At 71.1% G+C, this 57,671-nt stretch carries 37 protein-coding genes and 1 pseudogene (2 of these 38 only partly in view); 16 read left to right on the top strand and 22 right to left on the bottom strand.

Annotated elements, in window-relative coordinates:
- Positions 1-969, top strand: the 3' portion of a protein-coding gene (locus tag D3869_RS19390) for an acyl-CoA dehydrogenase family protein (protein WP_137141497.1). Its footprint begins 195 nt before the window's first position; the window shows 969 of its 1,164 coding nt (coding positions 196-1,164); its start codon lies beyond the left edge, outside the window; the stop codon is at positions 967-969.
- Between the two features lie 157 nt (positions 970-1,126).
- Here D3869_RS19390 and D3869_RS19385 read toward each other — a convergent pair whose 3' ends face one another.
- Positions 1,127-10,471 (bottom strand): Ig-like domain-containing protein, encoded by a 9,345-nt coding sequence (locus tag D3869_RS19385; RefSeq protein ID WP_247895791.1) that lies wholly within the window; start codon positions 10,469-10,471, stop codon positions 1,127-1,129.
- 502 nt (positions 10,472-10,973) lie between these two features.
- Here D3869_RS19385 and D3869_RS19380 point away from each other — a divergent pair.
- Positions 10,974-12,287 (top strand): tetratricopeptide repeat protein, encoded by a 1,314-nt coding sequence (locus D3869_RS19380; protein ID WP_137141496.1) that lies wholly within the window; start codon positions 10,974-10,976, stop codon positions 12,285-12,287.
- Positions 12,288-12,299: 12 nt separating this feature from the next.
- Here D3869_RS19380 and D3869_RS19375 read toward each other — a convergent pair whose 3' ends face one another.
- Genes D3869_RS19375 through D3869_RS19365 form a run of 3 tightly spaced genes read right to left on the bottom strand, consistent with a single transcriptional unit; the run spans position 12,300 to position 17,526 of the window.
- Positions 12,300-14,210, bottom strand: coding sequence for a tetratricopeptide repeat protein (locus tag D3869_RS19375; protein WP_137142012.1), 1,911 nt, complete (start codon positions 14,208-14,210; stop codon positions 12,300-12,302).
- A complete protein-coding gene (locus tag D3869_RS19370) occupies positions 14,210-16,018 on the bottom strand; it encodes a glycosyltransferase (RefSeq protein ID WP_137141495.1) in 1,809 nt (602 codons plus the stop codon). The genes D3869_RS19375 and D3869_RS19370 overlap by 1 nt, the downstream gene beginning before the upstream one ends.
- Positions 16,015-17,526: a tetratricopeptide repeat protein gene (locus D3869_RS19365; protein WP_175426531.1), complete on the bottom strand. Its 1,512-nt coding sequence runs from the start codon at positions 17,524-17,526 to the stop codon at positions 16,015-16,017. Before D3869_RS19365 ends, D3869_RS19370 begins: the two co-directional genes overlap by 4 nt.
- A gap of 138 nt (positions 17,527-17,664) precedes the next feature.
- Here D3869_RS19365 and D3869_RS19360 point away from each other — a divergent pair, with 138 nt between their 5' ends.
- Entirely contained in the window at positions 17,665-19,602 is a 1,938-nt protein-coding gene (locus D3869_RS19360; protein WP_137141493.1) for a tetratricopeptide repeat protein, read from the top strand.
- Positions 19,603-19,609: 7 nt separating this feature from the next.
- Here D3869_RS19360 and D3869_RS19355 read toward each other — a convergent pair whose 3' ends face one another.
- Positions 19,610-23,413 carry a tetratricopeptide repeat protein gene (locus D3869_RS19355; protein WP_175426530.1) on the bottom strand — a complete coding sequence of 1,268 codons (3,804 nt, stop codon included), beginning with the start codon at positions 23,411-23,413 and terminating at the stop codon, positions 19,610-19,612.
- 124 nt (positions 23,414-23,537) lie between these two features.
- Here D3869_RS19355 and D3869_RS19350 point away from each other — a divergent pair, with 124 nt between their 5' ends.
- The 3 genes from D3869_RS19350 to D3869_RS19340 are packed head-to-tail and all read left to right on the top strand — an operon-like array spanning position 23,538 to position 29,449.
- On the top strand, positions 23,538-24,761 hold the full coding sequence (locus tag D3869_RS19350) for a glycosyltransferase family 4 protein (RefSeq protein ID WP_247895790.1): 1,224 nt from the start codon (positions 23,538-23,540) through the stop codon (positions 24,759-24,761).
- A complete protein-coding gene (locus D3869_RS19345; RefSeq protein ID WP_137141491.1) occupies positions 24,758-27,598 on the top strand; it encodes a glycosyltransferase in 2,841 nt (946 codons plus the stop codon). The genes D3869_RS19350 and D3869_RS19345 overlap by 4 nt, the downstream gene beginning before the upstream one ends.
- Before the next feature lie 24 nt (positions 27,599-27,622).
- Positions 27,623-29,449, top strand: coding sequence for a tetratricopeptide repeat protein (locus D3869_RS19340; RefSeq protein ID WP_137141490.1), 1,827 nt, complete (start codon positions 27,623-27,625; stop codon positions 29,447-29,449).
- A gap of 30 nt (positions 29,450-29,479) precedes the next feature.
- Here D3869_RS19340 and D3869_RS19335 read toward each other — a convergent pair whose 3' ends face one another.
- The 7 genes from D3869_RS19335 to D3869_RS19305 all read right to left on the bottom strand — a co-directional run bounded on the left by D3869_RS19335 (position 29,480) and on the right by D3869_RS19305 (position 39,519).
- The gene (locus tag D3869_RS19335) at positions 29,480-31,396 is read right to left on the bottom strand and encodes a tetratricopeptide repeat protein (protein WP_137141489.1); all 1,917 of its coding nucleotides are present in this window, start codon (positions 31,394-31,396) and stop codon (positions 29,480-29,482) included.
- Positions 31,397-31,539: 143 nt separating this feature from the next.
- Entirely contained in the window at positions 31,540-32,616 is a 1,077-nt protein-coding gene (locus D3869_RS19330; protein ID WP_137141488.1) for a PA0069 family radical SAM protein, read from the bottom strand.
- Between the two features lie 75 nt (positions 32,617-32,691).
- A complete protein-coding gene (locus D3869_RS34500; protein WP_282190174.1) occupies positions 32,692-34,386 on the bottom strand; it encodes a tetratricopeptide repeat protein in 1,695 nt (564 codons plus the stop codon).
- A 302-nt stretch (positions 34,387-34,688) separates the two neighbouring features.
- Complete coding sequence (locus D3869_RS19320) at positions 34,689-35,684, bottom strand: phosphotransferase (protein WP_137141486.1); 996 nt, start codon at positions 35,682-35,684, stop codon at positions 34,689-34,691.
- Complete coding sequence (gene moaB / locus D3869_RS19315) at positions 35,681-36,217, bottom strand: molybdenum cofactor biosynthesis protein B (protein WP_014197702.1); 537 nt, start codon at positions 36,215-36,217, stop codon at positions 35,681-35,683. The genes D3869_RS19320 and moaB overlap by 4 nt, the downstream gene beginning before the upstream one ends.
- Positions 36,218-36,230: 13 nt before the next feature.
- Positions 36,231-38,189: a lytic transglycosylase domain-containing protein gene (locus D3869_RS19310; RefSeq protein ID WP_137141485.1), complete on the bottom strand. Its 1,959-nt coding sequence runs from the start codon at positions 38,187-38,189 to the stop codon at positions 36,231-36,233.
- A 469-nt stretch (positions 38,190-38,658) separates the two neighbouring features.
- Entirely contained in the window at positions 38,659-39,519 is an 861-nt protein-coding gene (locus tag D3869_RS19305) for a uracil-DNA glycosylase (protein WP_137141484.1), read from the bottom strand.
- A 145-nt stretch (positions 39,520-39,664) separates the two neighbouring features.
- Between D3869_RS19305 and D3869_RS19300 the strand changes: the two genes are divergently transcribed.
- The gene (locus D3869_RS19300) at positions 39,665-41,314 is read left to right on the top strand and encodes an electron transfer flavoprotein-ubiquinone oxidoreductase (RefSeq protein WP_137141483.1); all 1,650 of its coding nucleotides are present in this window, start codon (positions 39,665-39,667) and stop codon (positions 41,312-41,314) included.
- 21 nt (positions 41,315-41,335) lie between these two features.
- Here the strand turns inward: D3869_RS19300 and D3869_RS33930 are convergent, their stop codons facing one another.
- Both D3869_RS33930 and D3869_RS34770 read right to left on the bottom strand, forming a co-directional pair.
- A complete protein-coding gene (locus D3869_RS33930) occupies positions 41,336-41,554 on the bottom strand; it encodes an SUV3 C-terminal domain-containing protein (protein ID WP_247895930.1) in 219 nt (72 codons plus the stop codon).
- Between the two features lie 509 nt (positions 41,555-42,063).
- A pseudogene (locus tag D3869_RS34770) lies at positions 42,064-43,143 on the bottom strand (helicase-related protein); the annotation flags it as partial.
- A gap of 536 nt (positions 43,144-43,679) precedes the next feature.
- Here D3869_RS34770 and D3869_RS33920 point away from each other — a divergent pair.
- Positions 43,680-44,129, top strand: coding sequence for a hypothetical protein (locus tag D3869_RS33920; protein ID WP_247895789.1), 450 nt, complete (start codon positions 43,680-43,682; stop codon positions 44,127-44,129).
- A gap of 6 nt (positions 44,130-44,135) precedes the next feature.
- Here D3869_RS33920 and D3869_RS34495 read toward each other — a convergent pair whose 3' ends face one another.
- A complete protein-coding gene (locus D3869_RS34495; protein WP_257792917.1) occupies positions 44,136-44,264 on the bottom strand; it encodes a hypothetical protein in 129 nt (42 codons plus the stop codon).
- Positions 44,265-44,417: 153 nt separating this feature from the next.
- Here D3869_RS34495 and D3869_RS19285 point away from each other — a divergent pair, with 153 nt between their 5' ends.
- Positions 44,418-44,918, top strand: coding sequence for a hypothetical protein (locus D3869_RS19285; protein WP_014197695.1), 501 nt, complete (start codon positions 44,418-44,420; stop codon positions 44,916-44,918).
- A 34-nt stretch (positions 44,919-44,952) separates the two neighbouring features.
- Here the strand turns inward: D3869_RS19285 and D3869_RS19280 are convergent, their stop codons facing one another.
- From D3869_RS19280 to D3869_RS19265, 4 genes are all read right to left on the bottom strand, one after another.
- Positions 44,953-45,717 (bottom strand): Crp/Fnr family transcriptional regulator, encoded by a 765-nt coding sequence (locus D3869_RS19280; protein ID WP_137141482.1) that lies wholly within the window; start codon positions 45,715-45,717, stop codon positions 44,953-44,955.
- Between the two features lie 297 nt (positions 45,718-46,014).
- Positions 46,015-46,356 carry a Gas vesicle protein V gene (locus tag D3869_RS19275; RefSeq protein WP_137141481.1) on the bottom strand — a complete coding sequence of 114 codons (342 nt, stop codon included), beginning with the start codon at positions 46,354-46,356 and terminating at the stop codon, positions 46,015-46,017.
- A 120-nt stretch (positions 46,357-46,476) separates the two neighbouring features.
- Entirely contained in the window at positions 46,477-46,962 is a 486-nt protein-coding gene (locus tag D3869_RS33145) for a hypothetical protein (protein WP_175426494.1), read from the bottom strand.
- A gap of 69 nt (positions 46,963-47,031) precedes the next feature.
- Positions 47,032-47,241: a hypothetical protein gene (locus tag D3869_RS19265; RefSeq protein ID WP_137141480.1), complete on the bottom strand. Its 210-nt coding sequence runs from the start codon at positions 47,239-47,241 to the stop codon at positions 47,032-47,034.
- Positions 47,242-47,435: 194 nt separating this feature from the next.
- Between D3869_RS19265 and D3869_RS19260 the strand changes: the two genes are divergently transcribed.
- Positions 47,436-47,948: an OsmC family protein gene (locus D3869_RS19260; protein WP_137141479.1), complete on the top strand. Its 513-nt coding sequence runs from the start codon at positions 47,436-47,438 to the stop codon at positions 47,946-47,948.
- A 48-nt stretch (positions 47,949-47,996) separates the two neighbouring features.
- On the opposite strand, the gene D3869_RS19255 is transcribed toward D3869_RS19260, so the two are convergent.
- Complete coding sequence (locus D3869_RS19255) at positions 47,997-48,629, bottom strand: MBL fold metallo-hydrolase (protein WP_137141478.1); 633 nt, start codon at positions 48,627-48,629, stop codon at positions 47,997-47,999.
- Positions 48,630-48,798: 169 nt separating this feature from the next.
- Between D3869_RS19255 and D3869_RS19250 the strand changes: the two genes are divergently transcribed.
- On the top strand, positions 48,799-49,251 hold the full coding sequence (locus D3869_RS19250; protein ID WP_014198135.1) for an RrF2 family transcriptional regulator: 453 nt from the start codon (positions 48,799-48,801) through the stop codon (positions 49,249-49,251).
- A gap of 29 nt (positions 49,252-49,280) precedes the next feature.
- Here D3869_RS19250 and D3869_RS19245 read toward each other — a convergent pair whose 3' ends face one another.
- Positions 49,281-50,441, bottom strand: a complete 1,161-nt coding sequence (locus tag D3869_RS19245) for a hypothetical protein (protein ID WP_137141477.1) — start codon at positions 50,439-50,441, stop codon at positions 49,281-49,283.
- 307 nt (positions 50,442-50,748) lie between these two features.
- Between D3869_RS19245 and D3869_RS19240 the strand changes: the two genes are divergently transcribed.
- From D3869_RS19240 to D3869_RS19220, 5 genes are all read left to right on the top strand, one after another.
- Positions 50,749-51,801 (top strand): sulfate ABC transporter substrate-binding protein, encoded by a 1,053-nt coding sequence (locus tag D3869_RS19240; RefSeq protein WP_137141476.1) that lies wholly within the window; start codon positions 50,749-50,751, stop codon positions 51,799-51,801.
- A 57-nt stretch (positions 51,802-51,858) separates the two neighbouring features.
- Positions 51,859-52,692, top strand: coding sequence for a sulfate ABC transporter permease subunit CysT (gene cysT / locus D3869_RS19235; protein ID WP_247895788.1), 834 nt, complete (start codon positions 51,859-51,861; stop codon positions 52,690-52,692).
- The gene (cysW, locus tag D3869_RS19230; protein ID WP_137141474.1) at positions 52,682-53,542 is read left to right on the top strand and encodes a sulfate ABC transporter permease subunit CysW; all 861 of its coding nucleotides are present in this window, start codon (positions 52,682-52,684) and stop codon (positions 53,540-53,542) included. Before cysT ends, cysW begins: the two co-directional genes overlap by 11 nt.
- A gap of 13 nt (positions 53,543-53,555) precedes the next feature.
- Positions 53,556-54,596, top strand: coding sequence for a sulfate/molybdate ABC transporter ATP-binding protein (locus tag D3869_RS19225; RefSeq protein WP_137141473.1), 1,041 nt, complete (start codon positions 53,556-53,558; stop codon positions 54,594-54,596).
- Between the two features lie 208 nt (positions 54,597-54,804).
- Positions 54,805-56,535 carry a hypothetical protein gene (locus D3869_RS19220; protein WP_247895787.1) on the top strand — a complete coding sequence of 577 codons (1,731 nt, stop codon included), beginning with the start codon at positions 54,805-54,807 and terminating at the stop codon, positions 56,533-56,535.
- A 22-nt stretch (positions 56,536-56,557) separates the two neighbouring features.
- Here the strand turns inward: D3869_RS19220 and D3869_RS19215 are convergent, their stop codons facing one another.
- Positions 56,558-57,671, bottom strand: the 3' portion of a protein-coding gene (locus D3869_RS19215; RefSeq protein WP_137141471.1) for a monovalent cation:proton antiporter-2 (CPA2) family protein. Its footprint extends 587 nt past the window's final position; only the last 1,114 of its 1,701 coding nucleotides appear in the window; its start codon lies beyond the right edge, outside the window — the gene reads right to left on this strand; the stop codon is at positions 56,558-56,560.

Here is a 57,671-nt window from a genome sequence, read left to right as displayed (position 1 = left end):
CTGACCGAAGCCTCCGTGATCATGGAGGAGATCAACCGCTCGGGCGGCAATTCCGGCGCCTGCCACGGCCAGATGTACAACATGAACACGCTGGTCCGGCACGGCTCGGAGGAGCAGCGCCGCCGCTACCTGCCGAAGATCGCGGCGGGCGAGCTGCGCCTCCAGTCGATGGGCGTCACCGAGCCGACCACCGGCACCGACACCACCCGCATCAAGACCCGGGCGGAGAAGAAGGGGGACCGCTACGTCATCAATGGGCAGAAGGTGTGGATCTCCCGCGTCCAGCATTCCGACCTGATGATCCTCCTGGCCCGCACCACGCCGCTCGACCAGGTGCGCAAGAAGTCGGAGGGCATGTCGATCTTCATCGTCGACATCAAGGAGGCGATGGGCAAGGGGATGACCGTCCAGCCCATCCGCAACATGGTCAACCATGAGACCAACGAGCTGTTCTTCGACAATCTGGAAATCCCCGCGGAGAACCTGATCGGCGAGGAGGGCCAGGGCTTCAAGTACATCCTGACCGGCCTCAACGCCGAGCGGGTGCTGATCGCGGCGGAATGCATCGGCGACGGCTACTGGTTCGTCGACAAGGTCTGCGACTACACGCGCGACCGTCAGGTGTTCGGCCGCCCGATCGCCCAGAACCAGGGCGTGCAGTTCCCCATCGCCGAGAGCTTCATCGAGGTCGAGGCCGCCAACCTGATGCGCTTCGAGGCCTGCCGCCTTTACGACGCCGGGGAGCCCTGCGGCGCCCAGGCCAACATGGCGAAGTACCTTGCCGCCAAGGCGTCGTGGGAGGCGGCGAACGCCTGCCTGCAGTTCCACGGCGGTTTCGGCTTCGCCAGCGAGTATGACGTGGAGCGCAAGTTCCGCGAGACCCGGCTGTATCAGGTGGCACCCGTCTCCACCAACCTGATCCTGGCCTACGTCGCCGAGCACGTCCTGGACCTGCCGAAGTCCTACTGAGCGGGCGGGTTTTCCCGGACCAAAACCTCCCATCAATGCCGGAAATGGCCTGAGGGCCGTCTCCGGATTTGAGTTGATCCGCCGCCTGAAACGGAAACGGCGGGTGCCGGAGCCCGAAGGCCCCGGCACCCGCCGTTCCGTCTGGCGTTATGCCCGCTCAGCCGAACCAGGCGGCGACGTTGCCGGTCTGGCCGAGGATGGTGATGCGGTTGCCCGCCCCGATGTCGAGGGTGGTGCTGCCGCCCTCCACCCGGGCCGAGCGGATCACCGCGCCGAGGTCCATGGTGGCGTCGTAGAGCGCCAGACGGTCGATCCCGGCCTGGAAGTCCATCACCACCGACCCGCCCGACGCCCGACCGAAGGCGAAGACGTCCGCCCCGGCGCCGCCCCACAGCGTGTCCGCTCCGCCGTCGGCGAACAGCACGTCGTTGCCCGCCCCGCCGTTCAGCAGGTCGTTGCCCGCCCCGCCGAACAGCGTGTCGTTGCCGTCCTCGCCGAACAGCGTGTCGTCGCCGTCGCCGCCGCTGGCCAGGTCGTCGCCCGCGCCGAGACCGATCAGGTCGCGCCCCGCCCCGCCCAGCGCCACGTCGTTGCCGTCGCCGCCGCTCAGCGTGTCGTCGCCGTCGTCGCCGATCAGGAAGTCGTTGCCCGACCCGCCGAACAGCAGGTCGTTGCCCGCCCCGCCGGACAGCGTGTCGTCGCCCTCCTCGCCGGTCAGCGTGTCGTCCCCCGCCTCGCCGAACAGGATGTCCTGGCCCGTGCCGCCGAACAGCGCGTCGTTGCCAACCCCGCCGCCCACCAGGTCGTTGCCCTCGCCGCCGAACAGCCAGTCGTCGCCCTCGCCGCCCATCACCACGTCGTCGCCCTCGTCGCCGTACAGCGTGTCGTTGCCGCCGGCGCTGGCGATCGTGTCGTTGCCGCCGCCGCCGTGCAGGATGTCGTCGCCGGCCCCCAGGTACATGTACTGCTCGTGGTCGTCGCCGTAGACGATCTGCTCGCCGTCGCCGCCGACCAGCGTGGCGTTGCCGACCACCGCGGCGAACTCGACGTTGTCGAGCTGGATGGTCACCGCCCCGGCCAGCGCCGTGGTGTTGAGCACCACCGCGGTCGGCGCCGTGCTGGCCACCCCGGTGCCGCCCAGCGTGTTGCCGGTCACCTTGGTCTGCACCGCCTGGCCGGCGGCCACCCCCGGCGCGCTGAAGTCGATGGCGCGCACCAGAAGCTGGGCCTGGGCCGACAGCACCGAGAGGAAGCTGTCGCCGCCGCCGGTCAGGTTGCCGCGCGAGGCCGTGCCGGCGTCGGTGCGCGCCTCGATGGCGGCGATCAGCCCGGCCACCCCGGTCTGGGCCTCCGCGGCGGTCTGCCGCTCGGCGCTGCCGCTGGTGGTCACGGCCACGCCGGTGGAGACGCTGACCGTCAGGGTGGTCATCGTCGAGACCTGGCCGGTCTGCCGATCGACCACCTGCTCGCGCACCACCGGCACGTCGGCGAGGTCGGCATTGGCGGTGTTGCTGTCCTCCACCCGCTCCTCGTTGCTGGCCGCGATGGTCACGGTGGTGACGCGCTTGCCGTCGCTGCCGGTGGTGACCGCGCCGCTGACGGTGGCGCCGTCCACGGTGGCGACCGGGGGCGGGGCGACGGGGGCGGGCTTCTCCACGGTGGCGGTGAGCTTCTGCGTCGTCGCGGTGACGGGGACCGAGGCGTTGCCCGCCGGGTCGGTCAGGCCCAGCGTCAGGGTGAGGGTGCCGTCGCCCAGGGCGGAGAGGTCGAGCCCGGTCACCTGGGCGGTCGGTCCGCTCATCACGCCGCTGCCGGTGACCTGGCCGCCGCCGGCCGAGGTGATCGTCCAGGTGAAGGCGGTCCCGGCCTCGCCGCCGCTGATGGTGAAGGCGGCGCTGGACTGCTCGATGGCGTCGATGCTGTCGTCCTCGAACCGCACGGTGGCGGTGGGGGCCGTGGTGTCGACGGTCAGCGACTGGGTGCCGGCCGAGGACATGTTGCCCGCCGCGTCGGTCGCCATGGCCGAGACGGTGTTCGTGCCGTTGGCGTCGAGGCTGAGCGTGCCGGTCACCGGAGTGGCCGTGGCGAGGTTGAGGCTCCAGGCGCCGCCATTGGTGGCGGTGGTGGTGTAGGTCGCCCCACCCACCGTGACGGTGACCGTCGCACCGGCTTCCGCCGTGCCGGTGAGGGTGGGCGTGGTGCTGTTGGTCAGCGCCGCGCTGGTCACCGCCGGGGCGTTCGGAGCGGTGGTGTCGATGGTCAGCGTCTGGGTGCCCGGTGCCGAGACGTTGCCGGAGGCATCGGTGGCGGTGGCCGACACCGGGTTGGCGCCGTTGGCGTCCAGGCTCAGCGACCCAGCGGTCGGCGTTGCGGTGGCGAGGTTGATGGACCAGTTTCCGCCGGTCGCCGTGGTGGTGTAGGTGGCGCCGCCCACCGTGACGGTCACCGTGCTGCCCACTTCCGCCGTGCCGGTGAGGGTCGGGGTCGTGCTGTTGCTCAGCGCCGCACTGGTCACTGCCGGGGCGTTGGGCAGCGTGGTGTCGATGGTCAGCGACTGCGTGCCAGCAGTCGAGGTGTTGCCCGCGGCATCGGTGGCCGTCGCCGACACCGGGTTGGCGCCGTTGGCGTTGAGGCTGAGCGTGCCGGTCACCGGAGTGGCCGTGGCGAGGTTGAGGCTCCAGGTCCCGTTGGCCGCCGTGGTGGTGTAAGTGGCACCGCCCACCGTGACCGTCACCGTGCTGCCGGCTTCCGCCGTGCCGGTGAGGGTCGGGGTCGTGCTGTTGCTCAGCGCGGCGCTGGTCACCGCCGGCGCGTTGGGCGCCGTGGTGTCGATGGTCAACGACTGCGTGCCCGGCGCTGAGACGTTGCCGGCGGCGTCGGTGGCGGTAGCCGACACCGGGTTGGCGCCGTTGGCGTTCAGGCTCAGCGTGCCGGTCACCGGAGTGGCGGTGGCGAGGTTGAGGCTCCAGGTCCCGTTGGCCGCCGTGGTGGTGTAGGTCGCCCCACCCACCGTGACGGTGACCGTGCTGCCGGCTTCCGCCGTGCCGGTGAGGGTCGGGGTCGTGCTGTTGCTCAGCGCCGCACTGGTCACTGCCGGGGCGTTGGGCAGCGTGGTGTCGATGGTCAGCGACTGCGTGCCGGCGGTCGAGGTGTTGCCCGCCGCGTCAGTGGCGGTGGCCGACACCGGGTTGGCGCCGTTGGCGTTGAGGCTGAGCGAGCCGGCGGTCGGCGTCGCGGTGGCGAGATTGAGGCTCCAGGTCCCGTTGGCCGCCGTGGTGGTGTAGGTCGCCCCACCCACCGTGACGGTCACCGTGCTGCCGACTTCCGCCGTGCCGACAATGGTCGGGGTCGTGCTGTTGCTCAGAGCCGCACTGGTCACCGCCGGAGCGTTCGGCGCCGTGGTGTCGATGGTCAGCGTCTGCGTGCCGGCCGAAGAGACGTTGCCCGCCGCGTCGGTCGCCGTCGCCGAGATGGCATTCGTGCCGTTGGGGTTCAGGCTGAGCGAGCCGGCGGTCGGCGTCTCGGTGGCGAGGTTGAGGCTCCAGGTCCCGTTGGTTGCCGTCGTGGTGTAGGTGGCACCACCCACCGTAACGGTGACGGTGCTGCCGGTCTCGGCCGTGCCGGCAATGGTCGGGGTGGCGTTCTTGGTCAGCGCCGCGCTGGTCACCGCCGGGGCGTTGGGCGCGGTGGTGTCGATCGTCAGCGTCTGCGTGCCGGCCGTGGAGTTATTGCCCGCCGCGTCGGTTGCCGTCGCCGAGATGGCATTCGTGCCGTTGGCGTTCAGGCTGAGCGATCCGGAGACCGGCGTCGCGGTGGCGAGGTTGATGGACCAACTGCCGTTGGTGGCGGTGGTGGTGTAGGTCGCCCCACCCACCGTGACGGTGACGGTGCTGCCGGTCTCGGCCGTGCCGGCAATGGTCGGGGTCGTGCTGTTGCTCAGAGCCGCACTGGTCACCGCCGGCGCGTTGGGCGCCGTGGTGTCAATGGTCAGCGTCTGCGTGCCGGCGGTCGAGGTGTTGCCGGCCGCATCGGTGGCGGTGGCCGAGACGGGGTTGGCGCCGTTGGCGTTCAGGCTGAGCGAGCCGGCGGTCGGCGTCGCGGTGGCGAGGTTGATGGACCAACTGCCGTTGGTGGCGGTGGTGGTGTAGGTGGCGCCGCCGACGGTGACCGTCACCGTGCTGCCGGTCTCGGCCGCGCCGGTAAGGATCGGCGTCGTGTTGTTGCTCAGCGCCGTGGTGACGGTCGGAGCGTTCGGAGCGGTGGTGTCGATGGTCAGCGACTGCGTGCCGGCGGTCGAGGTGTTGCCGGCCGCGTCGGTCGCCGTCACCGACACCGGGTTGGTGCCGTTGGCGTTGAGGTTCAGCACGCCAGCGGTCGGCGTCTCGGTGGCGAGGTTGAGGCTCCACGTCCCGTTGGTCGCCGTCGTGGTGTAGGTGGCGCCGCCCACCGTGACGGTGACGGTGCTGCCGGTCTCGGCCGTGCCGGCCAGGGTCGGGGTGGCGTTCTTGGTCAGCGCCGCGCTGGTCACTGCCGGAGCGTTGGGCGCGGTGGTGTCGACGGTCAGCGTCTGCGTGCCGGCCGTGGAGACGTTGCCGGCCGCGTCGGTGGCCGTCGCCGAGATGGCATTCGTGCCGTTGGCGTTCAGGCTGAGCGATCCGGAGACCGGCGTCTCGGTGGCGAGGTTGAGGCTCCAGGTCCCGTTGGTCGCCGTCGTGGTGTAGGTGGCGCCGCCCACCGTGACGGTGACGGTGCTGCCGGTCTCGGCCGTGCCGGCAATGGTCGGGGTGGCGTTCTTGGTCAGCGCCGCGCTGGTCACCGCCGGAGCGTTGGGCGCCGTGGTGTCGATCGTCAGCGTCTGCGTGCCGGCGGTGGACGTGTTGTTGGACGCGTCCTTGGCGGTGACGGACACCGCGTTGGTGCCGTTGGCGTTCAGGTTCAGCACGCCGGAGGCCGGCGTCGCCGTGGCGAGGTCGACCGACCAGTTTCCGCCCGTCGCCGTCGTGGTGTAGGTCGCCCCACCCACCGTGACGGTCACCGTGCTGCCCGCCTCCGCCGTGCCGGCCAGGGTCGGCGTGGCGCTGTTGGTCAGCGCCGCGCTGGTGACCACCGGTGCCGCCGGCGGCGTCACGTCGGCCACGCTCACCACCGCGCTGACCCCGGAGATGGTCGCGGCTCCGGTGGCGCCGCCGCTGTCGGTCAGGCTGGCGACGGCCACCGTGCGGTCGCCCAGCGTCGCCGACGCGCTGGTGTTCTTGTAGGTGACGCCGCCCAGAAGCGCGCTCATCTGCGCGTCGTCGCGCTCCAGGCCGGTGACCGTCACCGTGGCGACGCCGCCGACCACCGACACGCTCACGCCGGCGTTGCCGCCCGCGGCGCCCAGCCCGCTCAGGGTGGCGGTGGCGCCGTTGGTCAGGGCGACGTCGGTGCCGCCGATGGTCAGGACCTCGGTGGCGTCGACCACGCCGCTGACCGTGAACACCGCGCCGCGGAAGCTCTGCCCGGCCTCCACCGTGGAGGCCGCCACGCCGCTGAACAGGCTGGTCGCGCTGTCCACCCCGACGCCGAAGGTCTTGGCTCCGCCGGTCGCGGTCAGGGTCGGCACGGCGTCGACGGTGATCGTCGCGGTGGCGCTGCCCGTGCTGAAGGCGTCGGCGGTGGTGGTGTCGGCGGTGGCGCCGGCCGTGCCGCTGGTGCGGTCCCACGCCTTGAAGGTCAGGCCGCCGGTGTCGGTGTTGGTGAAGCCCGAGCCGCTCGGCACGAAGCGCACGCGGTCCGACCCGGCGAGCAGCAGCGCCGAACCGTTGGACGAGGCGGTGGGGATGTCGGTCCAGGCGCCGCTGCCGACCTTGTACTGCCAGGTGCCGTTGGTGTTGATCACCCCGGTGACGGCGATGCCCAGCGGGAGGACGGTGACCATCGGCACGGGGCTGTCGTACTCGGCGTCGGTGGCGGTGCCGGCGGAGGCGAGCAGGGCGGTGACGGTGGTGCCGGTGTTGGCGGCGTCGGCGATGCCCTGGTCGATGGTGGTCAGGCTGCGGGCGTCGTTGGACAGGATGGGGCTGTCGTTGGCGCCGGTGAAGTTGAGGGTGAGCTGCTGGGAGACGGTGCGGTTGCCGTCGGAGACGGTGAAGGTGCTGGTGCCCTGCATCGGCCCGGCGGGGACGCCGTTGAGGAAGGCGGCGTCGAAGACGTAGGCGTAGTGGCCGGTCTGGCTGTTGACGTAGGCGGTGCCGCCCGGGCCGGTGGACCAGGTGTCGTAGGTGACGCCGTTGCTGAGCGTGACGCTGCCGTGCTGGACCGGGGAGGCCTGGGATCCGGCGAGGGAGTAGGTCAGCGTGCCGCCTTCCAGGTCGGTGGCGGAGAGCTGGCCGTCGATCAGCGGGAAGCTGTCGGCGGCGGCGGTGTCGACCAGCGTCGGCGGGGTGGCGGGGACGGCCAGGACCGGCGGGGCGTCGGTGTCGATGCGGTCGTTGGTCTGGCTGATCGGGGTGGTGTAGGGGGTGTTGGCGTTGCTGGCGCCGTCGACCAGGACGATGTTGACCGGGATGTCGTCGCCGGCGGCGCGGTTGCCGGTGCGCAGGCCGTCGGCGGTGACGGTGAAGGTGGCGGTGTAGGTGGTGGCGCTGACCTTGGTCAGGTTGGCGAGCGCGAAGCCGTTGATCGTGCTGCCGTTGCCCAGCGTGTAGGTGTCGCTGTCCGAGGCCACGGTGATCGTCACCGTCACCGTGTCGCCGACCTGGGCCGGCTGGTTGGGGATGGTGACGTTGGTGATCGAGGGCGGCGTCGTGTCCGGGGTGTTGTTCGTCACCGACTGGTTGGTGACGCTGCCCGGGGCGTTGCTCGCGGTGTCGGTCAGGGTGCCGGTGCCGGGGTTGTAGTCAAGCGTCACCGTCTGGCCCTGGGCGACCGCCGAGGCCAGGGTGAAGGTCAGCGTGGTGGTGCCCGAACCGCTGGCGTAGGTCGCCGCGCGGCTCTGGCCGGCGACCGTGACGGTCAGGCCGGCGGCGCTGGTCGCCGACATGGCTTCGGCGAAGGTGATCGTCAGCGTCGTGCCGTTCACCGCCGCCGAGGCAATGGTCGGCCGGTTGGCGTCGATGCGGTCGGCGCCCTGGCTGATCGCCGTGGTGTAGGGAGTGTTGGAGTTGCCGGCGGTGTCGGTCAGCACGATGTTGACCGGCACGTCCGCGCCCGCCGCGACGTCGGTGCCGCCGCTGGTCACCGTGAAGGTCGCGGTGTAGGTCGTCGCGTTGATCTTGGTCAGGTTGCTGAGCGCGAAGCCGCCGATGGTGCTGCCGGCGCCCAGCGTGTAGGTGTCGCTGTCCGAGGCCACGGTGATCGTCGCGGTCACCGTGTCGCCGATCTTCATCACGGCGTCCGGAATCGACACCGTCGTGATCGACGGCGGCGTCGTGTCAGGGGCTGCGGTGTTGTTCGTCACCGTTTGGTTGGTGACGGTGGCCGGGGCGTTGCTCGCGGTGTCGGTCAGTGTGCCGGTGCCGGGGTTGTAGTCAAGCGTCACCGTCTGGCCCTGGGCGACCGGCGAGGCCAGGGTGAAGGTCAGCGTGGTGGTGCCCGAACCGCTGGCGTAGGTCGCCGCGCGGCTCTGGCCGGCGACCGTGACGGTCAGGCCGGCGGCGCTGGTCGCCGACATGGCTTCGGCGAAGGTGATCGTCAGCGTCGTGCCGTTCACCGCCGCCGAGGCGATGGTCGGCCGGTTGGCGTCGATGCGGTCGGCGCCCTGGCTGATCGCCGTGGTGTAGGGGGTGTTGGAGTTGCCGGCGGTGTCGGTCAGCACGATGTTGACCGGCACGTCCGCGCCCGCCGCGACGTCGGTGCCGCCGCTGGTCACCGTGAAGGTCGCGGTGTAGGTCGTCGCGTCGACCTTGGTCAGGTTGCCCAGCGTGAAGCCGCCGATGGTGCTGCCGGCGCCCAGCGTGTAGGTGTCGCTGTCCGAGGCCACAGTGATCGTCACGGTCACCACGTCGCCGATCTTCATCACGGCGTCCGGAATCGACACCGTCGTGATCGACGGCGGCGTCGTGTCGGTGGGAGCCGGCGGCAGGGAGACGTAGGTGTCCGTACCGCTCAACGTCAGCGTCTGATAGGGGGTGTAGATGGTCTCGACGCCGGACACGTAGATGGTGCCGGCGGTGTCGGTGACGGTCACCACATCGTTGCCGGTGCCGCCGATCAGGGTTTCCAGCCCCTCCACCTGCACCGTGTTGCCGCCGTTGCCGAGGAAGACGACGTCGGTGCCCCCGTTGCCGACGATGGTTTCGATGGCGGACACCGTCATGGTGGCGCCCCGGCTGGTGCGCACCGTCACCACGTCGTTGCCGGCGCTGCCGATCAGGGTTTCCAGCGCCTCCACCTGGATGGTGTTTCCACCGGCGCCGAGGACGACGACGTCGTTGCCCGCCTTGCCGACGACGGATTCGATCGCCGAAACCGACAGGGTCATGCCGTCGCTGTTGAGCGCGACGACCAGATCGTCGCCGGAGCTGCCGATCATCGTCTCGACCAGCGACACCAGCATCGTGCTGCCGGTGGTGCTCCAGGGAATGCTCTGGTCGCCGACGATCGGGCTTCCGTCCCGGAGCGTGATGTTGACAACGTCGTTGCCGCCGCCGCCGATCAGGGTGCTGAGGCTTGCCACCGTGATGGTGTTGCCGATGTCGAGGAGGATGGCGGCGCTCCTGCCGCCGGCGCCGTTGACGGCGGCTCCACCGACGATCGTTTCGATCGACGATATGGCCATGGTGCCGCCGCCGGTCTGCATATTGATCGTGCCGGATCTGAAGGCCAGCGTCGCGATATCGTTGCCGCTGCCGCCGATCAGGGTTTCCAGGAAGGCGACGCCGATCGTGTTGCCGCCGCTGGCCAGAATGACCGTATCGTTGCCGGCAGCCGCGGACCCGTTTCCGAGGACAGTTTCGATGCCCTGCAAGAACATCGTGTTGGTGCCGCCGCCAATGGTGGCAATTATGTCCAGACCGTTGGTCCCGATCAGCGTCTCCATCAGGGACACCGCCATGGTGGCACCGGTGGAGCCTGCGGCGTCGAGCTTGATGACGTCCTTGCCGACGCTGCCGACCAGCGATTTCAGATACGCCACCGACATGGTGTTGCCGGTGGTGCCGGCCAGTGTGATAAGGGCGGTGCCGGTGGTTGCGCCGATGATCGTTTCGAGCGATTCCACCACCATGGTGGTGCCGGTGGACGTCAACAGAACCCGGTCGTTGCCGGAACCGCCAATCAGCGTCTCAAGGGCCTGGACCGTGATCGTGTTGCCGCCCGTGCCGGCCAGCGTCACGACATCCTTCCTCTGGGTCGATGTGCCGCCGATGAGGCGATCGAGGTTGGACACGGTCAGGGTCTGACCCTGGGTGTTGAGCCTGACGCCCTGGGTGCTGCCGTTGCCGACGATTCCCGACCAGGCCTCCGTCGAGGAGAAGACGTAGTCCGAGCCGCCCGTCAGCGTCAGTGTTCCACCAGCAGCCATCTCATCCCTCTCGCATCGGCGTTTTTAGGCTCTGCCGCCACGGCGGCCGGAGCGTCATGGCTCTCGTACGATCGGCCACTACCGCGAAATAGTGGGTAATTGAAGTTAAAAAATCATCTACGCCTACTTGTGCCTCACTCGCGCCGCTTGAGCAGATGCGCGCCGCAGTAGGAAATCGACGCGATGTATGGGTTATGCCAAATAGGCTCTGCGAGACTGAGTTGTGGGGATGGCATCTGATTGTTCCCAAATCTCTCGTTTGGTCGCGCGTCGGTTGCTGAGTGTCGCGAATTGTGACGAATTACTTCAGGGATTCGACCGTATAAAAAATAAGGGAATTCACAAAAGGTTGTGTGAATTCCCAAGGGATCGCGCCATGCCGCGTGGGCGCGCGATCGCGCCGTCGTCTCCCGGGGCCGAGTGGTTGACAGCCGCGCGATGACGCGAGTCTATGGTCGCAGCGTGGTCCTGCGGTTCGGCCACGGCGAGCCGGGGGACGAGGATGGAGCACGCACAGGCGACGACCAAGCTGGAAGCCCTTCTCGCGGCCAATCCCCGCGATGATGGAGCCTGGAGCATGCTCGGCCATCTCCTCCGACGCGCGGGAAAGCTGGAGGGGGCCATCGCCTGCCACCGGCGGGGCTTGGAGGTCGCGCCGGAAAACGCCGGCATCTGGAGCAATCTGGGCAACGCCCTGGTGGAAGCCGGCCGGTTCGACGAGGCGCTGGCCGCGCATGGCGAGGCGCTCCGGCTCGAACCCGGCGCCGCGAACCTCCTCTTCAACAGCGCCGTGGCCCTGCGCAAGGCGGGGCGCTTCAAGGACACGCTCGCGATGATCGAGCGGGCGGCCGCGGACGGGACCTCAACCCCTGAATTGCGCTGGGAGCGGGCGCTCACCCGGCTTCAGATCGGCGACTACGTCCACGGCTTCGCCGATTACGAGGCCCGGCGCGGGCTCGCCTCCTACCATGGCCGGCCGATGTCGGGACGGGACTGGAACGGCGGCCCGCTCGACGGGCGCGCCCTGTTCCTGTTTGCCGAGCAGGGATTCGGCGACGCCATCCTGGCCGCGCGCTACGTGCCGCTCGTCAAGGCGTTGGGTGGCCGGGTGCTGTACGAGTGCCATCCGGAGCTGCGCCGGGTGCTGTCGGGGTTGGGCGTCGACGCTGTCCTGCAGCCGGGGAGTCCGCCGCCCGCCTTCGACGCCGAGGCGTCGCAGATGAGCCTGCCGGGCCTGTTCGCCACCACGCTGGCCTCGATCCCGCCACCGGTGACCCTGACCATTCCGGATTCCTCCCGCGAGAAGGCCGCCCACCGGTTCGGCGCGCGGGAGCCGGGCACGCTGCGCGTCGGGATCGTGTGGTCGGGGCGGGTGACCTTCGCCGACAACGGCCGGCGCGCCACCAGCCTCGCCCGCTTCCTGCGCTTCGCCGAGGTGCCGGGCGTGCGGCTCTACAGTCTTCAGAAGGGACCGCCCGAGGCCGAACTCGCGGACAGCGGCGTTGCCGGCTGCCTGGTGACCCCGCTCGGCCCCGAGCTGGACGATTTCGCCGACACGGCGGCGATGCTGGAACAGCTCGACCTCGTCATCATGACCGACAGTTCGGTGGCGCACCTCGCCGGGTCCCTCGGAACGCCGGTCTGGAACCTCGTGCAGCATGTGCCCTACTGGATCTACGGCTTTGCCGGCGACCGCACGCCCTGGTACCCGTCGATGCGTCTGTTCCGCCAGGGGCCCGGCCAGGACTGGGATCCGGTGTTCGCCCGGGCGGCGGACGCCCTGCGCGAGGAGGTCCGGCGCCGGACCGGCCGGTGATGCGGCGGGCGCTCAGCACTCCATCGCCGCCGCGTCCCGCTCCCGCCCGAGCCAGGATCGCCACATGCCGCGATAGGCCGCCTCGACGGCCGCCGCGAAGCCGCGATGGTCGTTGAGCGCCGAACGCTCCATGCGCTCCGTCATGCCGCGGCGCAGCGCGGCCAGGCGCTCGGTGTCGCCGGCCAGGGCGACGGCGGTTTCGACGTAGCCCGCCTCGTCGGTTGCGATGAATTCGGCCAGCCCGCATTGCGTCAGCAGGCTGGCGCCCACCCGCGCGACGTGGTGGCGGCCGGCGAGCGTGATCACCGGCACGCCCATCCACAGCGCCTCGCAGGTGGTGGTGGTGCCGTTGTAGGGGAAGGGGTCGAGGCCGATGTCGATCCGGTCGTAGGCCCGCAGATGGTGATCGATCACATCCATCGGGGGAAGCAGATCGACACGGCCGGGGTCCACGCCGTTGCCGACGAACTGTTGCAGATAGCGCGCCCGCGTCGGCGGGTCACCGAAGGCGCGGCTCTTGAGGATCAGGCGGGCGGACGGCACGCGGACCAGGATGGCCGACCAGACCCGCACCACCTCCGGCGTCACCTTGGCGGCGTTGTTGAAGGAGCCGAAGGTCACGAAGCCGTTGGCCAGCGCCGGCGGTTCGTCGCGCGGGATGACGAAGCGCAACGGCTGGAAGGCGAGAAACCCCTTGGGCAGGCGGACCAGCCGCTCGGCGTGCCAGGCGTCGGTGAGGCCCGGCGGGTCGGCGACCGCGTCGGTCAGTCGGTGGTCGATCGCCGGCATGCCGGTGGTGTCGGGATAGCCCAGCCAGGCGACCTGGACCGGGGCCGGCTTGCGGGCGAACAGCAGCGGCCGGCTGTGCGCCGTGTGGCCGGCCAGATCGACCAGGAGGTCGATGCGGTCGCGCTCGACCAGCGCCGCGGCGGCGGCATCGTCGAGCGCGGCCAGCGACCGCCATCCGTCGGCCAGACGCCTCAAGCGTTCGGTGATCGCGTCGTGATGGGTCGAGGTGGCGTAGCAGAAAATCTCCACCGCGCCGCGGTCGTGCTCGCGCAGCAGGGGCTCGATGAAATGGGCGCAGGCGTGGGCACGGAAGTCGGGCGAGACGTAGCCCACCCGCAGCCGCCGGCCGGGGTTGCGGTCGTTGAGGAATTGCCGGTGCGGCGGCATCAGCGGCCGGGCGTGCCGCTCGTTCCAGTGCGCGTGGGCACGGGCGATGATCTCGGGCGGCACCCAGGGCGTGTAGTGCAGGGCGAACAGCAGGTTGGAATGGAGCAGGGCCAGATCGGGGTGGCGCTCCATCCCGCTTTCGAAGACGGCGATGGCCTCGGTGATCCGCCCCTGCTCCTTCAGCGCCTCGCCGAGGTTGACGACGGGTTGCGGCAGGTCGGGCTGCGCCAGCATCGCCGCCCGGTAGCAGTCCACGGCGCGGCTCGATTCGCCCAGGTCGCGGTAGACGTCGCCCATGTTGCTGTGGGCCCCGCCCATGCCGGGCTTCAGCCGCAGCGCCCGCCGGTAGGCGGCGAGCGCACGGTCGGGGCGCCGCTCCGCCTTCAGGAGGTTGCCGGCGTTGAACCAGGCGTCCGCGTAGTCCGGGGACAGGGACAGCGCCACGCGCACCGCCGCCAGCGCCTCGGCCGGCCGGTCGATGTCGGCCAGCGCGCAGGAGAGGTTGCTGCGGATCGGCGCGTCGTCCGGCAGCGCCGCGATGGCCTGACGGTAGCAGGCGACGGCTTCCTCCCGCCGTCCCATGCCGCGCAGCAGGATGGCCAGATTGTTGTTGGCGTGGGCGTGCCCGGGATCGTCGCGCAGGATCGCCCGGTAGCCGGCCTCGGCGGCGGCGAGCCGGCCCGCCTGATGATGGTCCAGGGCCGCGGCGAAGCTCCGCACCGCCGCCGTTTCGGCCGGGATCCCCATCACCGCAGGCCCGCGTCGTCGAGGATGGCGAGCAGCCGGTCCGCCGCGCGGCTCCAGGAGAAGCCTTCCACCAGATGGCCGCGGGCCGACGGGTGGTCGGTGCCGCCGCTGCGGATGATGGCGGTCAGGATGTCCGCCGCCGCGTCCTCGTCCGGGTCCCACCAGTCGAGCCCGTGGAACGGCGGATAGGCCCGCTCGCTGTAGGGCAGGCGCGCGGGGCGGACGGCGGACGGGATCAGGCGGGCCACCCGGTCGTCGAGATAATCCACATAGGCCGAATGGCGCGGCGCGATCAGGCTCAAGCCCATCGCCCCCGCCTTGGAGAGGGGCAGGTCCCAACCTTCGCCATGCGACATGCTCCAGTAATGGTTGGCCGCCCGCATCAGCCCCGTCATGTCGGCGTCCGACAGGAGCTGGTTGATCAGCACCACCGGCGCCGCGTCGGCCATCCGCTTTCCGACGGCGGCCTCCGTCCGCCGGACCAGATCGCCGAGCTCCGCGCCGAACGCCGGGTTTTTCCCGTTGCCCAGCTTCAGGATGAGAACCGCGTCGTCGGTGGACGCCGTGCCGCGCAGCCAGACCCGCAGCAGCCCGTCGATGTTCTTGCGGGGAATGAAATCCGAGACGTTGAGGAAACGGTGCCGGTAGCTGGAGACCCGACGTCCGCGCGGATCGACCAGGGTCGGCACGGGACCGTCGGCGGCACTGTCCTCCGGGTCGACCCCCAAGGGGCAGACCCGCAGGCGATCCTCCGGGAAGCCCTGCGCCGCCCAGGCCACACGGGACGATTCACTGGGCACGATGATGAGGTCGCTGTGCTCGCTCTGGCGCCGCCAGGCCGGCGGTATCCGGGTTCCCTCGAACATCGTGAAGGTCACCGTGGCCAGGCCGGGCACCCGCTCGACCGCCAGCGGGATGAGGAAGTTCACCAGGGCCTTGGCGGGAGCCGGCGGGCCGAGATCCTCCTCCCAGGATTCCGGACCGAAGATCCCGATCGCCTGCAGGGGCACGGCCCGCCGGCGCAACGTCCGGATGAAACGCTGGCAGAAACGGCCGTAGCCCGTGGCGCTTGTGAAGGCGCCCCGGACCGCCAGCCCCGATCCGGACACCGATCCGGACACCGGCGCCGCCGATCCGATGGCGCGGTAGCGCGCACAGCGCGTCAGACCGTTGGCCGCGTCGGCGGCGGTCGGGTCGAGCCGGAGCGCGCGGCTGAAAACCCCGGCGGCCTCCTCCACCCGACCAAGCCGCAGCAGCGTTTCGCCAAGCTGGACCTGAGCGACGGCCCCGTCGGGCGCGATGGCGACCGCCCGGCGCAAATCCTGGGACGCCGCCGCCATGTCGCCGGCGAGCATCCGGATCAGGCCGAGATTGTGCCATTGCACGCTCGGGCCGGGATCGAGGCGCGCGGCGCGCAGCAGGAACCGGGCGGACGCGTCCAGGTCTCCGGTTTCCTGCGACACCGTGCCCAATCGGCTGCAGACGGCCGCGGACTCCGGCTGCACCGCCATCAGCGTGCGCAGGGCGCGCTCGGCGGCGTGCCACTCCCGGCGGTGTTGCAGGACGACGCAGAGGTTGGTCAGCGCGGTGGCGTGCCCCGGAGCGATGCGGACCGCGTCGCACAGTGCCTCCCTGGCGGCGCTGTCCTGGCCGACCGAGAACAGCGCGGCGCCGAGCAGGTTGAGCGCATCGAAACGCCCCGGCTCCGCCGCCAGCACGGCCCGGCAGGCGTCGATGGCCTCCGCCAGCCGTCCGGCGCGGTAAAGCCGGGACGCCGCCTCGACGCCCGCCATCGTGGCAGTCGTCACGACAGCCCCGCGGCGCGCCGGGCGACCAGGACGGCAATCTCGGCGGCGATCCGGGCCATCACCCCGTCCCAATCGTTGCGGCGCGCCATGCGGAACAGCCGGGTCTGCGGGTACCAGGGCGTGCGGTCGGGGAGGCGCATCCAGCGCCAGTCCCCCAGCCACGGCAAGGCGAGGAACACCGGACGCCCCATGGCGCCGGCGATGTGGCCGACCACGGAATCGCAGGCGACGATCAGGTCCATGCCCTCGATGATCGCGGCGGTGTCGACAAACCCCTCATCCTCACCTTTCCCGTCCCGGTCCGGCAGCGAGACGATTCCCAGCCGGTCGTCGGGCCGCTCCCACCGGCCGGGTCCATCCGCCTTCTGCAGGCTGTACAGCCGCACCCCGGAAAGGTGCGACAAGCGCGCGAAGCGTTCCAGCGGAATCGAGCGGTCGGCCCCCGCGGCGCGCCACTGGATGCCCACCCGGACCTCGCCCGGCCGCCCCGCCTCGGCGATCCGCCGGCGCCAGAACGCCGCCCGGTCCGGATCGGCCCGCAGGTATGGAACGCCGCCGGGGATCGTCTCCGCCGTCGTCCGGCAGCGATGGGGAAGGCTCATCAGGGGCACGAGGCAGTCGACCTCGGGAAGCGGCTCGCCGCGCGCCACCAGCGCGTCGATGCCCGGAACGTCGGCAAGAAGGCGCTTGAGCGGCGGTTGGCATTCGAAGACCGTGCGGGCGCCCATGGCCTTGAGCACCGGCATGTAGCGGATGAACTGCACGGTGTCGCCGAGCCCCTGCTCGAAATGGACCAGGATGGTCTTGCCGGCGAGCGGGCCGCCGTCCCACAGCGGTGTGCCGGGGCAGTCGCGGTTCCATTGCCAGACGGCCTGCCGGCTGCGCCATTCGTACTCGGCGGTGCCCTCCGCGAAGTGTCCGGCGGTGAGCAGGCTGACGCCGAGATTCTTGTGATGCTCGGCGGAGCCCGGCTCAAGCCGGACGGCCCGCCGGTAGCTCACGGCGGCATCCTCCGGTCGGCATTGGGACAGGAACGCCGCTCCCAGGTTGTTGTTGGCCGCCGCCGAACCGGGATCCAGAAGCACGGCCAGCCGGTAGGCGGATTCGGCCCGTTCGGGCTCGTCCACGGCCATCAGCGCGTTGCCGAGGCTGAACGCCGCGTCCGGGTGACCGGGCCGCAACGCCACGAGACGGCGGAGCGGCGCCACCGCCTCGCCGGGCAGACGGCGCTCGATGAGCAGCGACGCCCACTGGAACAGCGTGTCGGCGTCGTCCGGCCGCAGATGGAGGGCGGTCCGCAGCGCCAGCCTCGCGCCGTCCCCGCGTCCCAGGCCGCGCAGCACCAGTCCCAGAACGAACCAGACCACCGGATGCTCCGGCCGGATCGCCGCCGCCGTTCGGAAGGAGCAGGCCGCCGCCTCCAGCGATCCGGCGCCGACATGACGCAGTCCGGAGCCGAAGCACCGGTCGAACGCTTCGCCGGCCCCGTCGAACGTCGCCTCGATCACCCACCCTCTCCATCCAATCGGTCGATCCGGCAAATGGGTTTGGAATTGCCGCGCCCGATGGTAACCCTTTTCCCGACGAATTCACGCTTGGCACGCCTCCATGATGGCACGGGAGGGACGGCGGCACCGAGGGGAAGCATGAGCACGGCCCGGCATTTCGCGTCCCCCGCCGAAGCGCTGGGCTACGCCTTGGCGCTGCATCAGAACGGCCGGCACGCCGAGTGCGGCGCGGTGTGCCGCGCGATCCTGACCGTCCAGCCGGACCACCACGGCGCGTCCTTGCTTCTGGGCGTCGCCGCCTTCACGCTCGGTCGGATCGAGGAGTCGCAGCGCCACCTCGCCGTCACCATCGCGCTGAAGCCGGATCTGGCCGACGCCTGCTTCAATCTGGCGCTTCTGCTGCGCCGCCGGGGCCGTCTTGCCGAGGCGGCGGCGCTTCAGGCGCGGGCGATCCGGCTGGCCCCCGGACAGGCCGATGCCGGGCGGATCGTCGCTCTGGGCGCGATGCTCCGCGAGTCGGTCCGGCCCGTGACGGCGCGCGCCGTTCTTCGCCGGGCGGTCGCGCTGGCGCCGGACGACGCCGAGGCGTGGCGCGAGTCCGGCCACGCGCTGCGCGACAGCGGCGAACCGGGCGCGGCGGCCGTCGCCTACACGCGGGCCCACAGTCTTGACCCCGGCCGCACCGAATCCCTCGGCGACCGGCTCCACGCCGCCCTCTCGCACTGCGACTGGAGCGACTACGACGCTCTGTGCCGGGAGGTCCTGGCGGTCATCGACAGCGGGCGGGGGATCGCCCTGCCGTTGCTCACCCTGCTGATCGAGACCAGCCCGGCGCAGCAGGACCGCGCCGCCCGCCATTTCCACCGCGCGGTGGTGCAACCGGCGGCGCCTCCGCAAGCCGCGGCGGTCGTTCCAGCCGCGCCCCCCCTCGGCGCCCCCTCCGGTGACGGCGGCCGGCTCACCGTCGCCTACCTCTCCGCTGACTTCCACGAGCACGCCACCGCCTACCTGGCGGCGGAGCTGTTCGAATTGCACGACCGCGACCGCTTCCGGGTCGTCGCCTGTTCCTACGGCCCCGACGACGGCAGCCCGATGCGCCGCCGGCTGGAGGCCGCCTTCGACGCCTTCCACGACATCCGCGGCGCCGATGCGGAGCGGGTGCAAGCGCTGCTCGCCGCCGAGGGCGTCCACATCCTGGTCGATTTGAAGGGCTACACGCGGCACGTCCGCTTCGACCTGCTGGCGCGCCGGCTGGCGCCGGTCCAGGTCGCCTATCTCGGCTATCCGGGGACGATGGGCGGCGACGTCATGGACTACGTGATCGGCGACCGCTTCGTCACGCCGCCGGAGCATCAGCCCCATTACCGGGAGCGGCTGGTCATTATGCCGGACTCCTATCAGGTCAACGACCGGCGCCGGCCGCTGGATGGCCCCCTGCCGGACCGCGCCGCCTGCGGCCTGCCGCCGGACGGTTTCGTCTTCTGCGCGTTCAACGCGCCGTTCAAGATCACCCCGTCGCAGTTCGGGCTGTGGATGCGCGTGCTGGCGCGGGTGCCGGGGAGCGTGCTGTGGCTGCAGCACCCCGGCCGGGACGGTGTGGACAACCTGCGGCGCGAGGCGGCGCGGCGCGGAGTCGAGCCCGACCGTCTGGTCTTTGCCCCCCACAGGCCGCAGGCCGAGCACCTCGCCCGCTACCGTTTGGCCGAGCTGTTTCTCGACAGCTTTCCCTACACCGGCCACACCACCGTTTCGGATGCCCTGTGGATGGGCCTGCCGGTGGTGACGCGGATCGGCGACACCTTCGCGTCGCGCGTGGCTGCCGGCCTGCTGAACGCCGCCGGCCTTCCGGAGACGGTCACCACCAGCGTCGACGGCTACGAGGCGCTGGCGGTGCGGCTGGCCGGCGATTCGGCGACGCTCGCCGCTTACCGCCGCCGCCTTGCCGCCGCGCGGACGACGGCGCCGCTGTTCGACAGCCCCCGCTTCACCCGCCACCTGGAACGCGCCTACCGGACGATGTGGGACCGCCACACCGCCGGCCTGCCGCCCGCGTCCTTCACGGTGCCGCCCCTGTAGCCGTCACCTATGCAGCCACCAGCTGTTCCAGCGCCTCCCGCACGCCGGCGACCACGGACGTCCAGTCGCCCGACCTCGTCTGGCGGAACAGGCGCATGGTCGGATACCAGGGAGAGGTGTCGCCACGCTCCAGCCAGCGCCAGTCGGCGATGTCCGGCAACAGCGTCCAGACCGGGCGGCCGAGCGCCCCGGCGAGATGGGCCGGTGCCGTGCAGGAGCTGATGACGAGGTCGAGATTCTCCATGATCGCCGCGGTGTCGGCGAAGTCGGCGATCTCCGCGCCGAGGTCGGTGAAGGACGATGGCAGCGGCCCGCAGCGGTCCAGATCCTGCCGCCCAGCCCCCATTTGCAAGCCAAAGACTGCGACGCCCGGAACGTCGAGCAGCGGCCGCAGGGCGGCCAGCCCCGGCGAGCGCCGACGGTCGTCCTTGAACTCGGGGTTGCCGGCCCACACCAGCCCGACCCGCAGCCCCGTCCGCGGCCCCAGGCGCATCGCCCAGGCCGTCGTCAGCGCCGGTTCGGCGTGCAGGTAGGGGACCTCGGCCGGAACGGTCGCCAGCGTGGTGTCGAGACAGTGCGGCAGGCTGAGCAGAGCGGCGTGGGCGTCGTGCGGCGGCGTTGCGTCGGACCGGCCGACGACCCCGTCCACGCCGGGGAGCGTGGCGAACAGGCGGACGAGACGGTCGTCGCACTCGACGATCACCCGGGCACCCCGGCGGCGCAACAGGGGGGCGTAGCGGACGAACTGGATGCCGTCGCCGAGCCCCTGCTCGTCGTGCAGCAGGATGGTCAGGCCGTCCGGGTTCCCGCCCGCCCAGACCGGGGTCGGCAAGCCGCGGGGCGTGACCTGACGGTCGGCCAGACGGGTGCGCCACTCATATTCCCGGAACCCGGCCTCCAGCTCGCCGCGCAGCAGAAGACAGGTGCCCAGCAGGGTGTGCGCCTCGGCGTGATTCGGATCGCGGTCGAGAACGCGGCGGCACTGGGCCTCCGCCTCCCCGATGCGCCGCAGCTTGCTGAGCACGACGCCGAGATTCAGCCGGGCCGACGTGAAATCCGGGTCGATCGCCACCGCCCGGCGCAGGACGCGTGCCGCCGCCTCGTCCCCGCCGCTCCGCAGGGAGAGGGCGAGGCCGAGGTTGCTGAGCACGCCGGGTTCGGCGGGGGCCAGCGCCAGCGCCGAGCGTCCGGCGCCGACCGCCGCGTCGTGACGGCCGAGATTCTTCAGCGCGGTGCCCAGGTTGGCGCGGGCGCGATGGTCGTCGGGGGCGAGGCGGACCAGCTCCCGCAGCACGCCCTCCGCCTCGCCGTAACGCTGGCGCATCAGCAGCGTGTGGGCGAGATGGGAGCGGTGGAAGGTGCCGAAGGGGTCGAGGACGACGCAGCGGCGCAACGGTCCGTCCGCCTCCTCCGGCGCGTTGCGGGCGAGCCGCTCCATCGCCAGGGCGTGGAAGGCGTCGATGGAGGCGGGGTCGAGGACCAGGGCACGACGATGCTCCGACCCGGAGTCCGCAATCGGTTCCTTGGGGACCGGCGGGCCGGCGTCGGGCGAGAGCCAGCCGAGGGCGCGGAAATGGTCGATCCGTTCGCGGATCATCCGGGGGAAGCCGGCGTCGATGGGGACGGGCGCCAGGGACGTCCACATGCCGGGAACGGCGCCGCCGTCGAAGCGCCCGGTGGCGTAGAAGCGGTCCAGCCGTTCGCGGTTCGCCGCCGGATCCTGGTCGAAGTCCGCGATCATCTCGCGATGGGCGAAGGCCTGCAGTTTGGCGCGGAAGCGCTCGATCCCGCCCATCCAGGTGAAGTGCCAGCCGGCGTCCGGGACGACCCGCCCATGCCCCAGCTTGGTCAGGTAGCGGGCGCGGTTGGCGCCGATGCGGCGGATCAGCTCCCACGGGGCGGCGGCCACCGACACCCAGGGATCGGGCGCCTTGCGGTCGAGGAAATAGAGAAAGATGTCGAGATGGGGCGCGAACAGCGAGCGACCGTCGTCCGGTTCCCGGCGCAGCCGCTCCATCACCCAGGGGCGGAGGATTTCGTCGGCGTCCGAGACGATGATCATGTCCGTCGGGTCGCAGCCCTCAAGGCCGCGGATGATCGCGTCGCGCTGGTGGGCCTCGCGCTGCCACGCGAAGCCGCCGGGATCGTCGTCGACGACGACGTGGATGATCTTGTCGGCGTAGGCCGCGAAGCGCGCGCGGTTCTCCGCGTAATGGAGAGGCTTGGGATCGCCGGCGTGGGTGAAGGTCGCCTCGACCAGGACGAAGCGGTCGACCACCGCGTCCAGCTCGGCCAGCCGCACCTCCAGGAGGTCCAACTCGTTGTAAAATTGGAAGCAGTCGTAGATCCGGCGCCCGCCGGGTGGCGGGGCCGCGGGCGGCGGCGTGTCGGTCAGCGTCGTGACGTAGGCGAACCAGGCGTCGAAGCCGCGCAGCGTCGTCCAGACGGCCGAGCGGTTCTCCTCCGTGTTGTGGTCGAGCCGCAGGGACTGCTCGACGAGGGCGATCAGCGCCCGCGCCTCCGCCCGCCAGGCCTGTTCCCCATCGGCCGGGGGGCGGGCGTTCAGGTGGGCGCCCAGCGCACCGAGCAGGCGCTGCTGCGCTTCGGCCAGATCGGCGGTGACGGCCGCCGCCTCCTTGGCCGGCGCGGCACGTCCCTTCCGGTCGCTCCTCAACGCCTCGAACCACGCCAGCCAGTCCGCGGCCTGTCCGGGCCAGGTCATTGCGGCGGCGACGTGGTCCACCTGTTCGCGGAGCCGGCGTTCGGTGGCCGCGCCATCGTCGCGCCACTGGAGCAGGGCCGTCCGGGCGGCCTCGGCGAAGCGGGCGGCGTGCTCCGCCGGGTCGTCCGGGACCGGGATCAGCCGGGCGAAGCCGGCCGTGGTTTCCGGCAGCGCCCCGAGCGCGCTGGACACGACGAGGCAGCCGGCGGCCAGCGCCTCCATGACGGCGATGCAGGAGGTCTCGGCGAAGCGGTTCGGGTAGGCGAGGGCGGTCGCGCCGCGCAACGCCTCGGCCAGGGCGCTTTGGGAGACCGCCCCCACATACTCCACCCCCACCGTCTCGCGGCAGCGCCGGTAGAGGGCGGTGTAAGGGTCCTGGTCGGCGGGGACCTGATAGCCATCCAGGCTGGAGAACACCCGGACGGTGGTTCCGGGGATCGCCGCCCGCAGGCGGGGAACGCTGTCGAGCAGCACGTCGAGGCCGCGGAAGGGCGTGCTGGTGTAGGCCAGGACCGGCGGCCAGGGCTTCGCCGCCCTGATGTCGACCCCCTCCGGAAACAAACCGGCGAAGGCCGGCGCGACGCCGTTGCGCAGGATGCGGCAGAGCCGGCGGTCGAGGCCGAACGCCGCGCGGTAGCCGTCCATCTGCCAGCGGCTGACGAAGGCGTAGCCGTCCCAGCAGGCCCGCGCCTCCGGCTCCGCGACGCATTGCGCGGCGGGCTGGTCGACGGCGTGCTGCATCCACAGGATCAGCTTCTGCCCGCCGTCGAGCGCCGCGCGCAGCCGGATCAGCGCCTCCGTCGGGCAACCGTTGAGCAGCACCACGACGTCGAAGGCCCGCATGCCCTCCCAGGACACCGCGCCGGCGGGCAGGCAGCGTACCCCGCGCACCACGCCGGGCGTCCGGGTGCCGTTGATCAGCGTGACTTCCAGCCCGGTGGCCAGCCCGGTGGTGGCCACTCCGGCGGCGGCCAGCGCCTCCGCGAGGTAGCACAGGGCCGATTGCGAGCCGCCGAGCGGGCGCAGACGCGGCGTGTCCGGCGTGTAGTCCCCACCCGCCGGGTCGAGAAAGGCGATCTTGACGGTCATGCTGGCTCGGGCTGGATGGCTCGCACTGGACGGCTCGCACTGCACGGCGGCGCGCGCTGTGGATCGGTGTCCGCGTTCTGCTATCCTATCATCCAAGGCCATGGGCAAAAAGGACGTGCGGCGCGTGACGGAGTTGGCAGCGGTGGATGGCGGGACCCCGCGCGTGGAGCAGAACCTGGCGCTGACGTGGCAGCTTTCGGAGATGCACGGTTGGGGTCTGGTCGGTGTCCACACGGCGCTGCATCTGATCGACCGGGGGCGGCCGCCGCTCCTGCTGGAAAAGCCGCTTCTCTCCACCATGCGGCCGGAGAACCGGGAAAAGCTGGCAGGTCTGATGGACGGTCATCGGCAGATCACCGCCATCGCCGACCGGGCGGGCAACCGGATGCTCGGCCTCAACGACTGCACCGTCCTGCACGCGCTCGGCAACGGCTTCGTCGCCGGGCCGTTCTCCGCCCGGTTCCGCGGCAGCCGCAACGTCGGCGTCATCGCCTTCGAGGACACCCTGTTCGACGAGGACACGCTGCGCCGCGCGCGGAGCTATGACCGGATCGTGGTCCATTCCGAGTACAACCGGGCCCTGCTGGCCGAGCAAGGCTTCACCAACGTCGGCTGCGCCTTCCAGGGCGTGGACCCGGACGAGCTGGCGCCGGTACCGCCGGCCGGGCGCTTCGGCGACCGCTTCGTCGTCTTTTCGGGCGGGAAGATCGAGTTCCGCAAGGGGCAGGACATCGTGCTGGCCGCCTTCCGCCGGTTCCACGAGCGTCATCCCGACGCGCTGCTGGTCACCGCGTGGCACAACCCCTGGCCGCACACCTCCGCCGACATCGCGGAGTCCCCGCTCGTGCCCTCCGCCCCCGCCGTGGGCGAGAACGGCAAGCTGCGCATCGTCGAATGGGCGATGGACTGTGGCGTGCCGCCGGAGGGCTTCGTCGACATGGGCTTTCTCGGGCGCGGCCAGATCCCGGCGATCCTGGCGGAGTGCCACGCCGCCCTCTTCCCCAATCGCTGCGAAGGGGCGACCAACCTCGTCGCCATGGAGGCGATGGCCTGCGGCGTGCCGGTCATCCTGTCGGCCAACACCGGGCACCTTGACCTGATCCGCGACGGCGCCTGCCTGCCGCTGAGCCGGCAGGACCCCGTTGCCGAATCCGGATCCGGTCGGGGCGGGCGCCGCCGCGGCTGGGGGGAATCGTCGGTCGACGAGGCCGTCGCCCATCTCGAAGCCCTCTACACCGACCGCGCCGCCGCCCGCGCCCGCGCCGACAGGGCGCGGGCCTTCCTGCGCGGCGAGCGGACGTGGCGGGCCTTCGCGGAAACCTTCGTGACGGCGGTGACCGAGAAATGAAGCGGGACGCGACGGGCTCCGACGGGCTCCCATCACACCGGCGGGCGCTCGCGGTCGATCCGGGCGATGCGGTCGCGTGGCAGCACGCGGCGCATGAAGCCCGCAAGGCGGGGGACGGCCTGCGGGCGATCGCCCTGTTCGTGCGGGCGACCCGCCTGCACGGCGACCATGAGGCGCTCGGCCGCCAGATCGGCGAGCCTTTGAGCGTTGCCGCCGGCCAAGCCTTGCGGCGCCTGCAGGAGGGGAGAGCGGACGAGGCGGCGGCGTTGCTGGAGCCTCTGGCGCGCATCGTGCCGCCGCAAAGGGATCTCGCCCGCGCCCTGGGCATCGTCCGGCTGGTCCAGGGCCGCGACGCGGAGGCCGAACGGCTGCACGCGGCCGCGGGTTCCGAGGATTGCGGGTTGGGAGTCGCCTTGCAGGGGCTCGCGCGTCACAAGGCTGATACCGACGTTCTCGGCACCGTGGTGATCCCCGTGCACCGGATGGAGGACACCATCGAGCGGGCGCTCGACAGCGTCGCCGCGGCGGCCCGCGTCTACCGCGAGACGCTGCGGGACCCGCGGGCGCAGGTCCATGTCTGCGTCGTCGACGACGCCTCCCCCGACGGGACGGCGTCGCGGGTCCTGCGCTGGGCGCGCGCGCATCCGGAGCAGAGCGTCGCGCTGATCGCGAACAACCGCAACCAGGGCGCCGGCCGGTCGCGCAACATCGGCGCCGCCGCGGCGCTCGGCCGCTACCTGTGGTTCCTTGACGCCGACGATTATTTCTTCGAGCGGCATTTGGTGCTGACGGCGACGGTGCTGGACCGCACCCCCGACGCCGGGTTCGTCCGCACCGGGATGCACTTCGACAGCATCGATCATGAGATCACCCCCGCGTGGCGCGAGGCGTCGGAGCTGAGCTACCCCTGCAACCTCTGCGTACGGCGCGTCTGCCACGACCTGATCGGCGGCTTTCCGGAGGAGGCGCCGTTCCACCCGGCCGTGGGCGACGACGTGGCCTACGGACGGGCGCTCCACAGCCTGTTCGGCGGGGTCTGCATCGCCGAGAAGACGGTCCATTACACGATGCGGACGGACAACGCCCTGGCGCGGCAGCGCCAGACGATGACCAGCGGCGCCAAGCCGACGGAGCAGGTGTCGTCCGACCCCCGCTTCGTCGCGATCGAGATCCTGACCCAGCGCCGCCTCCACGCTCTGAAAGCCAAGCGGTCCGCGCTTCTGCGCGACGGCGGCTGGAGCGGACCACCGCTCCTCACGGCTGAGGGGAAGCCCGAGGATCCGTCTCCGGCGCCGGACCTTTCGGAAAGCCGGGACGCCCCTCGCGTCCTCGACCCCATCGCACTCGACCCCATCGCCATTGACCCTATCGCGGTGGCGAAGGAGGCCATCCGGGCCGAACAGTTCGACCGCGCCGTCGCCGCGCTGACCCGGGCCGTCGCCGGGGACCCCGCCCGCACCGAAGCCTGGTTCGAGTTGGGATTGCTCGCGCACCGGCTGCGGCGCACCCGGCTTGCGCTGACGGCCTTCCGGGCGGTGGCGTGCCTTCATCCCGGGGCGGCCGCCGCGTGGTGCAATCTCGGGTCGATGCTGACCGACGCCGACGCCCATGCCCAGGCCGTCCCCCGGCTGCGCCGCGCCCTGGAACTCCAGCCGGGCCTTACCAACGCCCAACACCTGCTGGGCCGCGCGAACCGGCGGCTCGGGCAGGACGGGCAGGGAGCGCGGGAGTTGGAGCGCGCGCTCCGGCTGGACCCGATGCGGGCCGACCTCAACGCGGACTGCGCGGACGCCGCCCTGGCCCTCGGCGATGCGGCGGACGCGGCGGCGCTTGCCCGGCGGGCGCTGCGGCTCAGCCCGGGGCTGTACACCGGTCACGCGGTGCTGGCCGGTGCCCTGGAAGCGCTCGGTCGCCCCGACGCGGCGCTGGCGGCCTGGGAGAGGGCGATCCGCTGCAACCCCGGGTTTGGCGAGGCCTTCACGCGCCGCGCGCTGTCCCTGCTGGCGCGGCGCTGGGGGCCGCCTCCGCCACCCGCCCCGGCGGGCGGGCCGGGCCGCCGCCTCGCCGCGACGTCCCTCGGGCGCAATGGCCGGTTCGGCAACCAGCTTCTCCAATACGGCGTCCTGCGCCTCTACGCCGCCCGGCACGGCCTCACCCTGGAGGCTCCTCCCTGGCTCGGCCGCCACCTGTACGATCACGACGACCCCTTGCCCGGTCCGGCGCTGGCGCGCGTGGCGGAGGCGGAGGGCGAAGCCGCCGTGACCGCGTCCCTCCGCGGGGAGCCCGCCACCCTGCTGGCGGACCGCGACGTGTCCGGTTATTTTTGCGGCGACACCACGCCCCTGGCGCCGTTCAGGGAGGAATTCCGCGCCCTGTTCACACCGGGCCGCCGCCTCCGGCCCCACGCGGACGCGCTGCTCGGCCGTCTGCGCGACGCCGGGCGGACCGTCGTGGCGCTGCACCTCCGGCGCGGGGATTTCGGCTGGGGACGGTTCTGGATCGCCCCGGCGTCCTGGTACCGGCGCTGGCTGGAGACCGTCTGGCCGACGCTCGACCGGCCGGTCCTGTTCATCGCGACCGACGATCCCGCCCAACTGCGGGAATTCACCGCCTACCGCCCCCTCACCGGCCGCGATCTGGCCGAGCCGATCGCGGGCGCGGAGTTCTTCGCCGATTTCCACGTCCTCTGCCACGCCGACCGGGTGGCCATTTCCAACAGCTCCTTCTCCTTCGTGGCGACCATGCTGAACCGCAACGCCAGTGAATTCCTTCGACCGGAGCCGACGCTTCGGGCCCTGGTTCCCTACGATCCCTGGGCATCCCCGGTCCTGATCTGATCGACGTTTCGAAAGCACGCACGCATGGCCTTCTCCAGCAAAGCCACCCTGGATCGACCCGACCCCGCGGCGCTCGTCGCGGCGGGCCTCGCTCATCACGGGGCCGGCCGGCTGGCCGAAGCGGAAAGCGCGTACCGGCGCGTCCTCGCCGATCACCCCCGCCACCCCGATGCCCTGCATCTCCTGGGCGCGCTGGCGCTGCAGTGCGGTAAGCCGGCGGAGGCCGTGGAGTGGATGAGGCAGTCCATCCGCTCCGCTCCCGACAACGCGGCCTGCTTCTCCAACCTCGCCAGCGCGCTGCGGCGGCTCGGCCGGCACGGGGAGGCTGTGGCCTGCTGCCACCGCGCCCTGGCGCTGGACGCGGGCTCCGGCGACGCGCTCAACAACGTCGCGAATGTGCTGTCGGACATGGGCCGGCACGGCGACGCCGCGACCGCGCTGCGCCGGCTGCTCCGTCTCAAGCCGCGGCTGACCGACCAGCGGCTGCTGCTCGCGCAGGCGCTCATCCTGGACGGCCGCGCCGAGGCGGCGATCGAGGAGCTGATGGTGCTCCTCGGCATGACGCCGTCGTCAGTCGCCGCCTACGCCAACCTCGGCATGGCCCACCGCCGTCTCGGCCGGGCCGAGGAGGCGGTCCGCTACTACCGCTGCGCGCTGGGCTTCGCGCCGGGCGATCCCGGGGTGCTCAACAACCTGGGCGTCACGCTTCAGGATCTCGGTCGGCTCGACGAGGCGGTGGCCTGCTTCCGGCAATCCATCGCGATGCAGCCGGGTGCGGCCCACACCCACCTCAACCTCGGGCTGGCCGCCCGCGACCTGATGCGCGTCGACGAACTGATTGCCTTGTCGCGGACCGCCGCCCGGCTCGACCCTTCCCTGGCGGAGGCCCACACCGCGCTGGGCTTCGGGCTGCTGCTCAAGGGCGAGCTGGAGGAGGGGTTTGCCGAGTACGAATGGCGCTCGCGCATGGCCGACTTCCCGTCGCCCCGGCGCAGCTTCGCCTCGCCCGCCTGGGACGGTTCCGACCTCGCCGGCCGGACCCTGCTGGTCCATGACGAGCAGGGGGTTGGCGACACCATCATGTTCGCCCGCTTTGCCCAACAGCTTCAGGCGCGGGGCGCGCGCGTCGTCATCGAGTGCAACAGCCAGCTCGTCCGCCTGCTCTCCGCCATGCCGGGCATCGAGGGCGTGGTCGGCCGGTTCGACCCGCCGCCGCCGCACGACGCGCACGACGCCCTGGCCAGCCTGCCGCACCGGTTGGGCACCATGCTCTACACCATTCCCGCCGACACCCCCTATCTGCGCGCCGAGCCGGAGCTGGTGACACGCTGGGCGACGCGCCTGGGGCCGCCGCCCAGTCCGCTGCCCGCTCAGCGGACGGGGCTGCGGGTGGGGCTGGTCTGGGCGGGAAACCCCGGCTTCAAGGCCGACCACATCCGTTCGCCGCGCCTGAAGGCGTTCCTTCCGCTGCTGGACGTTCCGGGCGTCACGGTCTTCGGCCTGCAGAAGGGGGCGGGGCGGGAGGACCTGGAGACCTGCGGACCGCTGCCGTCCTCCTTCACCGACCTCGGCGCGGAGATCGCCGACTTCGCCGACACCGCGGCGATCATGGAGAATCTCGACCTCGTCATCAGCTCCTGCACGGCCCCGGCCCATCTGGCCGGGGCGCTCGGCCGGCCGGTCTGGACGGTGCTGCCCTTCGCCCCCGATTGGCGCTGGCTGGACCAGGGGATGTGCACGCCGTGGTACCCGACCATGCGCCTGTTCCGTCAGGACCGGCGCGGCGCGTGGGCGCCCGTCGTCGGCCGTGTCCGCGCCGCTCTCGAGGCTCTCGCCCGGTCCCGCCGGTGACCAATAGCGCCGGGCTTCAGGGCATAAGCGTCAGGGCGTCCAGGGTTCAAAGGGCCGGATGCGGCGGGCGGCGACGTCCGGCTCGACGAACAGGCGGGCGCGGGTGTTGAGGCGGGCGGCCAGCGCGCTGAAGCCGCTGGCGGCGCTGGTGCCGACCACGTCGGCGTTCATCAGCACGTGGAAGTCCTGAAGGAAGTCCAGCCCCGCCCACTCCTCCACGACGTCGGCCCGCGTCAGGGGGTGGAACTCCGCGAAGGCGTGGCGGACCGCCGCGACGTCGTCGCTCGCCACATAGAGCACCGGCCGGTCGAGGCGCGGCCACCACTCGCGCAGCCAGTCGACGTACCAGGCGGTCTCGGTGATCGGGTAGTTGGCCGTCACGAAGTCGCCGCGCCGGATGTGGAGCGCGACCACCGTGTTCCCCGCCGCCCGCAACCGCTCGACCGCCGGGGCGAGGTGTGGCTCCCAGACCCGGCGCGGCTTCAGCCAGGACTGGACCCGCTGCCGGTATTCCCGCTTGTGCTCGAACAGGAACAGGGGCGAGAGGATGTCGCGGTCGGCGATCGGCGCCCGCTCCGTGGCGCCGGTCACCAGATCGTTGAGGGTGCGGCGGGCGAAGAGCAGCGGCGGCAGCGGGCCGCTCTGCGGCGGATCGTTCAGCTCGAAGAAGGCGCCGCCCACCCAGTCGGGAGTCTCCAGCAGGAAGCCGTGCTTCTCGGCGTAGAGCCGGACCAGGATGTATTCCAGGACGGTGTGGGCGAAGCGGCCCCGGGTGGCCAGCGACGAGGAGGTCACGCGCGGGGGCCGGTGGCCGCCATCCGCCCCCACGGGGGCGGGGCGGACCAGTTGAAGCCCCTGGCCGGCCAGGGTCGCGCGCAGGGCGGCGAGCGACTTCACGGTGAAGAACCAGCCGTTGTCCCCGCGGACCGCCGCCAGCCGGTCGTGGGCGGCCCGGGGGGCGCCGTCCCGCAGGTCGAACGCGGCCAGCGCGGTGAGGCACTCCCCCCGATAGGTGACGCCGCCAAGCGGCGTCGAGGCCAGCCGGGCGAAGAACGCCCGACCCTCGGCCAGCCCGTCGCGTCGCAGGAAGGCGTTGGTCAGCAACTCGATGCTGAGGGGCACCTCGACGCCGGGGATCGGCAGGCTTTCGATCAGTTCGGCTTCGGCCTCGGCCAAGCGGCCCAGATCGTTCAGCGCCGTCGCCACCCGCACATGGGCGAGCCCGAGCCCCAACCGCGCCGACCGTCGGTAGGCGTGCAGCGCCTGTTGCGGATCGCCGTGGGCGTACAGGGCGTTGCCGGCATTGTACCAGTATTCCGGGCTGGCCGGGCTGAGCGCCAGCGCGCGCCGCAGGCTGGCCCGGGCCGCGGCGTCATCGCCGCGTTCGAGCAGGGTGTTGCCCAGATTCATGTGGGCGGGCGCCAGATCGGCCCTGGCCGCGATGGCGCGGTGCAGGCTGTCCACCGCCTCGTCGATTTGGCCGGCGCGGCGGAGGACCACCCCCAGATCGTGATGGACCTCGGCCAAACCGGGATCGAGGCGGGCGGCATGGCGCAGCGCTTCGAGGGCCTGCGGCGTCCCCGCATCGCCATGGGCCTGAAAGGCATCGCCGAGATTGCGCCAGGCCTGCCTATGGCCCGGATCGAAGAGGGTCAGCCGCCGCCAGTCGGCGGTGGCCTCCGCGGGGCGGCCGGCCTTGTCCAGGATGATGGCCCGGTTGACTCGCGCCTCGATCCAGCCGGGATTGAGCCGAAGCGCGCGCCCGATCAGATTCAGGCATGGCGCCGGCCGGCCGCTCTGCCATGCGGCCATCCCGAGCAGGTACAGGGCGTTGGGATTCGCCGGGTCGGCCTCCAGGACCCGGCGATAGAGAGCGGCCGCCTCGGGAACGCGGCCGGCGCGATGCTCGTCGAAGGCGACGGCCAGGACTTCACCGATCGTGGCCATCAACCCCGTCTCCCTCGACCTTGAAACCGCGACCCGGATTTCCAACGCCCGCAGGGGCGTGTTCAGGCGGCGGAGGGTAGCCCAGCGACGGCCGGCCGATCAACGCGGAGCGCGCCGGATCGTGCCTGTGCGGGATCGCCCGCTCAGAACATCGTCAGTTGATCGCCGCGGGCCGGAGGGGGCTTGAAGTCCGCGCAGTTGAGGGCGGCGTCGCGGGCGTTGAGGCCGAGGCGCTTGCAAGCCAGCTTGAAGCGCTTCGCCAGCAGTTCCGCCACCGGGCCGGAGCCCTTCATGCGGCTGCCGAACCGGGACTGGTACAACTCCCCTTCGCGGCATTGGCGGATCAGGCTGAGCACCCGCTCGGCGCGGTTGGGCGCGTGCTCGCGCAGCCATTCCTCGAACAGATCGGCGATCTCCAGCGGCAGGCGAAGGAGGATGTAGTTGGCCTGCGTCGCCCCGGCCTCCGCCGCCGCGGTCAGGATGGCCTCCAGCTCATGGTCGCTGAGCCCCGGGATCATCGGGCTGGCCAGCACCGCCACCGGCACGCCGGCCGCCGTCAGCTCACGCATGGCGGCGAGGCGCCGCTGCGGCGTGCTGGCCCGCGGCTCCATCCGGCGGGCGAGGTCGCGGTCGAGCGTGGTGACCGACAGCGCGACGTTGACCAGCCCCTTCGCCGCCATCGGCGCCAGGATGTCGAGGTCGCGCAGGACCAGCGCCGACTTGGTGATGATCATCACCGGCTGGTTGAAGTCGCGGCAGACCTCCAGCACGGCGCGGGTGATGCGCTGCTCCCGCTCGACGGGCTGGTAGGGATCGGTGTTGGCGCCGAGCGCCAGCGGCTGGCAGCGGTAGGATTTGGCGCGAAGCTCCGCCGCGAGAAGCTCCGCCGCCCGGGCCTTGCGGAAGATCTTCGTCTCGAAATCCAGCCCCGGCGACAGGCCGAGATAGGCGTGGGTCGGTCGGGCGAAGCAGTAGATGCAGGCGTGCTCGCACCCCCGATAGGGATTCACCGACCGCTCGAAGATCACGTCGGGTGACGTGTTCTTCGACAGGACCGAACGGGCGGTGTCGTCGAAGACCTGGGTCGGGACGGTCTCCGTCAGCGCTTCGTTCTCGCCCCAGCCGTCGTCGGCCAGCACCCGCGTCTCCCGCTCGTAGCGGGAGGTCAGGTTGCTGATCGCCCCCCGTCCTTTCAGGGCCTGCCGCGGAATCTCGTCCATGGGGACAGGATAGCCGCGGCAAAGCGGAACGTAAAGGGAACGATTGCGTGCTGGCCGGCGCGGCGGCCGGGAGCCTTACTGGACCTTCGGCGCCGCGGCCTCGGCCGCCTTGGGGTCGACCAGGCCCTTGTCCAGCTTGGCCCGGATGTCCTCCTTCTGCGGTTCCTCCTCCGCGGTGCGGAGCGCGCGGGTCCATTGGAAGCGGGCCTCGTTGCGGCGCCCGACGCGCCAGTAGGCGTCACCCAGATGGTCGTTGATGGTGGCGTCGGTCGGCTTCAGCTCCACCGCGCGCTCCAGCTTCTCCACCGCCCCTTCGAAATCGCCGGTGCGGTAGAGCGCCCAGCCCAGGCTGTCGACGATGTAGCCATCCTTGGGGCGCAGGGCGACGGCCTTCTCGATCATTGTCTTGGCCTCCTCCAGGTTCAGCCCGCGGTCGACGTAGCTGTAGCCCAGATAGTTCAGCAGAAAGGCCTCGTCCGGCTTCAGCGCCAGCGCCGCCCGCAGGTCGCGCTCGGCGTCCGGCCAGCGGTCCACCTTGTCGTAGGACATGGCGCGGGCGTAGAGCACCGCCCAATGCCGCTCCTCCGGCGTGCCGATGCGCTCCAGCGCCTTGCTGTAGCTGGCGGCGGCCTCGCCGTAGCGCTTGGCGACGCGGTACAGGTCGCCCAGCCGGATCAGCGCGTCGGTGCGCTCCGGACGCTCGGCGGACAGGGAGGAGAAGGCGGCGATGGCGTCGTCGGTGCGCTCCAGTCGGGCGAGGCTTTCGGCGGCGCGCAGCCGCGCGGTCCAGCCCAGCACCGGGTCCTTCTCCAGCGCCTGGAACTCGACCAGCGCGTCGGCGTGATGGTCGCGGTTTTCCATGATGTCGCCGATCATCAGCCGCGCCAGGGACAGGTCGGGGCGCAGGTGAAGGGCGATCCGCCCGAACAGCAGGGCGGTTTCCTCCGCCCCCTCGTGATGGATGGCGCTGCCCAGGTCGAACAGGGCCTCCGCCAGCCCCTGCTTGGCGTCGGACACCACAGGGGCGGTGGTCTTGCCCTCGTCCAGCGCCTTCAGCGCCGGCTCGACCATCAGGCTGTCGGGGTTGCTGGCGCGGAAGGCGTCGTAGAGCTTGCGCGCCTCGTCCTTGCGGCCGGTGCGTTCGTAGAAGCTGCCGACGATCTGGATGACGCGCAGCGGCGCCTCCTTGTCCAGCACGCGGGCGAAGCGCTCCGCGGCGGCGTCCTTGCGCCCGCCCAGTTCCAGCACCAGGCCGGCGTGCAGGTCGTGCAGGGCGGCGAAGCCGCTGGCGGTCGAAAGCGGCTCCAGCGCCTTCAGCGCCGCGTCGGTTTTGCCCTCCGCAGCGGCCAGCCAGGCGTCGATCAGCGGGCCGATGTATTTCGCCATGCCCTCCTTGGGCATGCGCGCGGCCATGGCCTTGGCCTCCTTCAGCTTGCCACGGGCCAGATTGTCCGAGGCCAGCAGGGCGATGGCCATCTGCGGGTCGTTGTCCTGCTCCAGCAGCCGCTTGGCGAGGTCGATGGCGGCGTCGAACTGCCCTTCGCCCAGCTTCAGCAGGTAGGTGCGGCGCAGCAGCGTCAGGTCGCCTGGGTCGGCGGACAGGGCGTGCGCCATGAACAGGGCGGCGGCGGCCCAATCGTCCTGGCGCTGGGCGAAGCGCCCGGCCAGATAGCTGCCGGTCGCCGAGGTCAGCGACGGACGTTCCGTCGCCGCCGGGGCCGCGGCGGCGGCGCTGCCGGCCGGCAGGAGGCCCGCCGTGGAAAGGAGCAAGGCACCGAGCGCCGTCCGACCCAACCGGGTCCGCCCAAATCGGAATGTCATCATGCCGCGTCCACCTGCACGCCTACGGAGTCCGGATCAGGAAAGCCTGAAACTCGAGTCCTCAGTCTAACACCAACCGCTGGCAAGGGTTAACCGCGCTGCGGTCCGAACCATCGCATGTCTCGGCCGCCCTTCGGCCCTAAAGCGAACTTCCGTTCGCTTTAGACTCACATCGCCTCACTTGCCGGCGGGCTTCGGCCGCATGTGCGGCCGGGACCGCCGTCGCGGTCCAAAGCGGATTGCAATCCGCTTTAACGCCATTCCGCGGCGACCCGCTCGATGACCTCCGGACGCAGGACGTCGATCGCGTGGGCGTCCATGTGGGCGGCCAGCGACTCCGGCATGTCCGGCGACAGGGCCGCCCCCTCCACCCGCCAGCGGGCCATCCAGGACAAGGTGCGCAGCCAGGTCAGCCGGCGCAAGGGCTGGCGCCACGGGCGCACCGCCTCGGCCAGCGCGGGCGGCACCGCCGCCTCCCAGGCGGCGTGGAACACCGCGACCTCGTCCGAGGCCAGCACCGCCGCGACCTCCCGCTCCCACTTGGTGGAGGTGTAGAGGCTGGCGTGGGCGAGGTCGATGGCCGGGTGGCCGTACTGGGCTTTTTCCAGATCGGTGAACCAAGCCTTGCCGGCATCGTCGATCAGGAAATTGCCGGGATGGACGTCGCTGCCGACCAGTGTGATGGGGATCGGCGTCGCGCAGCGGACGGCGCGGGCGGCCTCCAGCTCCGTCTCAAGCTGGGCCAGGGCATCCGGCGCCAACCCGGCGCGCTCGAACCATACCGCCTGCCGCTCCACCTGGGCCAGGGTCGCCGCCACCGGGTCGGCGGGGGCGGGCAGGGGAGGGCGCTTGTCGTGCGGCGGCAGGGGCAGGGCGTGCAGGGCGGCGAGCGCCCGCGCGATGGCCGGCATCTCGCCCGGCAGGCGCGGCGGGCGCCCGACGATTTCCGTCACCACCAGCGCGCCCATCGGCAGCTCCGGCCCCGGCGGCAGGACGGCGGCCAGTTCCGGCGTGTGACCGCTGGGGGCGGCGCGGCGGAAGGCGGTGGCCTGCTGTTCCAGATTGGCGAGGGGGTCGAGCCCCAACTGGCTCCAGCGTGGGACGCGGGCGACCAGACCCCGTCCGGCCAAGCGCACATGGTCGTGCGCCACGCCGCGGCGCGGCATCGGCTCCAGCGCGCCTTGCGGCAAACCGGCGAAGGCCGGCAGCCGCGTCAGGGCGCCGTGCAGGCCGGCGGTGCCGGTCACACCTGATGCTCGCGCAGGCGCGGCATCAGTTCGACGAGGTTGCAGGGGCGGTGCCGGTTGTCGAGCTGGAAGACCAGGATGTCGTCCCAGGCGTCGCGGCAGGCGCTGGGCGAACCCGGCAGGGCGAAGATGTAGGTGCCGTTGGCGACCCCGCCGGTCGCCCGGCTCTGGATCGTCGAGGTGCCGACCTTGGCGTAGCTGAGCTGGCGGAACAGCTCCCCGAAGCCGGGGATCGCCTTGTCGAACAGGGCTTCCACCGCCTCCGGCGTCACGTCGCGGCCGGTCACGCCGGTGCCGCCGGTGGTCAGCACCACGTCGATCTCCGGATCGGCGATCCAAGCCTGGACCTGGGCGCGGATGGCGGCGACATCGTCCTTCACGATGGCGCGGGCGCCCAGCCGGTGGCCCGCGCCGGCCAGCCGCTCCGCCAGCGCGTCGCCCGAGCGGTCGTCGGCGGGCGTGCGCGTGTCGGACACGGTCATGACGGCGATGTTGACGGGCAGGAACGGACGGGATTCGTCGATCTTCGGCATGGTGGGGCTTCGGTCAGGGGGCTTCGGCGTGCTGCGCGACCTGGGTGGATCGGGCCGCCGGGAAGACATCCACCGGCATATAGACCGGCCAGCCGCCCGCCGCAACGGCGTCCAGCGATTCGATTTCCTGTCCCAGCCGCAGCCGGTAGATCCAGAAGTTGGCGACGACCTTCTCGACGTAGTTCCGCGTCTCGGCGTAAGGCAGGCTCTCGATGAAGAGCAGCGGGTCATCGCCGATGTCCGACAGCTCGCGGCGCCAGCGCGCCAGCGTGCCGGGGCCGGCGTTGTAGGCGGCGGCCAGCAGGAACAGGTTGTTGCCGATGTCCTGGCTGTTCAGCAGCTCCGCCATGTAGCGCTGCCCGAGTTCCATGTTGGTGGAGGGATCGAACAGGCCCGTGCGGGCGGCGTCGGCCTCGCCGATGTCGGCGTTGCGCTCCTGCACGTGCTGGGCGGTGGCGGGCATGATCTGCATCAGGCCGGTGGCCCCGGCGGAGCTGACCAGCTTCGGGTCGAAGCGCGATTCCTGCCGCATCACCGCGAAAACCAGCGCGCGGTCCACGGCGAAACCGTCGCGCGGCTTCCAGTGCGGCACCGGGTAGAGGGCCGCCGTGTAGGGCGCGCCGTCCGGACCGGCCACCGCGTTGCCGACTTGAAGGGCCAACCCCGGCAGCCCGGCGCGGTCGGCCAGGGCGACCAGCGCCTGCTCGGCCAGCGCGTCGCCGCGCGGGTGGATGCGGCGCAGTTCCAGCTCCGCCGCCTCGCGCTGGCCGGCCTGGATCAGGGCGATGGCGCGGGTGCCGCCGGGCAGGGCGGACAGCGCCTTCAGATGCTCCCCGGTCAGCTCCGGCGTGCGCCAGTTCAGGTCACCCGAACCGCCCAGCTTGCGGTGGGCGAGAAGCCCATAGAAGGTGTGCGGATAGCGCGCCGCGGCGGCCAGATGGACGCGGGCCTGCTCCTCGCGGCCCCGGCGGGCGTGGGCGCGGGCGGCCCAGAAATCGGCGGCGGAGGCCAGCCAGGGCGATCGCGGCCCAGCCTCGGCCAGATTGGTGAAGTGGCGGGCGGCGCGGTCGTACTGCTTCAGCCGCCAGGCGGCGAGGCCGGCGATCCAATGCGCCTCCGTCAGCGCCGGGCCGGAACGGGCGGCGCTGGCCGAGGCCAGCGACAGCGCCTGAGTCACGTCGCCGGAATAATAGAGCGAGGCGGCGATGCGCGCCCGCGCCTGGTCATACTGCACCGAATCGAGGCTGCGCCCGAAGTCGTCCTGGTTGAGCAGGGCGAGCGCCGCCCCCGGCTTGCCGGCGCGCAGCAGGTCGGTCACGCGGGACGGGGTGGTGTGGTTGGCGCGGCTGGCGCTGCGGCTGCGCGGGGCGACGGTGAGCTTGGCCTTGTCCTCGGCAGCCTCGGCGCTCTTGTCCGGGTCGGACGGGTCCTCGTCGGAGATGCTTTCCGGCAGCGGTTCGGGGCGCAGGCCGCCCAGCCGTTCCAGCGATCCGGTCAGCCGCTCCCCGTCGCCGGCGCGCGGCGGCTTCAGGGCACGCTGCTGGCCGGCGGGGGCGCGGCGCTGGGCCAGGGCGTGGATGCGCTCGGCCCCCGGCAGGTCGCCGTAACGCTGGAGCCAGCCGGCCAACTCGTCGTAGCTGGCCTTGCGGTCGGGGTGCAGATAGCGCTGGCGCAGCACATGGCCCATCAGGCGGCGGTCGCGCAGCAAGCGGATTTCCCAGTCGGCGCCGTCCCACTCGCCCCGGTCCTGGAGCGCGAAGATGCGCCGGTAGTGACGGGCGTCCTCTTCCGTCAACTGGACGGCGCGGGCGTCGGCGTCCGTCGCCAGAAGCAGGTTCTGCTCGGCACGATCGAATCCCGGCGGGACGACGGGGCGTCCATCCGGCGCGTGGATCACAAGGCCGGCCTGGGCCGGGCGATAGCCGCCCGTCGGGTCGGGTGCCGCGCACAGCGCCAGCGCCACCCCCGCCATTCCCAGGACCTTCCGCCGCAGCGAGACGGTGTTTGCTGCGCTGCACAATATCCGGAACATGGTATTCGAATAACCGCAGTGGACGGGAATCGCAAGAAGATGATTCCCCAACAGCGGTCAAGGCTGCCTGTTCACAAGGGTTTTCAGCAACTTAGTGGGGGCGGAAAAATGGCCCTAGCCCAGTGGGAAGACCCTTTTGGCGCAAGGTCATGGGTCTTTCTGTGCCGTTTGGCACAACGGCATAGCGGCGACTTGGTAAACCACTCCGATCTTTCGAAGTACTTGAGTAATGTTTGGAATGTCTTTGGATATCGAATGTTCGAATGACCGTGCAAGAATAAATGCAATAAGAGAAGCATTTTAGGAAATGGGCGGCGTTAACCATCGCTGTGGTGTTTGCCCCCACCCTAACCCTCCCCTGCGTAGCGGGGGAGGGTTAGGGTGGGGGCAAAACGACGATTGCGGTGGCTCAGCCCGGAAAGCGCTGGCGCAGGGTCAGCAGGTCGCGCCACGCCTCGCGCTTGGCGATGGGATTGCGCAGCAGATAGGCCGGGTGCAGCATCGGCAGGACCGGCACCGGGCCGGGCAGGCCGGGGGACGCGTAGTCGAACCAGCGGCCGCGCAGGCGGGTGATGCCCTCCGCCCGGTTGAGCAGCGTCTTGGCGGAGGTGCCGCCCAGCGGCACGAGAACCTTCGGCTTGATCAGCTCGACGTGCCGTTCCAGGAAGGGCAGGCAGGCGGCGATCTCCGCCTGGGTCGGCGAGCGGTTGCCGGGCGGACGCCAGGGCAGGATGTTGCTGATGTAGACCGCGCCGCGGTCGAGGCCCACCTGAGCCAGCATGCGGTCGAGCAGCTTGCCGCTGACCCCGACGAAGGGCTTGCCCTGCCGGTCCTCGTCCTCGCCCGGCGCCTCGCCGATCAGCATGATGTCCGCGGCGGGGTTGCCGTCGGCGAAGACCGTGTTCATCGCCGTCGCCTTCAGCGGGCAACCGTCGAAGGCGCGCAGCGCGGCCTCAAGCTCCTCCAGGCTGCGCGCTTCGGCGGCGCGGGCGCGGGCGCTCGCCCCGGCCTCGCTGGCGCCCAGCGGCAGGTCCGCCGTGACCGGCGCACCGAACATCGACGCGCCGGAGGGACCCCCGAACGCCGACCGCGACGCCGGGGCGGGGCGCGCCGCGGCGGGCGGCAGCGCCGACGCGCCGGCCGGCGCACGCGCCACCGCCGGCCGGGCGGCCAGCATCGCCCAGTCCAGGGGCTCGTCCCCGATGGCCTCGTCACACCCGATGTCGACGTGCCAGCGCAGGGCGGCGAGGATGTCGGATTGGTCAATCATCGTTTGACCTTACCACGGCTCCTGTGGTCTTACATGGGCTTAGATATCCTTTTTGGCGGGTGCGAAAGGCATACGCCGTTCCGAAAGCCGCCGGACCCTGCGGAAATGGCCCCGGCGCTTCAATCAACCGGGAGGCATGGGGACCATGGATCGCGATCCGCGCGAGGTGATGGAGTACGACGTCCTTGTCGTCGGGGCCGGCCCGTCGGGCCTGAGCGCGGCCATCCGCCTGAAACAGCTCGCCAACGAGGCGGGACAGGAACTGTCGGTCTGCGTCGTCGAGAAGGGCTCGGAGGTCGGCGCCCACCTGCTCTCCGGCGCGGTGTTCGAGCCGCACGCCCTCGACGAGCTGATCCCCGACTGGAAGGAGAAGGGCGCCCCGCTGACCACCCCGGCGCGCGAGGACCGCTTCCTCTACCTCACCGAGACCAAGGCCCTCAAGGCGCCCTTCACCCCGCCGCAGATGCACAATCACGGCAACTACATCATCAGCCTCGGCAACCTCGCCCGCTGGATGGCCGCCCAGGCCGAGGAGCTGGGCGTCGAGATCTACCCCGGCTTCGCCGCCGCCGAGGTCCTCTACGACGACAGCGGTGCGGTCAAGGGTGTCGCCACCGGCGACATGGGCATCGGCAAGGACGGCGAGAAGACCGCCAACTACACGCCGGGCATGGAGCTGCACGCCAAGCAGACCATCTTCGCCGAGGGCTGCCGCGGCTCGCTGACCAAGACGCTGTTCGAGCGCTTCGACCTGCGCCGCGACGCCGATCCCCAGACCTACGGCATCGGCATCAAGGAGCTGTGGGAGGTTGCGCCGGAGAAGTCCCAGCCCGGCCTGATCGTCCACACCATCGGCTGGCCGATGGACCCCAAGACCTACGGCGGCTCCTGGCTCTACCACATGGAGGGCAACCTGGTGTCGGTCGGCTTCGTGGTCGGGCTCGACTACGAGAACCCGCACCTGTCGCCGTTCGAGGAGTTCCAGCGCTACAAGACCCACCCGGCGATCCGTCCGACCTTCGAGGGCGGGCGGCGCATCGCCTACGGCGCGCGGGCGCTGTCGGAGGGCGGCTTCCAGTCGATCCCCAAGCTGACCTTCCCCGGCGGGGTGATCGTCGGCGACGCCGCGGGCTTCCTCAACGTGCCCAAGATCAAGGGCAACCACACCGCCATGAAGTCGGGCATGCTGGCGGCCGAGGCGGTGCATGAGCTGCTGTCGGCCGAGGCGCCGGCGCGGGAGGCGGTGGCCTATCCGGAGAAGCTGAAGGCGTCCTGGGTGTGGTCGGAGCTGTTTGCTGTGCGCAACATCCGCCCCGGCTTCCAGAAGGGGCTGTGGGCGGGTCTGGCCAACGCGGCCTACGAGACGGCGACCAAGGGCAAGTCGCCGTGGACGCTGCACCACCGGCACGGCGACCACGAGACGCTGAAGAAGGCGTCGGAGATGCCGAAGATCGCCTATCCCAAGCCCGACGGGGTGGTGTCGTTCGACCGGCTGTCGTCGGTGTATCTGTCGAACACCAACCACGAGGAGGACCAGCCGGCGCACCTGACGCTGAAGGACGCGTCGGTGCCGATCGCGGTCAATCTGGCGCTCTACGACGCGCCGGAGACGCGCTACTGCCCGGCGGGCGTGTACGAGATCGTGCGGGCGGAGGACGGCAGCGACCCGCGCCTCCAGATCAACGCGCAGAACTGCGTGCACTGCAAGACCTGCGACATCAAGGACCCCACCCAGAACATCAACTGGGTCGTCCCCGAGGGCGGCGGAGGCCCGAACTATCCGGGCGGGATGTAAGAGCCGCCTCCTACCGCCGCTCTACCGCCGCGGGCCGAAGCGCTTGCGCGGGGCACCGCGGAAACCGGCCTTGGGCGGCGGCTCGCGCCGCTGCCCGGCGGACCGCGCCCCGCGCGTGGCGAGCAGATCGGCCAGACGCCGGCTGATCTCGCCGCGGCGGCCGCGCACCGCCTCCCGTTCCGGGAACAGGGTCGGGAACTTGCGCGCCGCCCAGTAATAGAGGTCGCAGGCCCGCGACAGCGCTTCCAGCGCCGCCCCGTCCAGCCCGTCGAGCCGCGCCGGGACGAAGCGCCCGAGGGGGACGGCTCCCCGGCCTCCACCGCGCCGAGGATGGCGGCGAGGATGCGGGCCTCCGCCTCGTCCTCCAGATCGGCGGGGATCAGCAGCAGGTCGAGCTTGGCAAGCAGGCTCAGCCGCCGCTCGTCCAGCATCACCGCCAGCCGCCGCATCCCCGACAGGTCGCCCACCCGGTAGGGCGACCCCGCCGTGCGGGCGTCGGCGAAGCAGTCGAGCAACAGGACCGTCTCCTCCGTCCCGATGTGATCGGCCAGACGGGCCAGCATGGCGCGGGTCGGCCGCACCGTCAGCGGCGCGTCGGCGCGCAGCCGCCCGTCGGCCTTCTCCAAAAGGGTGCGCAGCGCCTGCGGCGTGCCCCGCCCGACCACGCCAAATTCCCCCGACTCGAACTTGCCGAACCGCCCGGCGCGGCCGGCGATCTGCTTGACCTCCGTCGCGCTCAGCGGGCGGACGCTGGTTCCGTCGAACTTCTCCAGCGCGGTGAACAGCACGCGCCGGCAGGGCAGGTTCAGCCCCATGCCGATGGCGTCGGTCGCCACCACCACGTCGGCCTCGCCGGACAGGAAGCGCGCCGCCTCGCGCCGCCGCACCTCCGGGGCCAGCGCGCCGTAGACCGCGGCGACCGACAGGCCTTTGGCGCGCAGCGTGTCGCGCACCGTGTGGATTTCCCGCCGGGAGAAGGCGATCAGCGCGTCGCCGGGCTCCACCTCCTCCCAGTTCAGGCGGCGGTCGATCAGGGTCAGCGGCACCTTGCGCTCCAGCTCGATCACCTCCAGCCGTTCGCCGAGATGGGCCGCCACCCGCTCGACCAGCGGGCGGGCCTCCGGGGCGCCCAGGATGTAGACGGTTTCCGCCGGGGCGCCCATCAGCGCCGCCGTCCAGGCCCAGCCGCGGTCGGGATCGGCCAGCATCTGGATCTCGTCGATCACCGCCACCTCCACCGGGCGGTCGGGGTCCATCACCTCGATGGTCGAGGCGGTGTGGCGGGCGCCCGGCGTCGTGATCGCCTCCTCGCCGGTCAGCAGGGAGGCGGGCGTGCCCTCGGCGTTCAGCCGCTCCATCACCTCCAGCGCCAGCAGGCGCAGCGGCGCCAGATAGATGCCGTCCCAGGCGCCTTTCAGCGCCTCGATGGCGTGGTGGGTCTTGCCGGAGTTGGTCGGGCCGATCACCAGGACCAGCCGCCGCCCCAGCCCGCGAGCCACCGGGAACAGCTTCTCGAAGCGGGCGAGGTCGAAATGCCGGTCCACATAGGCCCGCCCGCGCGCCTCCGCCCGCTCGCGGCGCCAGACGGCGAATTCGCGGTCCCAGCGCTCCAGCAGCTCGTCCACCCCGTGGCGGTTGCGGGCGGCGCGGGACAGCCGGTCGGCCAGCGACGCGAAGGTCCAGCCGTCGTCTGCACCGTCCGCTTCCCCGGCGTAGCGGTGCAGCCGGGCGGCGGTGCGCGACAGCGCGTCCTCCAGCGCGGCGGCCAGCGCCGGGTCGCCCTCCAGCCGCAGGGCCAGATCATCGTCCGTCAGGTCGGCCAGCTCCATGGCGTCGAGCACGCGTGACACCTGGAGCCGCACCGGGGCGGACAGGCCGGGCCAGGGCAGGTCGTCGCTGCGCACCGCCCTGACCCGCGTCCGGTCGTCCGCCGGGTGCAGGCTGGTGGACCAGCCCTCCAGCGCGCGGCGCCCCTGGGCGAGCAGGGTGTTGCGCCGCCGCGCGCGGTCGAGCGTGCCTTGGATCTCCAGAAGCACCGCCTCCCGGCGCTCCGCCGGCACCAGCAGGTCGCGCTTGCCCTTGGGCAGCGGCAGGCCGAGCGGCACCAGACCCAGCCCCTCGCCATGGGCCACCCGCGCCACGCCCGCGGCGGCGGCGGTCACCACGTCGGGGTGGGCGCTGGCCAGTTCGTGCACCAGATGCGGGTCGGCGGGCTCGCAGGCGTGGGAAGGGTCGGGGGAGGTCATGTCCATAGGGCGCGGTCTCTGGAGAACTTTTCACAAATTCGCACTGGCGGTCCGCGGCCATCCATGTCATGAGCCACGTCCCGCAGGGGCAGTCCCGGCCCCGAGGCAGGCATCAAGCCATGACCAGACCGCTCCGCGCAAAGATTCTCCGACCCGACCTCGATCCGGCCAACCGCAAGGGCTCCAGCGGGGAGAACCGCTGCCGCTGCTGCGGGCGGCCCGGCGGCGCCGTCGTGCGCTGCCTGCCGGACGGGCGGTGGTACGACGCCACCGACCAGACCTGGCGCGACGGGCGCGGGCGGCGGGCGGCCTGGCCCGACGTGGTGGAGTATGCCGAGACACGCGACGTGCAGGTCGTCGTCCGCCCGGTGCGCCCATCCGGCAACCCGGAGGCCCGCCCGAAGAATCTCTGCCGCCGCTGCCACATGCAGGAGGAGGCGCTGCGCAACGCCATCCGCTCCCGCATCCGGGCGCGGATGCGCCGCGCGTTGGGCGACCTGTTCCTCGGCGACTATTCGTCGCCGGGCATTCTGGAGCGCGCGATGGCGCTCTACCGCCGCAAGCCCTGAGGACCCTTACACGGGCTCCTGCGGCTCGCCGGGCATCGGCGGGGCCTCCACCGGCTCGTCCGGCGGGGCGTCGGGCGGTGGCGGCATGGGGATCGGAACGTCGGGTTCCTGCCGGGGCGGCGGGTAGGGGCTCATGTCCGGTCTCCGGTGATGGGGTGGGGCCGTCCCCAGGAAACACCGCCTCCGCGCAATCGCTCCCTTCGTTTCGCCACCCGCGCGGCGCATGACCAAAATCAAAGCGGCGGTTCGGATCATTGCGGACAATGCCCGCGAAAGGATCGCCCGCCCATGCCCAGAAGCTTCATCCTCGCCCCGCTCGCCAAGACCCAGGCCGATCAGGCGCTTCCCGTCGTCCAAACCCTGCACCGCGACATGACGCTGGACGAGTGGCGGCAGGTGGCCGCCCTGTTCCTGCAGGACGGCGGCGACGGCGGGGTGATGGCCTGCGAGATGAGCGACGGGCACATCCGCGGCCTGTTCTGCTACCGCGTCAGCGCCGAAGGGATGATCCGCGTGCTGACGGTGCCGATCTTCATCGCGGTGGGGCTGTTCGACGCGGCGGTGACCTCGGCGGCGCAGGCCGACGGCATCGACCTGCTGGCGCGCAAGCTGGGCTGCTCGTCGGTGGTGGTGGACGAACGCGGCTGCGTCGTCGCGGCGACCGCACCGAAGCTCGACGCCGCGGGCCTTTTCGGCCGGCTGGGCTACCGCCGGGTCGGGCAGGCCTTCGTGAAGGACGTGGCGGCGGGGTTCGGCGGCGAGGGCTATCCGGTGGCGGGCCGGGCCTGAAGAAAAGGACTGAAGAAACGGAGCGGGAGGAAGGTCAGGCGGCGGCTTCGAGCGCCGCCGGGTCCTCGATGCGGATGCGGTCGTTGGTCAGGCGGGTGATCGCCCCGGCACCCTCCAGCTTGCGCAGAACGCGCGAAAGCGTTTCGGGGCGCAGGCCGAGATAGGCGCCGATGTCCACCTTCGGCATGGGAAGGAAGGCGCTGGGCGTGCCGTCGGCCAGGGGCCGCGACCGCCGCGACAGGGCCAGGAGGAAGCTGGACACCCGCTCCACCGCCGTCTTGCAGCCGAGCAGCAGGATCTGGTCCTGCGCCGCCGACAACTCGACCGAGGTCATGGCGAGCAGCCGCCCCTGAACCGCCGGGTGCCGTTCCATCAGGCGGCGCAGCGCCGTCCGCGACATGCGGCAGACGGTGGAGGCGGTGACCGTCTCCGCGGTGTAGGCATAGCCGGTGCCGACGGCCAGCCCGATCACGTCGCCCGCGGTGGCGAATCCGGTGATCTGCTGCCGGCCGTCCGGCAGGGTTTTGTAGAGCTTCAGCATGCCCGCCATGACGGTGAAGACGGCCTCGGCCTCCTCCCCCTCCATCACCACGGGGGTTGCCGACAGCAGGTCCAGCGGGCGGGAGGTCGTCGACAGGTCCGGCAGGTCCCCGGCGGTCAGGGCGCCGCACAGCCCCTTGCTCCGCGCCGAGCAGCCGGCGCAGCGGCCGGTCACCGTCTCCGCCGTCCGTGGCTGCGGGGCGGGCATCGGCGGCGTGGCGACGGTGGTGGCGGCGATGGTGGCGACGGAGAAGGTCATGGCTGTACCCCTGGTCTGTCTCGCTTTGGCGCCAAGGATGGCGCCTTCGATTCGGACGTCCGGCCCAGACCAGAGCATCAGACTAAGGTCTTGGAACCGAGCCAAAGGTATGAGTATCGACCAAGACCCGCCCTGATCTGGATCAACCGGGCCCTGGATCAACCGGGCCCTGGATCAACCGGGCCCTGGATCAACCGGGCTTTGGATCGGCCGGGAGATGGGGCAGCCAGACAGGGCAACGGCCCGGAGGATGGTCCGGGCCGTGAGGGTGATGCGCGGGGGTGATGTCGCCGCGCTTTAGAAGGTCCGGCCGGGCCGTCCGCGCGGCGGGAAGCGGCTGGAGGTGGCGCGCATGGTGCCGTCCGCCATCGGCATGGCGCCGGACTCCGCGTCCTCCTCGTCGCCGCGGGGGCGGCGGGACTCGCGATCCGTCACGCGCGCCGCTTCGGCCCGGGAGATCGAGGATTCCAGTTCGCGGATGCGGGCCTGCAGGCTGCCGACGACGGCGGCGCCCGCCTGCCGGGACTTGAACTGTTCGAGATCCTGCTTCAGGCGGAGCAGCTGGCTCTTCTGCTCCGGGAGGCTCGGACCGTCCCGGCGCTTGGTCACGCGATAGACTTTTTCGTCGAATCGGTTCACTGCGTTTCTCCTGTCTGCTCTTAAGCAGATTGGGTCGACGCGCCGCTGCACCATCGTTCGAATGGGATAGGCCCTGCATTTCCACCGTTGGTGGCAGCGGGGTGTCGTGCTTTCCGGTGATCAGGGCATCCGTTCGTTCACGCTCCGCTCCGCGGCGACCGCGGTTGCCAGGGCGTCGCGGTAGCGGCGCAGCCGCGCGTAGGTCGGCCAGGCCATGCCGACCAGCGGGTCGCACCAGTGGACCAGCACCATCAGCCCCATTCCGGCGAATCCGCCGATCAGCGTGCCGGTGAGCAGGCCGGGCAGCGCCCCCAGGATCCACGGATCGGACAGCCGCCCGGCGTCGTAGGCCTGGAGGCCGGCCATGCCCAGCGTGGCCGCCAGGGCGAGCAGAGCCCCGACGCGGCCCGGCGCGTACCAGATCCGCAGATCCTCCCGGGTCAGCCCGTAATCCTCGGGCACCGGACGCGCCGTGGCCTCCGCGGCTCCGTCCGGGCGCCCACCGCCATGCTGGGGCGGGCCGGACGCCTCCACCGGAGGTCCACCCCCTTCGATCACCCGCCAGCGCCGCCGCGGGTCGCCGCCATCGTCTTCAAGCCGTTCCATCGCGCGATATTGCGCGGGCGGAGGGGTTTGGGCAACGGCGCTCTTGTGCCCGCCGCCCGCGCCGTCGGCTCAGCCGGGGCGCCCCTCCGCGCCCGTGCCGGACGGCGGCAACGGGAAGCCGCCGTCGCCGGGCATCGCCTCGCAGTCCGCCTCCAGGGCGTACTTAACGATGGTGCCGTCGATCAGCCTCAGATCGTAGGACGGATGCCCTCCCAGGGTCCGGGCGATCACCATGGCGTCCTGCCCATGATGCCGGACCTTCGCGCCAAGCCGCAGCATGGTTCCAACCCCCGCATCCCGTGTTTCGTTAACGAAACCTTACTCCGGGGGCCACCGATGGACGAGCAACAAAAAGGGGCATGGAGATGGGGCGGCGGGTCTTGCTTTGGGCATTGCCGGGATGGTGTTTGCGGTCCATCATCCGCGGGTCGCACAAATCAAGAAGCCGAACCGCACAGAGGAAACGCACGGGTATGGATGCACAGGATCTGCGCGCGCTCCAGGCGCCGCTGAAGGACAAGTACAAGGACGCCCCGGAGTCGGCGGTGGTCACGCTGAAGGCCCGCGGGGCGCTGGACGATTCCGCCATCGCCTGCAAGGTGGACACGGGCCGTGCGCTGGTCGAGGCCGGCCTTCATCCGGCGACCGGCGGACCGGGCACCCAGGCCTGTTCCGGCGACATGCTGCTGGAGGCCCTGGTGGCCTGCGCGGGCGTGACGCTGAAGGCGGTCGCCACGGCGCTGGAGTTCAAGCTGCGCGGCGGCACCGTGTCGGCGGAGGGCGACCTGGATTTCCGCGGCACGCTGGGCGTGGCGAAGGACGCGCCGGTCGGCTTCCGCGCCATCCGCCTGCGCTTCGAGCTGGACACCGACGAGCCGGCGGAGCGCATCGCCACCCTGACCAAGCTGACCGAGCGGTACTGCGTCGTCTACCAGACGCTGGCCAACCCGCTGCCGATGGCGCTGTCCGTCGAGACGGGGGCCTGATGGAAACATGACCGGTCCGGCGGGTCCGGACCGGTCGTTCCCCCGCCGTCAATCGTTGAGGAACGGGTTGTAGAGGCGCTCCTCCCCGATGGTCGAGGTCGGGCCGTGGCCAGGGATGAAGGTCACATCGTCGCCCAGCGGGAACAGCTTGCTGCGGATCGACTCGATCAGGTCGCCGTGGTTGCCCTTGGGAAAATCGGTGCGGCCGATGGAGCCCTGGAACAGCACGTCGCCGACGATGGCGATCCGGCTGGGCTTGTGCACGAAGACCACATGGCCCGGCGTGTGGCCCGGGCAGTGGTGGACGTCCAGCGTCAGGTTGCCGACCGTCACCGTGTCGCCCTCCTCCAGCCAGCGGTCCGGCGTGAAGGAGCGGACCGGCGGGAAGCCGAACATCTGGCTCTGCATCGGCATGCCGTCGATCCAGAACTGGTCCTCGCGGTGCGGCCCCTCGATGGGCAGCTTCAACTCGTCGGCGAGGTCGGCGACGGCGCCGGCGTGGTCGATGTGTCCGTGGGTGACCAGGATCTTTTCCAGCGTCACGCCCTTCGACTGCGCGGCGCGCAGGACGCGCGGCAGATCACCGCCGGGATCGACGGCGGCGCCCTTCATCGTCTCCGGACACCAGAGCACCGTGCAGTTCTGCTGGAACGGAGTGACGGGAACGATGATGGTCTGCATGCCGCGTCCTTCGCCGGTCAATGATCAATGGTCAGGGATCGATTCGTGTTCGACCTTACGCGCCACCGTTTTCCAGGGCAAGAACCGGTACCAATTCCTGGGCAACACGGCTATATGGAGTGCACTTTATCTTTATCCCATTCCGCCGCGGGGGGCGGTGCCGGACCGAATGCTGTCGCAAAAAGCCAAATACGCCCTGCGTGCGCTGATCATGCTGGCCGAACGGACGGACGACGAACTCGTCCTGATCGCCGAAATCGCCGAGCGGGAGAACATTCCGCGCAAGTTCCTGGAAGCCATCCTGGTGGAGCTGCGCAAGCATGGCCTGCTGTTCGCCAAGCGCGGCAAGAGCGGCGGCTACCGTCTGGCACGCCCGGCCGAGGAGATTTCCTTCGGCGAGGTGATCCGGCTGATCGACGGGCATCTGGCGCCGATCCCCTGCGCCAGCAAGAATTCCTTCCGTCCCTGCGAGGACTGCATCGACCCGCCGACCTGTTCAGTGCGCTGGCTGATGGTGCAGGTGCGCGACGCCACCGCCCAGGTGCTCGACAACCAGACCCTGTCCGACGCCCTGCGCCACCGTCAGGCGACCGGCGGCCTGCCCGTCAACTTCGACATCTGATCGGTGACTTCTGATCTGAGCCTGCCGGTTTAAGGCATCAGATCCACGGCGATGAACACGCGGTCCAGCGCGCGGTTCGTCGCCTCGCGCAGGATTCCAACCTCCAGAAGCTCGTCGACCAGAAGCTGCGCACCGCGGAAGGTGCTGCCCAGCCGTTTCTGCACCCGCCGCACGGTCAGGGCGGGCTCCTCGAACAGAAGCTCCAGCAGGTCCGGGGTTCGGGAGTTGCGGCGCTTGGCCCCCACCCGCTGCTGCCAGCCCTCCGCCGTGCGGTCCAGCGACAGGGCGCGTTCCCGCTCCCGCCGCGCCGTCTCCGCCACCGTGTCGGCCAGCCACAGTCGCCATCCCTCCTCGCGCCCGCGGGCGGCGAGGCCGGCGGTCGTGCGGTCGGCGTGCAGCGCGACGGACATCGGCAGCCAGACGTTCGGCACCCGGCAGCAGCGCGCCACCGCCAGCGCCGCCATCAGCCGGGCCGAGGGCACCGCCCAGCCGGGAATCCGCAGATCGGGCGCCGGGCGCAGCAGTTCGGCCAGCATGCCCACACCGCCGAGCAGGGCCGGCGATTCGCCGGCTTGGTCCAGTCGCTTGAGCAGGGTGGCGGCCTCCACCTCCCGGTCCGCGGAGAAGGCCAGCCGTCCGGGGTCGCGTCCCGACACCTCCGCCTGAAGGCAGCGCCACAGCGCCTCCGCCCAGCCCAGCGTCCAGGCGGGAGGCGTGTCGTCCACCGCGGACGCGGCGTCGCCGTCTTCCTCGTCCGGGGGGAAGGCGAAGCGGGCGCCGTTCCCATCGAGCGGCCCGGCCTCCAGCTCCGCCACCGCGCGCCAGGCATCGGCGGCGGCTCCGCTCGATGGGAACGGCGCCCGCGTGTTCTCCGCGCGGCGGGCGGGCGCGGCGATGACGCCTTGCGTGAACAGGGCGCCCTGCCACAGCGCGCGGACCGATTGCGCCGCTCCCCGCCCGGCGGTGGGGACGAGGTCGGTGCCGATGGTCGCCACCAGGAACTCCGCCGGGTCCACCGCCACCCCGTCGAGCCGCGCGGCCGCGCAGGACTCCCGCCGCGCCGCGTCGGCCCACAACCGCCGCCGGCGCGCCGGGTCCTGCGCCACTTCCGCCAGCCGGCCGAGCGCGCGTTCGGCCTCCAGAAGAGCGGTCAGGAGCGCGGGGGAGGGGGGCTGGACTGTTTCGGACATGGCCGTTCGGGACAGGAGGCTGAGAGGGCGCGCATGATAGCGATCCGCCGCATCGCTTCCAGCCCGATCCGCAAGAAAACGATTTCACAGTCAGACGTGAAATTAACGCGGTCCTGCGTGGGAAATGACAAAAAACAGCCTTGCGGCATCCGAGGAATCATGCAAACTCTAGGAGGCAAATGGATATTGCATATACATTATAAAGAGTGTGGATACGGCGCGGGCGCCGGGTTTGTGAACAGCGGTGCGGCGCGTGGCCTCCTGGGCCGGTGCCGTCCCCCAATGAACCATACTGAGGGAGTGTGCCATGTCGTTTCGTGATCGGCTCTCCGCGCTTCGCGTGAACCGGCTCTCCATAGGCCGGCTTTCCGCGATGGCCGCGGGCGTCGCCCTCGCCATGCTGACCGTCGCGCCCGCCAAGGCGCAGACCACGCTGCTGAACGTCTCCTACGACCCCACCCGTGAATTCTATGTGGAGTTCAACAAGGCGTTCGCCAAGAAGTGGCAGGCGGAAAACGGCCAGACGGTGACCGTCAAGCAGTCGCACGGCGGGTCGGGCAAGCAGGCGCGTTCGGTCATCGACGGGCTGGACGCCGACGTGGTGACGCTGGCGCTGGCCTACGACATCGACGCCATCGCCGACTCCGGCGCCCTGCCGAAGACGTGGCAGGCGCGCCTGCCGAACAACAGCTCCCCCTACACCTCGACCATCGTCTTCCTGGTCCGCAAGGGCAACCCGAAGCAGATCAAAGATTGGGATGACCTGCTGAAGCCGGGCGTCCAGGTCATCACCCCGAACCCGAAGACCTCGGGCGGGGCGCGCTGGAACTATCTGGCGGCCTGGGCCTATTCGCTGGAGAAGAACGGCAACGACGAGGCCAAGGCCAAGCAGTTCGTCGCCGACCTGTTCAAGAACGTGCCGGTGCTGGATAGCGGCGCCCGCGGCTCCACCGTCACCTTCACGCAGCGGCAGCTCGGCGACGTGCTGCTGGCCTGGGAGAACGAGGCCTTCCTGTCGCTCCAGGAGTTCGGCGCCGACAAGTTCGACATCGTCGTGCCGTCCCTGTCGATCCTGGCGGAGCCGCCGGTCGCGGTCGTTGATTCGGTGGTCGACCGCAAGGGAACGCGCAAGGCGGCGGAAGCCTACCTGAACTTCCTCTACACCCCTGAGGCGCAGGAGATCGCGGCGAAGAACTTCTACCGCCCGCGTCTGCCCGAGGTCGCTGCGCGGTATGCGGATCGCTTCCCGAATGTTAAGCTTGTGACCATCGACGGTTCCTTCGGGGGCTGGCGCACGGCGCAGGAGAAGCATTTCGCGGATGGCGGCGTCTTCGACCAGATCTACCAGAAGGGCCGCTGACCCGTGGTCGCGGCAACCACCAGCGACGCCGTGCTCCCCAATTCGGGGGGCACGGTGTTGAGCGTTCTTCGGAAACCCAGCGTCCTGCCCGGCTTCGGGCTGACCCTGGGATTCACGCTGACCTATCTGTCCCTGATCGTCCTGCTGCCGCTGGCCGCGCTGGCGCTGAAGGCGGCCGGGCTGGGCTGGTCGGGCTTCTGGGACGCGGTGCTGACGCCGCGCGTCCTGTCCGCCTTCAAGGTCAGCTTCGGGTTGTCGCTGGCCGCCGCCGCGGTCAACGCCGTCTTCGGCTTCATTGTCGCCTGGGTGCTGGTGCGCTACCGCTTCCCCGGCGACCGGATCGTCGACGCGCTGGTGGACCTGCCCTTTGCCCTGCCCACCGCGGTGGCCGGCATCGCGCTCAGTGCGCTGTACGCGCCCAACGGCTGGATCGGCTCCCTGCTGATGGAATGGTTCGGGCTGAGGGTGGCCTTTACGCCGCTGGGCATCGCCATCGCCCTGACCTTCATCGGCCTGCCCTTCGTGGTGCGCACCGTGCAGCCCATACTCCAGGACCTGCCGCCGGAGGAGGAGGAGGCCGCCGCGGCGCTGGGCGCCACGCGCTGGCAGGCCTTCCGGCGGGTGGTGTTCCCCGCGCTCCTGCCGGCCCTGCTGACCGGCTTCGCCCTGTCCTTCGCCCGCGGGGTGGGGGAGTACGGCTCGGTGATCTTCATCGCCGGCAACATCCCCGGCCTGTCGGAGATCCTTCCGCTGCTGATCGTCATCAAGCTGGAGCAGTACGACTATGCCGGCGCCGCCGCGGTCGGCGTGCTGATGCTGATGGCGTCCTTCGTGCTGCTGCTGGCCCTGAACCTGCTGCAAGCCTGGATGAGGGCGCGTCATGCTCGTTAAGAAAACCGTCGGGTTCACCCCGGCGCTGGCCGACAGCCGCTGGGTGAAGGGGCTTCTGATCGGCACGGCGCTGGCCTTCCTGCTGCTGTTCCTGGTGCTGCCACTGGTTGCGGTCTTCGTCGAGGCGCTGCGCCGCGGCACGGACGCCTACTGGGCGGCCCTGATGGAGCCGGACGCGGTGGCGGCGATCAAGCTGACGCTGATCGTCGCGGCCATCGCCGTCCCGATGAACCTCCTCTTCGGCGTGGCGGCGTCCTGGTGCATCGCCAAGTTCGACTTCCGCGGCAAGGACGTGCTGATCACCCTGATCGACCTGCCGTTTTCGGTGTCGCCGGTGATCTCCGGTCTGATCTACGTGCTGCTGTTCGGGCTGCATGGGCTGATGGGGCCGTTCCTGAAGTCGCAGGGCATCCAGATCATCTTCGCCGTGCCGGGGCTGGTGCTCGCCACCGTCTTCGTCACCTTCCCCTTCGTCGCCCGCGAGCTGATCCCGCTGATGCAGGAGCAGGGCAACGAGGAGGAGGAGGCGGCGCTGGTGCTCGGCGCGTCCGGCTGGCAGACCTTCTGGCGCGTCACCCTGCCCAACATCAAGTGGGGCCTGCTGTACGGCGTCCTGCTGTGCAACGCCCGCGCGATGGGCGAATTCGGCGCGGTGTCGGTGGTGTCCGGCCACATCCGGGGCGAGACCAACACGATGCCCCTGCATGTCGAGATCCTCTACAACGAATACAATTTGGTCGCTGCCTTCGCGGTGGCCTCGGTGCTGGCCATGCTCGCCCTCGTCACGCTGGTCGTGAAGTCGGTGCTGGAATGGCGCTTCGGGGCTGAGCTGGCGGCCACCCGGCATTGAGGCGACGCACGTCATGGCGATCCAGGTTTCCGGCATCACCAAGCAATTCGGCAGTTTCCGCGCGCTCGATGCGGTGGACCTCGAAGTCCGCTCGGGCGAGCTACTGGCCCTGCTCGGCCCGTCGGGGTCGGGCAAGACGACCCTTCTGCGCATCATGGCGGGGCTGGAGTTCGCCGACTCCGGCAGCCTCCTGCTCAACGGGGAGGAGGCGCTGAGCCTCACCCCGCGGGAGCGGCAGGTCGGCTTCGTCTTCCAGCATTACGCGCTGTTCCGCCACATGACTGTCTTCGAGAATGTGGCCTTCGGGATGAAGGTGCGGCCGCGCGGCCAGCGCCCGACCTCGACCGAGATCAAGCGGCGCGTCATGGAGTTGCTGGACTTGGTCCAGCTCGCCCATTTCGCCGACCGCTACCCGGCGCAGCTCTCCGGCGGGCAGCGGCAGCGCGTGGCGCTGGCCCGCGCGCTGGCCATCGAGCCGAAGGTGCTGCTGCTCGACGAGCCGTTCGGCGCGCTCGACGCCAAGGTGCGCAAGGAGCTGCGGCGCTGGCTGCGCAAGCTGCACGAGGACATCCACATCACCTCCGTCTTCGTCACCCACGACCAGGAGGAGGCCCTGGAGCTGGCCGACCGCGTCGTGGTGATGAGCCAGGGCCGGATCGAGCAGGTGGGCAGCCCGGCGGAGGTCTACGACCGTCCGGCCTCGGCCTTCGTCTACGAGTTCCTCGGGCAGGTGAACCGCTTCGACTGCGTGGTGGCGGACGGGGTGGCGCGGACGGCCAACGGGGCGCTGTCCATCCCCGCCGACGGCACGGTCCGCGGCCCGGCCATCGCCTATGTGCGCCCGCACGATCTGGGCCTGAGCCCCAGCGCCGGCGGGCCGGGCCGGGTGTCGGGAATCCATGTGGTGGGGCCGGACGCGCGGATCGAGATCGACCTCGCCGGCCTGCCGCTTGAAGCCGAGATGGACCGCGAGCGCCTGTCCGCCCTGGGCCTGCGCCTTGGCGACCAGTGCGCCGTCCACATCGACCGCGCCCGCGTTTTCCCGCAGCCCTGACGGCCTGCGGATGGCGCCCGGCCTACCCGCGAAAAGGGGCGGGTCGGGCGCTCCGCCTCATGCGAACGGGATTCTCGCGGGCCATGGAGTCTGCCCCGTCCGGGCCACGGACTAAGTCCAATGCCGACTCGTAACGCTATTGCCTTCTGGCGATGCGGACGGTGAATGTGTTGAGCCTTCCGCATTGCACCAAATGCAGGAGGCACCGGTGGACCATTCAGGACTGTCGCAGGCCACCGGCCCCGGCGCCGCCGCCCTGCGGACGGACGCCGGGGCCGGAGCCTGGTCGCCGCCGTTGGCGCTCGTGCTGCCGGTGATCCTGGCGCTGCTGCTTCTGCCGCTCATCCTGGTGGAGATGCCGCCGCTGCTCGACTACCCGAACCATCTGGCGCGGGTGGACGTGCTGCTGCATTACCGGTCCGATCCCTTCCTGGCCGACCATTACACCGCCTCCCTGACGCCGGTCCCGAACCTGCTGATGGAGGCGGTGATGCTGCCGCTCGCCAGCGTGCTGCCGCTCTACGTCGCCGGGCGCGTCTACATGGCCCTGGCCGGGCTGCTGACCCTGTTCGGGGCGATGCTGCTGAACCGCACGCTGTTCGGGCGGTGGAGCCTGTGGCCGCTGTGCGGCGCGCTGTTCATCTACAACGCCACGCTGATCGGCGGCTTCATGAGCTTCTCGCTCGGCCTCGGCTTCCTGCTGGTCGGGCTGTCGCTGTGGATCGCGCTGGCGGGACGGCGCTGGCAGGTGCCGGTGGGGATGGGCTGCGCGCTGTTCCTTTATTTCGCCCACGCCATCGTGCTCGGCTCCTTCCTGCTCTGCCTGTTCGCGGTGGAGGCGGTGAAGTATGTGGGGCAGGGGCGCAAGCCGCTGACGCTCGCCAATCTCGGGCGCGACGCCCTGCGCTTCGCCGCGCTTCTGGTCCTTCCCGTGGCCCTGTTCGCCGGCACGGTGGGGACTCACCTCCTCCAGTCCGACGCGGCGGCGGTCGGCGCGCGCGACAGCACGCCGGTCCTGCTGCTGAAGGAGGTCTACTGGCGGCTGAAGAAGCTGACCGAGCTGAAGCAGTGGCGCTACCGGCTGCATGACATGCTGGCCCCGGTTCTGAACTACAACACGCTGCTGGACGTGGCGACGCTGCTGCTGATCCTGGGCGGGATGGTGGCGGCGCGTCTGGCCGGTTGGCTGCGCGCCGCGCCGGCGATGATGCTGGCGGTGGGGTTGTTCGTGCTGGCCTTCTTCGTCGTGCCGGACCCCTTCTTCGGCACCTATTTCGTGTCGATCCGCTTCTGGATTCTGGCGGCCTTCCTGCTGGTCGCCGGCACCGACATCCGCTTTCCCTCGGCCCGCGCCGCGGCGGCCTTCGCCGCCGGGCTGCTCGCGTTGCTGACGGTGCGGACCGGCGTGCTGACTCTCAACTGGCTGGCCTACGAGGACGACGTGGCCGACCTGCGCCGCGCCATGGAGCGGATCGAGCCCGGACGCTCCGTCCTGATCGCCTGGGCGGGGCAGGAGGCCGGCTGCTGCAACACGCGGGAGTTCCTGCTCACCCAGCCGCCCTGGCGGCACGCGCTGGTCGCCTTGCCCAGCCTGATCCATCTGCCGTCGCTGATCACGGTGGAGCGGCGCGCCTTCGTCCCGACCCTGTTCAGCCACCCAGGCAAGCAGCCGCTGACCGTGACCCAGCCCTACCGCGACCGCTGCATGGCGATCTACGAGGGGGTTCCGGTGGACGTCCGCCTGCTCTCCCGCCCCGGGGAGGCGACCCTGCGCGACCATGTGGAGCCGTGCCCGCACTACATCGGCTGGCGGGACAAGTACGATTACGTGCTGGTGATGTTCTCCAACGTCTTCCACGCGGCCGGGCTGGCGCCGCCGCCGGGCGCGCAGGAGGTCTACCGCGGCACCGTCTTCGACCTGTGGCGGGTCGAGCGCTGACCCAACCGGTCAGTCGCGCCGCTCAGTCGTTCTCGCCGGTCGGCTCGCTGAGCGCGTCGTAACCGCGGTCGCGGACGCTCTTCAGGCTCCGGTCGATGGTGTCGGCGTCCAGCCCGGCGTTGCGCAGCACGAGGCTGGCGAGCTGCAGGCTGGCCTCCAGCGTCTCCGGCACCACGGCGCTGGCCCCGGCCCTCTTCAGCCGTGCGCCGCGGTCCAGATCATGGGCGCGGGCGGCGATGGCCAAACGCGGGGCGGCACGGCGGATGGCCTCAACGGCGCGCTCCGCCATGTCCGGGCGGTTGACGGTGATGACGGCGGCCCGCGCCCGCTCGATCCCGGCGGCGCGCAGCACGCCGATCTGGCTGGAGTCGCCGTAATAGACCGGCAGCCCCTCGGCCCGCGCCGCCGCCACCCGCTGCGGGTCGAGGTCCAGCGCGACGTAAGGGATGTCGTGGGTGCGCAGCAGCCGCGCCACGGCGCGCCCGACCCGGCCGTAGCCGGCGATCAGCACATGGCCGGTGATGTCGCTGGTCTCGACGCCGAAGGCCTCGGCGCCGTAGCGGGCCTCGACCTTCTGGGCCAGCCGCTGGGCGATGGCGCCGACCAGCGGCGTGACCGCCATGCTGAGCGCCACGCAGGAGGACAGCAGCAGCCCCGTCTCACCCTCCAGCACCGTCAGCCGCGTCGCTTTGCCGATCAGCACGAAGGCGAACTCGCCGCCCTGCGACAGCAGCAGGCCAATGCGCAGCGAGGTCGCCAGCCCGAGCCCCGACAGGCGGCAGAGCAGGAACAGCAGGATGCTCTTCCCGACCAGCAGCGCCGCGGTCACCAGCAGGATGTCGTCGGCGCGCTGGAGCATGGCCGGCAGGTCCAGCGTCATGCCCACGGTCATGAAGAACAGGCCGAGCAGCAGGCCGCGGAACGGCTCGATGTCGGCCTCCACCTGATGGCGGTAGGCGGTGTCGGCCATCAGCATGCCGGCCAGGAAGGCGCCCAGCGCCATCGACATGCCGGCCTCCGCCGTCAGCCAGGCGACGGCCAGGACGACCAGCAGGTTGGTCGCCGTGAAGACCTCCGGGCTCTTGGCCGAGGCCACGAAGTGATAGACCGGACGCACCACGAAGCGGCCCAGCAGC

Source organism: Azospirillum brasilense, assembly GCF_005222205.1.
GTDB lineage: Bacteria > Pseudomonadota > Alphaproteobacteria > Azospirillales > Azospirillaceae > Azospirillum > Azospirillum brasilense_G.
This window is presented reverse-complemented; position numbering and strand designations above follow the sequence as displayed.

Bases quoted from the DNA above. Each gene is read 5' to 3' on its own strand.
- D3869_RS33145 (WP_175426494.1), bottom strand. From the start codon at position 46,962: ATGGAACGGCTTGAAGACGATGGCGGCGACCCGCGGCGGCGCTGGCGG.
- D3869_RS19265 (WP_137141480.1), bottom strand. From the start codon at position 47,241: ATGCTGCGGCTTGGCGCGAAGGTCCGGCATCATGGGCAGGACGCCATG.
- D3869_RS19380 (WP_137141496.1), top strand. From the start codon at position 10,974: ATGGAGCACGCACAGGCGACGACCAAGCTGGAAGCCCTTCTCGCGGCC.
- D3869_RS19280 (WP_137141482.1), bottom strand. From the start codon at position 45,717: ATGACCTTCTCCGTCGCCACCATCGCCGCCACCACCGTCGCCACGCCG.
- D3869_RS19385 (WP_247895791.1), bottom strand. From the start codon at position 10,471: ATGGCTGCTGGTGGAACACTGACGCTGACGGGCGGCTCGGACTACGTC.
- D3869_RS19335 (WP_137141489.1), bottom strand. From the start codon at position 31,396: ATGGCCACGATCGGTGAAGTCCTGGCCGTCGCCTTCGACGAGCATCGC.
- D3869_RS19245 (WP_137141477.1), bottom strand. From the start codon at position 50,441: ATGTCCGAAACAGTCCAGCCCCCCTCCCCCGCGCTCCTGACCGCTCTT.
- moaB (WP_014197702.1), bottom strand. From the start codon at position 36,217: ATGCCGAAGATCGACGAATCCCGTCCGTTCCTGCCCGTCAACATCGCC.
- D3869_RS19355 (WP_175426530.1), bottom strand. From the start codon at position 23,413: ATGACCGTCAAGATCGCCTTTCTCGACCCGGCGGGTGGGGACTACACG.
- D3869_RS19255 (WP_137141478.1), bottom strand. From the start codon at position 48,629: ATGCAGACCATCATCGTTCCCGTCACTCCGTTCCAGCAGAACTGCACG.
- D3869_RS19300 (WP_137141483.1), top strand. From the start codon at position 39,665: ATGGATCGCGATCCGCGCGAGGTGATGGAGTACGACGTCCTTGTCGTC.
- cysW (WP_137141474.1), top strand. From the start codon at position 52,682: ATGCTCGTTAAGAAAACCGTCGGGTTCACCCCGGCGCTGGCCGACAGC.
- D3869_RS19330 (WP_137141488.1), bottom strand. From the start codon at position 32,616: ATGGACGAGATTCCGCGGCAGGCCCTGAAAGGACGGGGGGCGATCAGC.
- D3869_RS19360 (WP_137141493.1), top strand. From the start codon at position 17,665: ATGAGCACGGCCCGGCATTTCGCGTCCCCCGCCGAAGCGCTGGGCTAC.
- D3869_RS33920 (WP_247895789.1), top strand. From the start codon at position 43,680: ATGACCAGACCGCTCCGCGCAAAGATTCTCCGACCCGACCTCGATCCG.
- D3869_RS19250 (WP_014198135.1), top strand. From the start codon at position 48,799: ATGCTGTCGCAAAAAGCCAAATACGCCCTGCGTGCGCTGATCATGCTG.
- D3869_RS19225 (WP_137141473.1), top strand. From the start codon at position 53,556: ATGGCGATCCAGGTTTCCGGCATCACCAAGCAATTCGGCAGTTTCCGC.
- D3869_RS19285 (WP_014197695.1), top strand. From the start codon at position 44,418: ATGCCCAGAAGCTTCATCCTCGCCCCGCTCGCCAAGACCCAGGCCGAT.
- D3869_RS19345 (WP_137141491.1), top strand. From the start codon at position 24,758: ATGAAGCGGGACGCGACGGGCTCCGACGGGCTCCCATCACACCGGCGG.
- D3869_RS19310 (WP_137141485.1), bottom strand. From the start codon at position 38,189: ATGGCGGGGGTGGCGCTGGCGCTGTGCGCGGCACCCGACCCGACGGGC.
- D3869_RS19305 (WP_137141484.1), bottom strand. From the start codon at position 39,519: ATGATTGACCAATCCGACATCCTCGCCGCCCTGCGCTGGCACGTCGAC.
- D3869_RS19340 (WP_137141490.1), top strand. From the start codon at position 27,623: ATGGCCTTCTCCAGCAAAGCCACCCTGGATCGACCCGACCCCGCGGCG.
- D3869_RS19240 (WP_137141476.1), top strand. From the start codon at position 50,749: ATGTCGTTTCGTGATCGGCTCTCCGCGCTTCGCGTGAACCGGCTCTCC.
- D3869_RS19375 (WP_137142012.1), bottom strand. From the start codon at position 14,210: ATGGGGATCCCGGCCGAAACGGCGGCGGTGCGGAGCTTCGCCGCGGCC.
- D3869_RS19260 (WP_137141479.1), top strand. From the start codon at position 47,436: ATGGATGCACAGGATCTGCGCGCGCTCCAGGCGCCGCTGAAGGACAAG.
- D3869_RS34495 (WP_257792917.1), bottom strand. From the start codon at position 44,264: ATGAGCCCCTACCCGCCGCCCCGGCAGGAACCCGACGTTCCGATCCCC.